We start from the raw sequence: 57671 nt of genomic DNA, 5'->3' as shown, positions 1-57671 counted from the left end.
GGGAACACAAATTTTTTTGCTACTAGCGATGAAACAGAATCCCGCTTTTACCGATTCTTAGATTTAATCGCTAAAGGTGGTGTGTATAAAAGTGTAGACAAGGATTTCCATCCTTTTAAAGGCACTTCCTATCAAGAAAAAACAAAGCAAGCTCATTTTTTTATGGATGCCATATCTCCCCAATCACTGTACGAATTTTCCTATGGTCGCGCTAAGCTATTAACATTACCTGGCCTAAGCTATTCACCTTACAACCTAAATCCCTTAGCCTTTGCCCATGCAGTGCGCAAAATGTTGCCTACAGACCTTCGTCGCAGTCTATTGTTATACCATCTACTGTCTACAAAAGGTATGGCAAACGATGAGTCTGCCATCAATACCTATCAAAACGGCTTGCAATACCCTATGTCATATTATGCTAGCCATTCAGATATACCCCCTAAAGATGAAGCCTTGTTAACAACTAAAAACCTAAGACGATACTTAACGTCTATTCACCAAGATATACTGTTGACCCAAGATGCGAGTAACGAGTCCATGATTAATAGCACGCAACTCTTTGACAGTGCCTTCCATATGCTCCAAGCAATGGGAGTCATAGCTCCTCATCCTACCATCGAAGATGCATATGATATCACGCCTAACCCAATCAGTGAATCTAACCTCACTGAAGAAGAGCAGAAAGAATTAGTCTATGCCTTAGACTTTCAAAAATATCTATCTCCCATCTCATCCTATGCCCACTATCTACAATTTAAATTATCCTTAAGAAGTTTAGGCGATGATGCCCCTGAAGATATCCTCGGCGATATCAATGCTAGGCAGATGCCACAAGTACCTTCCCCTATCTTGGTGCGCCAAGTGCCCCCTTTCAAAACACTGCTAGATGACAAACGATTATCTTCTTTATCTGGTATGAATACATGGACCACGGTCACAACCATTGATCGGAGTAATCCTAAATCCACATCCAAATTACACACCACTAAAACAATTGTGCACATAGATAGCCTCGAAGAACATCGAAATGATTCTAGAGAATACATATACAGCACCAGCAAGAATGGTCGCCCTATGTCGCCAATTTCACTAGATACAGTACATCACATCGACCTATACCCAGCTACACCGCATTCTCGAAAACAGGCTAAACTACCTATTACCTATACGGTGTACTTCGCCTACCATTCCTCCCCCCTAGACAATTGGACGGAAATACAACAAGCATTACATCAATTTCGCACGAAACGCCTATCCATTGATTACCTACAGGAAAATTCAACAGAAGCCTGTCCATTCCTTGTGAAAGTCACCTACCTAGAGCCTTCTGCAATATTACCATTGCTATATCAATGGGGGCCGTATCTTCGTTTTGTAAGCTCCACAGGAGAGCCCCTTACAGAAGAGGCCACACAAACAGCTCCTATGAAAGCATTACAAGATATGGTATTAACTAGAGTAAGGAGCATCGTAGCCCATTATGAATCCTAATCCATTTCTTCAATCCTATACGAATCCGGACCACACTTCCGTTGGAGCCTATACATTTTATTACATTCGGTTCATTCAACTCCTACATTTCATTTATATAGATCGTCTGAATTGTGATGATTTGAAAATTGAATATAACCATTTAGACCCTCAGGAAATTACTGCTTGGTTGCTACAGGACTATCAACAGACTATGGATAATGGCAGTGCTACGGACATAGTAGAAAAAATAATCGAGCTATTCTTTCACCCTAGTATCGAAGCAGGGAAAGTACAACCCTATTTTATTCCACATATGCCAGATCCCTATCTATTCACAGACCGTGAGGTTCTAGCATTATATCTGCTCATCCACGATGAACGGGTATTCCCATTCCTATCGCAATCTATACGCGATAAACTAAACACTGCTATGGAACAACATCCCTTTCATAACACGTTCAAAACCATCCTAGAAAACTATCAATCCACTCGGCCAGTAGCACAAACAGATGCCCATATGTTAGAGATAACGCACACATTGTTCCGTACCATTATAGAAGAATCGCATACGATAGCAATCACAACCACAGATAGTAAGCACGTCGTAACACCTTGTCATTTACGTTACTTTGCGAACACCGAGGACTATCATCTTTTAGGTTTGCTCAGTGAAAGCGAATATGTCTATATTCCGGTGAAAGATATACAACGCATCTGCCTTCGAGAAGACAAGCCTGTCCCCAATCGTTACACGGTACTTACCGAGTTACTCGAAAAGGATGCACTCACCCTCAAACTGCGTGTCATTAACGATAAAAATGCACTAGAACGGGCCTATCATCTATTTGCCGATTACACAAAGGAAACTACCTTAGTGGAAACCATAATCGATGACGAAGATGAACTACAAGATCACACCTATCATCTAAATATCACCTATTATCCATTCGATGAAGATGATATCTATCAAAAGATACTCGCCCTCAGCGCTATGGTGACGGTCTTGGAACCTCTATCCATACGGGAACGAGTCCTACAACACTTCACCACATTCCTAGAAAGATGGGGCTAACCTTTGACTAGATTAGACCACCCCTACTATACCATAAGCAGCTATGTAGCTTCTTAACAATAGATTCAACCATTAGGAGGATTCATGACAACTCAAAACGCATACCTCGCCCCTGCTACATTACGTAGTGGTGGCTATGTAGATATACACAATTCTGCCATTACTGTGACGTATGATATGCCCTATTATGCCATCAGCACAAGTCCTTTCAACGGAGGCTTGCACCATGTAATGGCTGTGCGCAATCAACAACTCACATTTTTCGTCAATGATGAAAGTGAGTTACCTGGTGGATCCACATCTGCTTATTTAGCAAAAGAATGCGTACAGTTAGACTTACCTATTCATTTTTGTACATCCTTATTGACTAGCGCCTCTATGGATCGACATGCCTATGTATGTTACCAAGAAGGAAGTATCATAGTCGAAGTCATTGCCACCGCAGGTGTTGAAAAAACAGCTCATCGAGCAGGCGATGGCTATACGTACTACGAAAAAGATGGCACCTTCCATGCTGGAGGCACCATCAACTTATTAGTATTTACCAATTGCGCCCTCACCGATGGGGCTCTTACAAAATCATTGCTAACCATAACAGAAGCGAAAACCGTAGCGCTCCAATCCAAAGGCATTACTAGCATTGTATCTGGCCAACCTGCTACGGGCACCTCTACAGATGGCGTCATTATGACCATCGACCCAAACGGAGAACTCCTTACAGACTCAGGTACGTTCTCCCAGTTCGGCGATACCTTAGCTAAAGCCGTACGATCTGCCATCGAAACAGCATTAGAGAACGCAGATGTATTAGATACCTAAAGAACTAATAGGTAGCAAATATCCGTTCTAGCTCTTCTCGACTTCGTTCTTGTTGCAATGCTAGCATCAATAAAATTCTAGCTTTCACTGGCGACAGAGAATCGCTAACGATCAATCCCTCTTTCACATCTGATGAATTGCTAGATACAATACCATTTCCAATGCGGGATGACCGCACTTTGGGAATGGTAATTTTTTTGAGTGTATCACGAACGCTCTGTGGTAAGGTACCATGCCCAAAGCCACCAATCACTAAACCTTGTGACCGACTTGCTACCAGAGTTAGTATTTCTGTATCCATCCCTCCATAGAGATGTACAATCCCTACGGACGGCAATTCCACCTCATTATGTAAGATAAATTCGCTGTCACTCGTATGCTTACGACATGGAGTATAGTAAAAATAAGCCTGTCCATTTTGTACGCAACCCATATGACCTAATTGGGCATTTCCAAAGGTAGCTACATCAGTGGTGTGCAACTTTGCCACCTCTCTAGCGCTATCAATATAGCCATTCATGACCACTAATACCCCTTGGTTCCAAGCATTTTTACTTCGTGCTACTTGTACAGCTTGCAATAAATTCACAGGTCCATCTGCACTAAGTGCTGTAGCAGGACGCATGGAACCAGTCATTACTACGGGCTTCTTTGTATTCACTGTCAACTGCAAGAAATACGCAGTTTCTTCCATCGTATCTGTACCATGGGTAATGACAATACCACCTATATCATCTCGCTCAGCCACTTCATTCACAAGCAGTGCTAAATGCCCCCAACGATAAGGACTCATTTCAGAACTATCGATATTAGAAAATTGCACACTTTCAAAAGGACCATACTCCTTCAAAGCGGGTACTGCCTGCATCAAATCATCCACACCAATCGATCCTGCTCTATATTCCGTTAATGCACTAGACCCATTCCCTGTACCTGCAATGGTGCCTCCTGTGCCTATCATCATAATCTTTGTACCCTTCATGTGGTAACCTCCTTTGAAATCATTACTTTTATTATAGCATTCCTTGTTTCTCTGTTGGCATAATTTTTTATCACAAAGGATTCGCTCCTATCTCCTAATTCTTGTATTGACCCCTTACAGCGAATGGAGTATAGTTATTTTATTAAATATTTCATCCATCCTAAGAAAGGTATTATTATGACACATACTAACTATACAACTAGTGTATTACACTGGTTCCGCGAAATCAGTCAAATCCCTCGTGAATCTGGCAATGAGCAAGGCATTAGCGATTTTCTAATGCAATTTGCTAACGATAGAGGCTTAGAAGCAGAGCAAGATGAAGAATTAAACGTGATTATCCGCGCTCATGCGACTGCAGGTTATGAAAATCATCCAGCTATCATTTTACAAGGTCACATCGATATGGTAGCAGAAAAATCTGACACATCTACTCACGATTTTTCCAAAGACCCTATCGAGCTCATCGAGGATGGAGAATGGTTGCACGCTAATGATACCACTCTAGGTGCCGATAATGGTATTGCTGTGGCAATGGCACTAGCCGTACTAGATGACCCAACTATCCCACATGGCCCGTTAGAATGTCTATTCACTACAAACGAAGAAACAGGTATGAATGGTGCTATGGCGGTGAAAGGTGAACGTCTACATGGACAGTACTTAATCAATATTGATACAGAGCAAGAACATGAATTCATCGTAGCTTGTGCTGGGGGCTGTCGATTAGACCTTTCATTACCTACAAATTCTGTACCAACACCAGCAGGATTCACTGCGTTGAAAGTCTCGGTAGATGGTCTTCACGGTGGACACTCGGGTATCGAAATCGACAAACAATTAGGCAATGCCGTAACTATCTTAGCTCGTTTATTGGTAGAAGCGCATCGTGAAACTCCTATGTCTGTGAGCCATTTTACAGGAGGTTCTAAGCATAATGCCATCCCACGCTTTGCAGAGGCTACTATCCTTTGCAAACCTTCTGATGCAGAGGCATTGCAAGAGCATATCCAAGCGAATGCAGAAATCATTCGTCACGAATTATCTCCACAAGATCCAAATTTACAAGTAACTATCACTCCTTGTGACACTCCTGCCACTATCTATAGCGATACGCAAGCACAAAACTTTTTGCAATTCTTATACTTAGCACCTCATGGTGTATTCGGCATGAGCAAAAAACTAGAAGGTTTAGTAGATACAAGTAACAATATCGCCATCGTCGAAGACAATGACACTCAGTTAGATATTCTTATCTCTGTTCGTAGTTTAACTATGAGTCAATTAGCCTACTTACGTGACCGCATCATGACATTAGCAAAAGCCCATGGCTTCTCCGCTTCTGAACAAGGCCATTACCCTGCTTGGGAATATGAGCGCGGTAGCCGTTTAGAAGAACAAGCCATCACTCTATACAAAGAGGTCATCGGTATCGAACCTCATGTAACAGCTGTTCATGCAGGCCTTGAATGTGGCTTATTAAAAGCACAATTACCAAACACACAAATGTTGAGCTTTGGCCCTACTATTCTAGGTGCCCACACACCAAAAGAACGTTTACACTTACCATCAGTAACAACCGTGTCCAAGTTCTTATTAACCTTATTAGAAAAATTACAATAGCACAATCAACAAGCGGGAGTCGCCATGCGACTCCCCTCTATTATATGTACATCGGTATGGATGAACTCCTCCTTTGTGTATTCCTCTACCACAACAAAAGAGCTGTACTAGCATGTTATATACACATGCTAGTACAGCTCTTATTTCATAAGTATATACTATGTACAATATCTAGGTTGACAGTAGACATGATTAGTGATTGCGCAAGAACCCAAGTTGACCTAAATCATCTAATGTTTTATCTACCACAGTACGGCCTTTTAACGGTACCACTTCACCAGATGGCTTCGTTTCATCTACTTTCAGAATTTTATCCGCCACTTTGTAAAGTTCTTCCAATGTTTTTGGCGTTTCTAACTCTTTCATCATCAGCACATGAGCAGAGTTAAATCCTGTAATACTATCATTGTACAAATCAGAAATGTTGATGAACTTATGACCGCCACGATCCACAACGGTTTGTACATACTTAGCCATCTCTTTAGGCACTGTAGACACACCTTCTTGGAATGTGTTGATTTCTTTTTTCTCTGTCACAGGGGCAATAAATCCACACAATAAGAAACGAATGAGCATACTGTATAATTCTATATCATTATACTCCGTATCCGCTTGTAATTGTTCAATCTCTGCTTTGCAATCAGCTACAGTGAACATTTCTCCTTTACGACAGTTATTTACAATAGCTTGTTCTATCGCATTCGTCGTATCTTGTAGCTCTTTACCCTTATTGACCATTCCAAAATACAAGGAATCCAATGTAGTAATTAAAAACTCTTCATTATGGCGTAGTAAATGAGCTTGCGACTCATGACATAATAAGGAGCGACGGAATTGGGTATCGAAATAGAAATCTAGAATTTGTTCTTTCGTGTTCCAATCTCCGCCAGACATCGCTTCAATTAATTCTCGACGTTCTTTTTTCATCCATGTAATCGCAGACAGTTGGAAATCTGTATCGGATACGTAGACTAAGTTATGTTTCTTAGCGCGGTTAAGAAAGTCCGTTATATACACAGGATCATTAATAGGCTCTAAATATTCATGAGCAATATAATACGTTTTATGATCTAAGGCAGAATCAAAACTGTCTGTTTTCCATCCCAATTTAGGCACCACGTCCTTAGAGGATTTGATGAGTTCATTCATATGATGCACAAAAGAAATCCCTTTTTCTGTACGAGGCAATAAATCCATATCTTGATCATAGCGTGTAGCAAAGAGCATCATCTCACGTACTTGGTCTAGTCGATGCCAACCAGGGTATACGTTATAGGAAACGTAGGCTACCCCTCGTTCGGACAAGTTCACATTACAAATTTCTAAAATTTTATCTTTCACCACATCTGGCACCCAAGACCAAATGCCATGAACGATAATGTAATCGAATGTTCCGAAGTCTTTATCAATTTTCAAAATATCTTGTTCTACTAATTTTATATTGTTAAGTTCAATGGCCTCAATGATTTCATTGCCGATTTCAATTTGAGATCCGCTGAGGTCAACCCCTACATAAGACGCCTCTGGATGATACACAGCTTGCCCGATGATGTTACCACCCATAGAACAGCCTAGTTCTAGGACACGAGCCTCTTTTGCTGGTACTGGATTTAAGCCCCATAACTTCGCTTTTGCTTCTAAACTGTTAACAGATGTTACTCCGAAGGATTTAGAAGGATACACTAATTCGTTATACGAGTTTTTTAAAGATTCGATAACATCACTTGCTTCTTTTGCAACTGATGTATTTTTGTTTACGTTCATTATCAATGCCTTTCTTACTTTTATATTCGTCATCTCATAACGATATGCACACAGTTATCATTTTCACTGTATTCAATGTAATCAATTTATTATAACAGACTCCCACAACTTTTGCTAATATTCTATAGACATATAGTATACGATTTGATTATAAAATGTGTAACAATTGTAAAAGTATAACCATCGTATAGATAGCAAATCCTGCATATATTACATTTAATACCCGGTTCATTACAATTTCTAGATTGATACGCCCCTTTTTAAAGAGTCTTTCATGGCGAACCAAAAAGAGGTCTGGTTGACGAGAATTAGACGCGCTTAGAACAATGCGGTACGCCTCAATAGCCGCCCGAATTCCCACTATAACACTAATACAAACGAGACCTAGTAACAAAGTATCTAACCATTGAGGATCACGTATGAAGCCTTTCACTAGCAAAATACCTAACACATCTGCAGCCCCGGTAAAAACGATTCCACTCATTGCTAATCCAGCTACTGCCTTAGGAGATACAAAGTTTAAAATTTCTTGCAATGCATGACCAGCATTCTCGGCTTTTTCCTCTTTTGACTCCGATTTCATCCATCTGTGAATAGACCACAATTGATATATGGTCCACGCTGTCAAATACGCTACATACATATGTAATTCCGTCATACAATCTCCTCCATTCTGCTTTACTCACTCAAATTTGATAGGCTAAATTCTAAATTCCTTAAGGTCTCCTCCCATTGATTTTCTAAACTTTATCTTTGATGTAGTAGCATCTATACACCAAATAAATCTACCTTACACGCAGATAGTTTGCCAAGCCTTCTATAATTCATACTAACACAGTACGTTAAAATATACTACTAGTAAATGATTCTTGATGTTGTTAGGAACTCACTTGTTTTAACGATAGCAATACTAACACAATCATTTCCTTTGCTAATGAAAGAATACCTAGCCTACTAGGTAGGTTAGGTATTCATAATTCTATATCAACGTATTAATGTCCTTCTTTAACTTGGAAGATTTCCCCTGTGACAGCATCAATTTTAATTTCTACTTCACGAGTTAACGTTTCTCCATCGATTTCATAATGAGCACGACCGTGATCTGTATCGAATTTCACTTTTTCAATGCGATAGTCTGGATACGCCGTTTTAAAGATTTCCATCGCTTTTTCTTGCGTAATTTGTACTTGTTGTGTTGCTTGCGGCGCTACAACTCCTGCTTGTTGTGGCACAAATCCATTTGTCGTTCCTGCTGGGGTTCCATTCACTACCGGTGCTACTTGGATCGGACCTTTCACAGCTGGGATTGCACGTGTATATTGTTCACGGTCTTGATACCAGAACCAGCCCATCGCACAACCTGTCACGATAACGCCCACTAAAAAAGAAATAATTGTTCGCTTCATACTATGTCTCCTTGCTCAAATGTTACATTCTTAATTTGTATATAGAAATTAGCGATTGCCTATAATATGCTTGCATAGTGTATTTGCACACTATATTTATATACTAGATTTGCATACTACATTTACATAGCACATTCTCTTAGCACATCTATACAGTATATCTATATATTTCTATATAGTTCATAGGAGTATAGTATCATATCTCTATTTCCGTAAGCAAGGGGTGTCATAAAACTTCATCAAACTTTTAAACTATTCCTCTTATGCTAGCTATACTCACCACATACAGAATCAATACGCTCCCCTATTAGAATCATATGGTATTTAAGTTATCGTTAAATTCTCACAGTACATCATAAATTTTATAATGCCCTAAGACCTGCAAATAATTGGATAGTTCTCGCACTTCAGTTAAAGCTTGTTCTACTTCTGATTCTCGACCTCCTCCTTCGATATCGATGTAGAAGAAATACTCCCACGGTGTATGCATACATGGGCGTGATTTGATGTTGACCATGTTCAATTGATGTTCCTCAAAAACTCGTAGGACTTTCACCAGTGCCCCTGGCGTATTTGGTGTTTGTACAATAATGCTCAGTTTGTGCGCATCATGAATCCTTACATCCTTATGAGTGATGATGAAGAATCGCGTAAAGTTTTCCTTAAAGTTTGCAATGTCTGGGGCTAACAATGTGAGTCCATATAATTCTTTCGCAGATGCATTAGCAATGCATGCCTTCGTCACATCCTGTGTGTCGCTCACGTATTTCGCGCTCATAGCAGTATTGTTCATAGGACTTAATTGCCAAGAACTGTGGGTCGCCAAAAATTGTGAGCATTGCATGAGCGCTTGCTCGTGAGAGTACACCTCTTGAATCGTGTCGAGGCTAGCACCCGGTACACCTAGCAAACTATGGCTAATGCGATGGCGCACTTCCCCAACGATGTGAATATTTTTATCTTTGATTAAATCCGTGCTATCCCGCACTTCCCCGACGATAGAGTTTTCAATGGGCAATATGGCATAATCGATGCGCCCTTCGTGGACAGCCTGTACGAGCTCACGATGACTTTGACAACGCTCAATCCGTTGCCCCTCCACGGAGCCGCCTTTTTCTATATATTTTGAAAGTACATTCTGCAACACTTCATAGGCATAGGCCCCAGGTACACCTGTATAACCTAGCACAGAATGTGCCAACTGTAGATCCGTAACTCGTTCATCTGCCATGGTAAACCCTCCTACTTTCCGTTCCCAATATTGACATACGTACACTATTATACACAAAATACCTTCTTTGGTCATTTCCGCATCGAAGAATGATATTTTCAAGACTATGATACTTTGCAAAAAATAGTTCGAGAATCTATTAACCAATAAGCTTCTAACACAATTGACATTCTAAAATTGGTATGATAGGATTAACTTATAAATGTATATCTAAAGCGAGGGACTTTATCGTTGGTGCTCCCCACCATGGAATGCTTCATCATTCTGAAAGCGAGGGACTTTATTGTTGGTGCGCCCCACCATAAAATGAGTTATCATTTTTAAAGAGAGGACCTATAAGTATGGTGCACCCCACCATGGATATACTTTATTTGCAATGTGAGCCGGGATGTATCTCGGCTTTTCTTTTTATGGACTATAGGTACCTGATATGAATACGCAACCAAACTTAAGCTTTTATAAAATAAATGAAACATATATGGAATCATTACAAATCATTGATTCCGATGTTAGAATTTCAACTGGAGGCAAACAAACTCGTTCCTATGTAGGTATAGTTCTTACCATACACGATAGGCTATTTTTTGCACCCCTCTCTTCTCCAGCTAAATTTCCAAGTACATTAAATCCTAATGATTTAAAAGCTGCTAAAGCAAAAAAAGCCAACATCGAAAAAAGACGTATCAGTATAAAAGTTATAAGTAATAAGCAAGTTCATCTTTGTAATGTCATTATTGGAAAAATAATTCCTGTCCCTAGTTCTCAAATCTCTGAAATTTCTATCAATAACTTGCTATCATCTACTATCTCTTCTGAGAGAAAATATGGTGACTTGTTACAAAAAGAATATTACGCCATTAATGCCATGAAAGATACAATTTATGATAAAGCACTACGATTTTATACAAAATCCATAACTAACACCTTGCCAAAGCACAATAAGACACATTGCGTAGACTTACAAAAAGCCATTGCCTATCATGACTCTTGGATAGAAGAACATATATAATATTTTCTTTCATACTATCACAAGAAAATTATGTATAACATATGTATGCATAGCCTAATCTTCTTCCTAGAGCTCCAATAAAACGTCATTAGGCTATGCTAGCGGTATCAAACAATAACATATGCAAAAAAGCGCGGCATACTCCGGAGCAAACCTAACGATAGTATCAGTTTGTGGTGGAGTGTGCCGCGATTTTTTATATCTTATATACTGCTAAATCTTAGCCTAAGTGTGCTATCACAGCGTCAGTCATGCCTTGAGTGTTCACTTTTGTGAATCCTTCACGATACATATCCCCTGTGCGATAACCTGCATCAAGGACAGCTGTCACCGCTTGTTCAATGGAGTCCGCTACTGCAGGCAAATCCAAGGAGTAACGGCACATCATAGCAGCAGACAAGATCGTACCTAATGGGTTAGCAATGCCTTGTCCTGCAATGTCTGGTGCCGAACCATGAATTGGTTCATACAAAGAAGTGCCTGTACCGATGGAGGCAGATGGTAATAAGCCAAGAGAACCAGAGATAACAGCGCCTTCATCACTCAAAATATCTCCAAATAAATTAGTTGTCACTAATACATCAAATTGACCTGGATTCGTCACTAGTTGCATCGCTGTATTATCTACATAGTAGTAATCCATGGAAATATCTGGGTTGGCTTCTGCTTTTTCTTTCGCAATTTTACGCCATAAACGAGAAGATGCCAATACGTTAGCTTTGTCTACGCTCACCACTTTGCCAGAACGTTTACGTGCTGTTTCTACAGCTACATCCATGATGCGTTCTACTTCATAACGAGCATATGTCTCTTTATCCCAAGCAAATTCGTTTGGTCCTTCTCCTTGAGCTTCTTCACGTTCCCCAAAGTAGATGCCACCCGTTAATTCACGAACGATAACGAAGTCAACATTTTCTACTAGTTCTGGTTTCAATGGAGAAAACTCACGCAATGCTGGATAGATTTTCACTGGCCGCAAGTTGCAGAACAAGCCCAATGCTTTGCGCAAGCCAAGGATAGCTTTTTCTGGACGGATGGTTGGATCTACATCGTCCCATTTAGGACCTCCTACAGCCCCTAATAATACAGCATCTGCTGCTTGGCATGCATCGATCGTGTCTTGTGGCAATGGTTCACCGAAAGCATCGATAGCTGCACCACCGGCTTTTTTCTCAATCCAATTAGCTGTTACACCCGCTTTGGCAAATGCTGCGTCCACCACAGCACGTGCGGAATTTGTTATTTCTTCCCCAATGCCGTCACCAGCAATTAGGACAATCTGTTTTTCACTCATAGTAATCCTCTTTTAAAAATCTCTACACTACACTAAAATATTTTATCTATCTAGCATACATACTATAGGGAATACCACTAGGCTAATCAATAATAGCATAACCTAGGGTTTCCTATTAATTCTATCCTTCTTATCCGTCTTGTCTTGTTTTTGCAAAGTTTACAAGTCCACCTGCTTTGGCAATATTTTGCACAAATTGTGGTAGCGCTGTTCCTTGGTAGCTTTCACCAGTAGTCACATTATGGACAACACCTGTGGCCATTTCTACAGCGATTTCGTGACCTTCTTGAATACGGTCTACAGCTTCACCAATTTCAATCACCGGCAACCCTATATTGATAGCATTGCGGAAGAAAATACGAGCAAAGCTATCTGCTACGATGCAAGAAATACCTTTTTCTTTAATCACCGCTGGCGCATGTTCACGAGAGGAACCACAGCCAAAGTTTTTGCCAGCTACCATGATTTCACCGGCTTTCACATTCGGTGCAAAGGTAGTATCAATATCTTCCATAGCATGTTCTGCCAATTCTGCCATATCCGCAATCGCCAAATAGCGCGCTGGAATAATTACGTCTGTATCTACATTGTCGCCGTAGCGCCAAATCGTTCCTTGAAAGTCTGCCATATTATACCTCCTCAGGGCTTGCTAAATACCCTGCTACTGCACTTGCTGCCGCCACATATGGGCTTGCCAAATATACTTCACTGTCTACGTGTCCCATACGGCCACGGAAGTTACGATTTGTAGTAGAAACGGTGCGCTCTCCCTCTGCCATAATCCCCATGTAACCACCTAAGCAAGGACCACAAGTTGGTGTGCTTACCGCACAGCCTGCTTCGATGAAGATATCCATTAATCCTGCTTTCACAGCTTGGTTATATACATCTTGAGATCCTGGAATGACGATGCAACGTACGAAGTCCGCCACCTTGCGACCTTTAAAGATTTCTGCGCACATTTGTAAGTCTTCAAAGCGACCATTCGTACAGGAACCAATGATAGCTTGGTCAATTTGAATACGATCTTCTTTCACAATATCTTTCATGTAATGCGTGTTAGAAGGAAGGTGTGGGTACGCTACCACTGGAGTTAATTCATCCAATTGAATGGTTACCACTTGGCAGTATTCTGCATCTTCGTCTGCTGCAATTGGTTCGATAGGACGTGTGATACGACCTTGGATATACTCCTCTGTCACTGCATCGTACGGGAATACCCCACATTTACCGCCTGCTTCGATAGCCATATTACAGATCGTCAAGCGGTCTGCCATCGTCATGTATTGCACACCAGATCCATGGAACTCAAGGGCTTTATAACGAGCGCCATCGACACCGATTTTACCGATTAAATCCAACACAATATCTTTACCAGAAATCCATTTGGCAGGTTTTCCTTCTAATACGACTTTGATCGTTTCTGGCACTTTAAACCAAGTTTTACCTTCTGCCATAGCCACCCCAGCATCTGTAGAACCTACACCAGTAGCAAAAGCATTCAATGCACCGTACGTACAAGTGTGAGAGTCAGCGCCGATGATCATTTCCCCTGGGCCAATCAAACCTTGTTCTGGTAACAATACGTGCTCAATGCCCATGCGGCCTACTTCAAAATAGTGAGTAATCTTATGTTGTCTTACAAAATCACGCATCACTTTCGCTTGTGTAGCGGATTTAATGTCTTTATTCGGTGTAAAATGATCCGGTACTAAGTAGATACGATCTGCATCGAAGACAGGTTTACCGATTTTTTCAAACTCTTTCTTTGCTGGTGGAAATGTAATATCGTTCATCAAGATGAAATCTAATTGACACTCGATCATTTGACCTGCTTTTACTTCTGCAAGCCCTGCATGGCGTGCCATATTCTTTTCTGTAATCGTCATACCCATGACATTAACCCTCCTGGTTTCCAAACTCTTGTTCTAATTCTTTTGCTAAATAAATTGCGTTTACTGCGTTAATATAGGCATTCACACTGGATTTTACGATGTCTGTGCTAATACCACGACCTTGGAATCTGCGGCCATTGTAGTTGACTTTCACCACCGCTTCCCCAAGGGCATCCTTACCTACCGTTACAGAACGGATTTGGAAGTTTTCCAATACAAATGGAGTGTTCACTAGTCGTTCGATGGCTCTGAAAGAAGCATCTACTGGACCATCACCAACAGCGGCATCCATGCGTTCCCCATTCGGAGTTAATACACGAATGCTAGCAAGCACGTATCCATTTTGATCGGAATGATAATCGTGTTGCACCACGTGGAATGCTTGCTCGTGATGCATGGTATCCATCACTAAGGCATAAATATCTTCATCATACACTTGTTTTTTCTTATCTGCTAAGGTTTTGAATTGAATGAACAATTCATTCACTCGTTCTTCTTCTAACTGAAAGCCTAGATTCACTAGATGATCTTCAAAAGCATGGCGTCCAGAATGTTTACCCAATACGATGGACGTTTTTTCTGCTCCTACGCTAGCAGGAGTCATGATTTCATACGTCGTTGGATTGTTCAACATACCATGTTGATGAATGCCGGACTCATGTGCGAAGGCATTGGCACCTACGATAGCTTTGTTAGGAGATACAGCAACACCGCAAAGTTTGCTCACCAATTTACTAGTACGAGTGAATAGTGGTGTGTCGATGTGTACATCGAATGGATAATGGTCATGACGAGTTTTAATAGCCATCACCACTTCTTCGATAGCCACATTACCAGCTCGTTCTCCCAAGCCATTCATAGTACATTCCACTTGACGAGCCCCCGCTTCGATAGCTGCCAATGTGTTCGCATTAGCAAGACCTAAGTCATTGTGGCAGTGTACACTGATGATTGCCTTTTCAATACCTTTCGTATGCTCTTTGATGTAGCGAATACGATTGCCAAATTCTTCTGGTGTCATGTAGCCTACTGTATCTGGTATATTCAAGATAGAAGCGCCACCTTCGATTGCCACTTCAAAGACACGACATAGATAATCTAAATCTGTACGAGACGCATCTTCTGCAGAGAACTCGATTTCATCGAATTTACCTTTTGCAAATTCAAGGATGTGTTTCACAATATCTAACACTTCTTCACGAGTCTTTTTCAACTTATATTCTAGATGAATATCGCTAGTAGCGATAAACACATGAAGGCGGCTGCGCTCTGCATGAGCTAGTGCTTCTGCTGCTTTTGTCACGTCATTTTCATTGGATCGAGCAAGCGCTGCAATAGTACATCCACGTACTTCTTTAGCAATGGTAGATACCGCTTCAAAGTCACCTTCTGACGCCGCTGGGAAACCAGCTTCGATGACATCTAGTCCAAGGCGCACAAGAGCTTGTGCAATTTCTACTTTTTCTGGTGTTTGAAGGGACACACCTGGTGTTTGCTCCCCATCACGTAGTGTAGTATCAAAAAAATAAATTCTGTTATCCATGGTTATTCCTCTTTCTGACTAATCTATATCTGTTCGTATGTCTATTCTAATGGATGATTCTAAAAAAACTGAATATGTGGCCTCCATATCTCACCTTTGCTAAAATCATTCCTATGGTGGTTTTAAGTACGTGCCCTCTGAGATTTCTTTCAGAGAATAAAAAACGCCCCCAGAGATGTCTATGCATCCCTAGGGGCGTTATATAATGTATTGGTTGTAAAGTAGTTTTTACATTTTACATACTGTCTGTCCTAGTAGTACATTACAGATTCTAACATTGTTAAGTGCGGTTGTTTGTCATAATCATCCGCCTATCCTACTGTTAGTAAGCCATGCTTACATCTATCAGAACATTCCAATAGAGTGTACTTGTACTGTATACCTTATACAGACCTCATTGTAAAATGTAAGAACTTCACTGATTAACCTATGATACAAAAAAGCCCCTCAATGTGCAACGCACATCAAGGGGCATTATCATTTCAATAACACGGTCCCACCCTAGTTGGTTCTCACAGTTATAACGGAACTACCGTCGATGACTACTTAGTTTCACCATCGCTGCTCACAGGGGAGTTTCAATATAATCGTTCTACTACTTCACACCAACCAGTAGCTCTCTGAAAGCAACTAACTATATCTTTATACCTGTTCATCGCATTTACTTTATCTAACTGAAGATTATTCTATAGCATTTTAAGTCGCTTGTCAATAGACTCATGTGTTTTTTATCTTTATATATACACAATACGAATAAATTCTGTTATAATGCAATTATAGAAGAGTCTTCAACGCGCGTTGGGCTCATCTCTTCCTATCCTATAGGAGGAGGTGGTACTATGAAAAAGTTTTTTAGAAAAATCAATGTATTGATTTTAATTTTAAAGCTAATAGTACAAATCATTGATTTGTTCAAATAATCGATGAAAAAGCCTAACGAAAGAGGTTCGCACCCTCTACACGTTAGGCTATTTCAAATTCCTTAGTTATTTGAGATGAGCCTAACGCCAGCACACGTTGACGGCTCTTCTTGTTTATGTCTCAAGTATAGCACTGTTTGGGATAAAAAACAATAGGTATGACTATGTCATAATCCTCAAAAACAGCTCTTATCATAAAAGGACTGCAACAAGAATCTATTCTATTCTCGTTACAGTCCTTTCTATATGACACACTCAGTATGTCTTATTTTTTATTGTCAATGGCTGCTTTCACAAATCCTTTGAATAATGGATGTGCATTGTTTGGACGGGATTTCAATTCTGGGTGGAATTGTACGCCCACGAACCAAGGATGATCTGCTACTTCAACGCATTCTACTAAACGATTGTCAGGAGATGTACCAGAGATAATCAAGCCTGCATCTGTCAACTGTTGACGGTATGCATTGTTGAATTCCCAACGATGACGATGGCGTTCATAGATTAAGTCTTCACCGTATGCTTCATGTACTTTTGTACCTTGTACTGTTTTACATGGGTATACGCCAAGACGCATTGTACCGCCTTTTTCATCCACATCTACTTGATCGTCCATTAAATCGATCACAGGGAACTCACAGCTTTCATCAAATTCTGTAGAAGTAGCACCTTTCATATCCAATACGGAACGAGCAAATTCCATAACAGAAGATTGCATACCTAAACAGATCCCAAGGAATGGTACTTTGTGCTCACGAGCATATTGGATAGTAGCAATTTTACCTTCTACGCCACGGCAACCGAAACCACCAGGTACCAAGATACCATCTACATCTTTGTATACTTCCGCTAAATCAGTACCTTCTGTTTCTACCGCTTCAGAGTCAACCCATTTAATATTCACTTTAGTGTCTTCTACGATACCTGCATGCCCCAATGCTTCCGCTACAGAAATATATGCATCATGTAATGCTACGTATTTACCCACAAGAGCGATAGTAATCTCTTGTTTAGGATGTAAGATTTTATGCACCATTTCTTTCCATTCTGTCATATCTGCAGGACGATCTTCTAGGTTCAATTTGCGCACTACAATACTGTCTAATCCTTCATCTTGCATCATTAATGGCACTTCATAGATAGTACTGCAGGTACGGTTTTCCACGATAGCATCTGGGTCTACGTCACAGAATAAGGCCAATTTATCTTTCATTTCACGGGAAATTTCTTTTTCCGTACGGCATACAATGATATCTGGTTGAATACCGATGCCACGAAGTTCTTTTACGCTATGTTGTGTTGGTTTTGTTTTCAACTCACCAGCTGCACTAATATATGGTACCAATGTTACGTGGATATATAACACATCATCACGGTTCACTTCTTTTTTCACTTGGCGGATAGCTTCCAAGAACGGTAAGCTTTCAATATCACCTACAGTACCGCCGATTTCTGTAATCACCACATCAGCATTGTCTTCTTTACCTACACGGAACACAGCATTTTTGATTTCATTCGTAATGTGAGGGATAACTTGCACAGTAGAGCCAAGATATTCACCTTTACGTTCTTTATTGATCACAGACCAATACACTTTACCAGCTGTAATATTGGATGTTTTACCTAAGTTAATGTCGATGAAACGTTCATAGTGGCCTAAATCTAGGTCAGTTTCTGCACCGTCGTCAGTGACGAACACTTCACCATGTTGATAGGGACTCATTGTACCTGGGTCAATATTAATATATGGATCAAATTTTTGAATTGTCACCTTATACCCACGGTTTTTCAACAAACGTCCCAAGGATGCTGCAGTAATGCCTTTACCTAATGATGATACGACGCCACCTGTTACGAAAATATACTTTGTTGACATGATGCCTCCCTAATAAATTATGCGCTTCTGATTACATTTTTTCAGGAGCAGAAATACCTAAGATACCAAGACCATGTTGTAATACATGTGCTGTTGCCGTAATCAAGCCTAATCGAGCTTGTTGCAATTCTGGTTCAACGCCCATGATACGACCTTGTTTATAGAAGGAATGGAATAGACTTGCTACATCGTACAAGTATTTAGCGATACGATGTGGTACTTTATTATTAGCAGATAGTTGAATTTCTTCTGGATAAGCCGCTAATTTTTTAATCAATTCCACTTCTTGTTCACTTTGCAATGCTGTGAAAGATGTATTTGCCCAGTCACCATAGGCAATACCCGCTTCTTTTACTTGTCCAAAAATACTATGAATACGAGCATGTGCATACTGGATGTAGTACACTGGATTGTCGTTAGATTTAGAGGATGCCAAATTGATGTCGAAGTCCAATTGACTATCTAAGGAGCGCATCAAGAAGAAGTATCTTGCTGCATCCACTCCTACGTCTTCAATCAATTCATCCAAAGTTATGGTTTCACCAGTACGTTTGGACATTTTTACAAGTTCCCCATCACGGTATAAAAATACCATTTGTAATAACAGAACTTCTAATTTATCTGGATTGAATCCAAGCGCTTCCATAGCTGCTTTTACACGAGCAATATAACCATGATGGTCAGCACCCCAAATGTTAATTAATTGTTTGTAACCACGTTCGTATTTATCTTTGTGGTACGCAATATCTGCGGCTAAGTATGTTGGCTCTCCATTGTCACGGATAACTACACGGTCTTTGTCATCTCCATATTGCATAGATGCCAACCAGTAAGCCCCATCTTTTTCATACATTCCGCCAGACTCTAATAACTGATTCACCAATGTGCGAATCTCACCGCTTTTATGCAAACTACGTTCGCTAAACCAACGATCAAACCCTACACGGAAATTACGTAATGTTTTGCGTAATCCATTTAATTTTTCTGTTAAAGCAAATTCTTTAAAGAATGGAACACGCTCTTCTTCTGGAAGGACTGCGAAGAAATCGCCTCTCCAGTTAATCAATTCTTGCGCTGTATCGATGACATCTTGACCACGATAGCCAGACTCAGGGAACTCATGTTTCATATCTAACAATTCTAAATAGCGAGCATTCACAGAGGCCGCTAAGTTGTCGATTTGTTTACCTGCATCATTAATGTAATACTCAGCAAATACATTATATCCAGCTGCACGCATTAAATTTACCAAAGCACTACCATAGGCAGCACCACGACCATGGCCTACATGTAATAAACCTGTTGGGTTGGCGCTCACATACTCGATTTGTACTGTATCCTCTTCACGAAGTGGAGCACTACCATATGTGTCCCCTGTTGTTAATATATTTTTTAAAGTATCATAAATCACATCTGATGCTAAGAAGAAATTGATGAATCCAGCACCTGCTACTTCTGCGCGCTCTAACCAATCATAATTCATATGGGAAATAATCGTTTCCGCAATAGCTCTTGGATTGGATTTCGCTACTCGTGCAGATTGCATAGCTATGTTAGTAGAAAAATCACCGAACTCTTTCTGCGGTGGTACTTCTAATTGTGCCTCTGGATAGGTACCTTCTGGTAATTCTCCTTGTTCCAGAGCTATTTGCAAAGCATCCTTAATGGCTGCTTTCAAAACTTCTTTCATGTCCATAATGTACATCCTCCCGAATCTCTACATATAGTTGGTTGTAAAATTGCCATTCACCACCAACAGAGATATCATATCCTAAACAAATATGGCCCTTGCCATCTTTCAAATCTATGTCTAATTCATGGGTTAGCATAGCTAGTTCTACCGCCCCATATGGGGTTTCTAAGCTTGCAATGTTCGTCTTCCCCAGTTGATACTCATGGCGCATAGAAAATTCACCAGTTCGCAAGAGTACTACCGAATCCTTATAGGCTTTAATTGTCGTTTTCGTATTCCCCAAACCAGTAACTTCACTTTCATCATAAATAATATGTTTCGCCAAAGCTGTTTCATAATACTTTCCAGAGGATACTAATTCCACCACCGTATCTTCTCCATCCGCATCACGTTGCGTACTTTTCACGGACACAATGACTCGTTTCATTAGCATTCCTCCTCTCGTATTCACGCACTATCTGTATCATTTCATTATATCACAACTTGCCGCAATGAGGGCATCTTTTTGGGACCGTTCCATGCGCTTCACTTGCTGTTCCATGGATTGAGCGTCTTGCTTTCTACTGAAAGCTGTACTCCACACCAAAGTGACCGGTCTACGACCTCGTGTATACTTGGCTCCCCCTTTAATTTCACCATTATGGGCTCGTATACGTTTCTCTAAGTCCGTAGTCCATCCCGTATAGAGAGATCCATCTGCACAACGCACCATATAGGTATAAAACTTTTCTTCCATCTTATTCACCAGCTGGAATTGGTGCTAAGTCAACAGATTGAATCACCACTGGTTCTTTCGGTGTATCTCGCTTATCTCGTGGTACACGACTGATGGCTTCTACCACATCCATGCCCTGTACAACCACTCCGAAGATGGTGTGTTTATTATCTAACCAAGGCGTTGGTGCCACAGTAATAAAGAACTGCGCATTTCCTGTATTTGGGCCCGCATTGGCCATCGCCAAGATTCCCATTTTATTAAAGTGTAAATCATTGCTCACTTCATCAGGAATCGTATACCCAGGGCCGCCCTTTTTATTATCTCCACCTTGGATCATAAAGCCATCGATAACACGGTGAAAGGTTAAATTATTGTAGTATCCTTGTTCAATTAAACTTTTAAAGTTTTTCACAGTGATAGGTGCCTTGCTACCATACAGACGCACTTTGATATCACCTTTATTCGTATGAATCGTAGCATATTCATCAGCAATTGGTGTGGCATCAAAGCTAGGCATCTTTGCTTCTACTTTCACGTCTTTACCTACTTCAGATTTTGCTTGCTGAGCTGCTTCAGTACCACAAGCAGCTGTCACTACTAATGTTGCTCCTAATAATGCACTCAGTAAGATACGTTGTATATTCATTCATTGTCTCCATTTCTAAAATAAAAACCACCGTTAGATGAAACCTCTAACGGCGGTCTTTACTTATTGTATCATACTTGACGCAGATGTGCAAAAAGAATCTACCCTATCTCGCTAAGACTTGACGAATATAATAGCCTCGTTCTCGCAAGGAACCATTCAAATAAACAATTTCATTCGATTTCACACGAATCAAATATAATGGATCATCACGGTCTAATAATTTTTCCATACCAATTTCTGTTAGCACCTTAGCATATTCTTCATCATCAGGACCTAGCACAGTGGCTACCCCTTGAATCTGAACACTCTTCGCTGTACCTGGCCCCTTATAAGGATCAAACACTGTAAGAGATACATTTTTATCTTCTTCTAAATGAAAAAACTTCTCGCCGCCTTCAGAGAAGATATCAATGTATCCACCATGCACCGTATATGATAATGGCGTGCAACGTACACCCGTTTCACTATGCGTCGCCAAAGCACACGTATGATGGGCTTTCAAAAAATCAACAATCTCAACATGCAATTCACGTGGGTCCATCTTTCTTGCAGCTGTATCCTTCTCTTTCCAAAAAGAAGCTGCTACTTTATAATCCATCATTTCTCCTTTCAACCCCTGCACGAACTTACCTCATTCTATTATAGCACTAACAGCCATGTCTATTTCAAGTGCTTAGAGAATTATTTTGAAAATTATTATTAAAAACCTATACTCAACCAAAGCAAATACGACATTCCCTAAGCAACCCCAGTAAACCGCAAATTTATATATACCACCACCAGAAACTGTATAGCCAAACTCAAAACAATTGTCATACATTCTAAATATATGATATACTATAAGTAATAAAAGAAGAGCCATCAACGTGTCTAAGGCGTTAGGCTCATCTCAGAATTCTATAACGTGAAATGTGCCTAACGTGTATAAGTGCTTCCGACACTTATTTTGACGTTAGGCTTTTCACTTACATTTGCATATAAGTTAAAACTGCTACAACAAGCAATCCGAATTGAATTAATAACATTAAAACTTCGAACAGTGTCATAGTATCACCTCCTCCCATCATAGGAAGAGATGAGCCCAACTCACGTTGTTGGCTCTTCATATTTATATTATAGCATAATATATTCGCATTGTTTATGTGTGTTATTACCATACCATATAGCAAAACTAAACAAAGCACAAGTTTGCAAATGATTCCCCTTGAGGAACGCAGTTACAAGTAGCAGCCTTGTGGTGTTCCTTTACTGACCAAATCACTCAAACACAAGAAGACCGTAACATACCCCTAAACAAACATAACCACTGTATAGTTTGAGAAGGAGTGTGTTACGGTCTTCCCTTTGCCCGATTCAGTTACGAACGCCACAGGCTGCATAGCAAAACAAGAGACGACTTAGTCACGATCATATTTCACGCGATAAATCTCACCTGTAGCTGCATCTATTTTTACATCTACTTCTTCGTATCCACGGAAACCTTCAATTTCATAATGAGGGCGGCCATAGTCCACATCAAAATCAACATCTTTAATTTGATAATCTGGATATTGCGCTTTAAAAATTTCTACCGCACGATCATAACTGATTGCTGCTTGCGCTTGTACTGGTGTATATTTACTGAAAGCCGCTTGTGCTGGCACTGCAGCCACAAATAAACCTGCACCTACCACAGCTGCTAACGCTACTTGTTTCATTACTTTATTCATAATATTTTCTCCTCAATACACGAAACTTATCTTTTATATCGATATATCTCTATATCCTATAATAATAGTATATCTTAGCACTAATAAAATCGTCAACCATAACCACAGCCTATGTTATGTTAAAACTGCATAGATAGAAACTATAACAAAATAAACAACACAGTCTCCTCCCTAAGAAACGCAGTTAGGCGTAGCAGCCTTGTGGCGTCCCTTACTAACTAAATCACGCAAACACACGAAGAGCACGGTGTGCCCCCGAACAAACATTATGAAATACCGTTTGAGAGGGGGTATACCGTGCTCTTCCCTTATGCTAGTTACGAGCGCCATAGGCTACATAGCGTCACAAGGGTCGCCCCTAGCATAACCAAAAACGCCACATAGTCAACGCCCTGTAAACTCACTTTTCGCATAAATGTATGTTGCTGATTTCCAAAGCCTCGAAGTTCTAAAGACAACGCCATTGTCTCAGATCGACTTAATGATTTCAGCATCAATGGTTGAATGACAGTCATATAAGATTTTATCTTTGTCAGCCAATTGCCTTCTAAAGACATGCCACGGCAAGCCTGTGCTTCTTGTACCGCTTTACTTTCACGTAAAAAGTCTGGTACAAATCGTAAAGCCGCTGTAAACATAAATGCATAGGCATAGGGGATGCGACATTGTTGCACAAGAGCCACTGTTAAATCTTGTGTTTTTGTTGTCACGATGAGCATCATAAAAATAGCAGTCATCGTCAACATGCGCAAAGCCGTCACAATAGCAGAATCCACAGACCAGCTACCCAAATACTGTACGATACCTAAGAATGCAGAAAATCCAATTAAAGCCAATAAAGGTTTCCATTGACGGAACAAGATACCACCAAGTAGCATTAACAGTAATTCTACCCCAAATAATGCTAACAATAGCTCCGGAGTTTTCATAGCAATGGCTAAGATGGACACGAAAATAGTAGCCCAAATTTTTGTTAATGGTACAAATTTCATTAGTCTCCTCCTAACCTTTCACATACTCTGCATAGCGCAGTTCAAACTCTTTCATAGACTTACAATACCCTAAGGCTGGTACCGTTTCACTGAGTACCACACTCGGTGGTTTTGTCAAACCAAGTTCCAACAGATCCTCACGGTTTGTAAATAATTCTTCTGGGGATCCATCAAAGGCTTTCGTGCCGTATCCCATAATAATCACTCGTGTAGAATATTCTGCCATAATTTCCATGTCATGAGTAATTAATAATATGGTCAAACCTTGGGCTTGTAATTCTTGCAATAATACCAAAAGTTCCTTTGTTTCCGTTCCATCTTGACCGCTCGTCGGCTCATCAAGAATTAACAATTTCGATTGCATTGCCAAGGCAGAGGCGATGGCTACCCGTTGCTTTTCTCCACGGCGCAGGCCTAATGGATAGGATTCTGCTAAATGAGAAATGCCTACTCGTTCCAACGCATCTTTCACAATACTACGAACGGTTTCTGTATCATATCCCAACTGTTCAGGCCCAAATGCCACCTCTTCTGCCACGGTTTGACGGAACATTTGACGATCTGGTTGTTGAAATACATAGCCAATAAAACGGCCTCTTTCAGAGGTAGGCATATGTGTAATATCTCGGCCATCATAAGAAATCTTGCCTTCTACGGGTGTTTCTAAACCGACTAATAAACGGGTCACTGTCGTTTTTCCACAGCCATTACGACCACCTAATGTAATAAACTCACCACTGCCAATAGTGAAAGTCACATCTTTCATAATGTCTTGTCCTGGCACATAGGAAAAGCGCAAATTTTCAACTGTCAACATATTAGCGTTCTCCTTTCAACAGACTAGACTGGGCAGATTCCAAGGACAACCATGGTGTATCTAAGGCGATCCCTTTCGCTGCTAATGATTTATAGGTCACAAATAAGGATGGTAATGCATCTACATAGGTATTTGTATCATACATGTAAGACAACACATTTTCTACAGAACTATCGATTTTTAGCTCCCCACCATCGACTAATACCATACGATTTGCATACGGCAATACAGCATGTAAATCGTGGTCAATAACAACTACAGTAATACCATGGTCACGATTCAATGAACCTACCAAACGATACAATTCTTCTGTTCCTTCTGGATCCAAGGAACTAGTTGGTTCATCTAAGACTAAGATAGATGGGTTGACAGCTAGCACAGAGGCGATCGCTAATCGCTGGCGTTGACCACCAGATAAGCTATATACATTGCGGTCTTCTAAGCCCGTCAATCCCACTTGATCTAATACGATGGCCGTACGTTCTTCGATAGCTTCCGCCGTATAACCACGGTTTTCAAGGGCAAAGGCTACTTCTTCTGCTACCGTCATTGTTACTAATTGTGTATCATAGTCAGCTAAGACAATACCGATATCATCGGCTACGTCTGGAATTTCTAATTGCGTCACCGCTTTACCATTGATGAATACCATGCCTTCCATAGTACCACCGTAAAACTTAGGCACAGCCCCTGCCATGGCCATACAGATGGTAGATTTACCACAACCTGCTGGTCCTGTAATAACAAGAAAATCTCCTTCGTTCACAACTAAGTTGATGTCTTTCACGGCATACTTCGTTTGATTTCCATAGCGATAACTCATATGGTCGATGACGATAGGAGCTTTCACGGATGGTACAATGTGTAAATCACTATGATCACTGCTGTCCGTTAATTGTTGTCCTTTCACAGTTTGGCGAGCCAACAATTTTTGCGCCGGAATGTACAGGAATGGTGCCACTACGGCATTACAGAGGGCCACCATCAACACCAATGGCCACATGGCATTCCAATACACATTGCTAGGCAAACCTAACACGAGGTACAAGCAAGTAATGAAAGCGCCACCAGATGCCACAGTACTGATGAAAGCACTCAATATAGGCATCAAATTTAATTTACCAATTTTTAGATTAGAAATGTAATGCACTAATACAGCACATGTGAAAGCCCCTAAAGGCTCACTAATCAAGTTGCCATATGGCAATGCCGATTTCGATGTAAATACATTGATCAAGGCGGCTACCAAGCCGATTCCCAAACTTTGTCTAAGAGTTGGGCGCGTTAAGTTGATAGCTACACAATAGGTCGCTATGGTCCAATTCGGTGTGACCCCTGCCACACTTGGCGATACTGCATGCAGAATCGTCCCCAAAGCTAGCATGATGGTACTTACTGTTATCCAACGAAACTGACCACCCTGCACATGGGTATAACTCAGTTTCGACACATCTTTGATTTCTTTCATTCGTTCCTCCCTATCTTCTTCTATATCACTTGTATCGTATATTCTAAAATACAATTATACTATTTTTTTACGATTCATGCTATCACTAACCCCAATATTTACATTCACTCCCCGTAAGGATTCTTACGGATCAACCTATCACTAAAGCAATTGTATATAAATGCAATTGGGTTATATGTGCTACTCATACTACAGTAACCCATACAACACAAAAAACCGCAACACTTTCTCCCCCAAGAAACTGTTGCGGTCTTTATTATGTCATGGTCACAACCAATTATCCACGGCTAGCTGCCAATAATTGTTTTGTATACGGATGCGTTGCCAATCCCAAATCTTTTGATGCCAAGGTTTCTACAATCGTACCTTCTTTCATCACAATAATACGATCCGTGAGAGTTTGCAAAACGCCTAGGTCATGGCTGACGAACACATAGGTAAACGGTTGCTCTTCGTAAACGTTTTGAATCAATTCGATAACCCGTGCTTGATTGCACACATCGAGGGCACTCGTCGGCTCATCAAATAAGACAAGCTCAGCCCCGACTGCCATCATGCGGGCTAAAACCAATCGCTGTAACTGGCCTCCGCTCAATTCATGGCGGTATTTCTTCCACACCGATGTATCCAATCCCACCTTTGAAAGCCACCATTCACAGCGCTCTTTTGCCTCTTGTTTTGTGCCTATCCCAAAATTCACGCAAGGTTCTAGCATAAATTCACCTACTGCCATGCGAGGGCTAATGCTGTGAAAGGAGTTTTGGAACATCACTTGCAAGGAACGATAGAGCTCTCTCTCATTTCCTTTCCATTGGGAGGTAGATTTTCCAAACAAAGAAAGGGTCCCTGAAGTTGGCTCTTCTTGCAAGGATAGCAATCGCAATAAGGTACTTTTACCAGATCCACTGCCTCCCGCAATACCGATACGCTCCTGAGCACCAACACTAAGATTAACATCCTGTAAAGCTGTGACAGTTTCCCCTTGACGGCTGTAAATTTTGCTAATTCCTTTTGCTTCCACTATCATACTTTCACCTCCTGCAAGGACTGTAAAAGTAGTTTCGTATATTCATGTTGCGGATTCGATAAAACCTCTTCGGTCTTACCCATTTCCACCAATACCCCTTTATGCATAATGCCCACGCGATCCGCCAATGTACGAGCTACCTGAATGTTGTGCGTAATAAACAGCAACGTATTCTGCAACCGCTGTTGTACCTCTTGTAGGACTTTCACAATGTCCTGTTGCACTAATACATCAAGAGCACTGGTCGGTTCGTCGGCAATAAGGAGTTGTGGATGGATAAGCAAGCTCATGACGATAGCCACCCGCTGCTGCATGCCACCACTCAATTGAAATGGATAGGAATCAAGTAATGCTTTTCCTCGTGGCAAGGAAACAGCCTCTAGCAGGTTCAAAATATCTCCTTCATCGTAGGCCTTTCCATGGGAGGCTAAGACTACTTTCATCTGCTCTCCAATGCGTTTGAATGGGTTTAAATAATTGCCTGGATTTTGGTAAATCATGGCTATATCTACACCACGCACACCTTGCCATTCCTTAGGCCCATAAGTGAGCAAGTTATCTCCCCCATAGTGGATAGCTCCCGTTAGATCTGCCTGTTCTAACAAACCTAAGAAAGCTTTCGCTACAGTAGATTTTCCGGACCCACTTTCACCAATGATGGCAAAGATTTCATTCTGTTTTAACGTGAAAGATACCTCTTTCACGACCTTTACTCCATCGTAAGAGACGGATAAATTGTCTATCATTACTAAATCTGTATGAGTCAATGGTACTATCCTTCGTCGTTACATAAGAATCAAATTGGGGCTACTATTTCGCCCTTTACACATGCCTACCATCTTGTAAGGCATCACTAATGTAATTTAATAACACAACAGTGATAAAAATTGCTAACCCTGGATAGATCAACAGCCAAGGCGCTGTTTGCAAGAAATCTCGAGCATTCAGCAAGATAGCACCCCATTCTGGTGTAGGCGGTTGTACGCCAATGCCGATCAAGGAAAAGCTTGCCACTGTAATAATCGTGTCCCCCATATGTTGAATGATGACCAACAATAGAGTCCCTCGAAGATTGGGAATCATGTAGCGACGGATAATGCGCCACAAGGACGCCCCAGACATACGTGCTACGACCACATATTGTGCTTGTTTTTCCAAATTCACCAAATTCCGTGTAATCTTTGCGTATTCTGCCCAACGAGTTAAACACAGTGAAATGATAATATTTTCTACAGACGGCCCCAATATACCAATGCAGGCAATGGCCACGATCATGCTAGGGAACCCTAGCAACATATCAATGCAGCGCGCTCCCAATTCATCAATATACCAAGGACTCATGCTTAACAGTCCACCGATACAAATGCCAATGATACTACTAATGGCAATGATAGATATGGCTATGAACAATGAATCTTGTCCTCCCCATAATATCCGTGACAGCACATCACGCCCCAATTGGTCCGTGCCTAGTAAATGCGTTGCGCTTACATCTTGTAATCGAGCCCCTAAATTTGTCTCATTAGGGTCAAAGGGAGCTAACTGAGAGCCAAATAGAAAGAGTCCCATCCAAAGTATAGTCAGCAAAATAACCCCTAAGAGCATCTTATCTTGTTTCCATATGCGCATCATGGGCGCCCTCCATATCTTCTTTCAGGGTGCAATATATACATCCATATATCCACCGATGTATTCACCACCACATAGACTAGAGAAATCCAAACGATATAGCTTTGAACCACAATATAATCACGACTAATAATGCCATTCACGATAAGTTGACCCATCCCTTTGACAGAAAATACCGTTTCAATCACTGCAGAACCGCCCAACATAGCGCCAGTCGTAATCCCTAACATGGATAACAACACAAGGCGCACTTGAGGAATGATGTAATCACGATAGATATATCGTGTCCGTATGCCCATCGTTTTTGCCCCTATCACCGGCAACGATGCATACGCTTGCACCACAGCGTTGCGAACACGACGAATATATAAGCCACAAAACCAAATCGCCAAGGTAATACTCGGCAACACGTAAGCACTTAACCCCTTAGTATTTGTCACAGAAAAAATAGGAATCTTCACGGCTAGCGCATATAATAACAACAAACCTACCCAAAATGCTGGTACCTCCAATGCTAGAAAGGATACTATCCGCACCACATAATCGATCCAAGTATCTTTATAATGCGCTGCCAGTCCTCCTAACCCTATCGATACTATACTGCCTAAGCCAATGGAAACCGCCACCAAGGATAAGGTCCTTGGTAAAGCACTTTGCAACAAATCTACAACGGGCACATTCAGGAAGATAGACTGTCCAAAATCTCCGTGTAACATCTGCCACAACCAACGACCATATTGTATATACCAAGGGTCATTAAGACCTAACTCTTGCCGAATTTGTTCCACTATAGTAGGATCTGGTGTCATACCTTGCAGATAAAATCGTGCCGATACGGGATCTACAGAAGACATTTGCATTAAGAGAAACGTTCCCAATGTGACTGCTAATAATACACCCACCATAGATGCCAATTTATATAATAATACTCGTACCATATCAATCCACCTTTTCTTTATATTTTCTCCCTTAAAGTATATAAGATAGGGCCTCTCTTTGTAAATACAGCAATTTAATTTTATCCCTGACTATGATTACATATATAATTGTAAAAGCAGTTAATAAATTATATACTTCCAACATATATTCACTTTTATGAGAATCATTGTCTTTTAATGGAAGATACAGTATACTATAGTTATTCTTTTAGTTTTTTTATAAGGAGGATATATGAAAAAATGGGTTGCACTAGCAATGACGCTGTTCGTTGCTATCGGATTAATTGCTGGCTGTGGTTCTGATGAATCAAATAAAAGTGGCAAGCATTTGAATCTAGGATTATATTGGTTTGGTGAAACATTGAATCCTACACATGAATGGGATGCTTGGACATTGACACGAATCGGTGCCGGCGAAACATTGGCGACGGTAAGTTCAGATATGAAGTTCGAACCTCAGTTAGCCGATTCCTGGGAAGTAGTGGATCCTTTAACATGGAAATTCCATATCCGAGAAAATGTAAAGTTCCATAATGGCGTTGTGATGACACCTGCGGCGGTGAAAGCATCTATTGAACGTACAATCGCCGATAGCAAGCGTTCCAAAGAAGCTGTAAAGATAGACTCTATTACAGTGGATGGTCAAAATCTAATTATTAAAACAACAGAGCCAAATGTTGATTTACTAGCTAGTTTAACTGAGCCTGCTTTTGTAATTGTCGATGTACAGGATACAAAAGATATGGATAATACACCAATTTTGACTGGTCCTTATAAAATTGTGAAACATACAAAAAAAGAAGAAATTCAGTTAGAGCAGTTCAAAGAATACTGGGGTGGAACACCTGCTTTAGATTCTTTAACAGTTAAAAATCTAGAAGATAATAATAAACGTGCTATGGCTCTACAGTCTAAAGATGTAGATATGATCCAAAAGGTAGATAGTGCTAATCGAAGTTTATTTGAAAAGGATGAATATAAAATCATTGAATCCGCAGGGGTTCGTACATATATGCTACAGCTGAATGTTCGTGAAGGCAATGTATTATCAAATCCAACAATACGTGCGGCTATCGCAAATATGATTGATTATGATGCATTAGCAAAAGTAATCGGTAATGGTGCCGTTCCTGGAGGTGCCCCATTCCCTCCAACAGCTAACTTAGGCTTCGACGAATTAAAAAATAAACAGCACAAAGATTTAGCTAAAGCAGACGCGTTACTAAAACAAGCTGGTTACACAAAACAAGGTGCTACCTATATGAAAGATGGCAAACCATTACACTTAGTGTTAGCTCTTTGGGGTAAAGATAGTAGCGTTTACGAAAAACTTCAAGATGATTTAAAACAAGCTGGTGTTGAAGTCGAATTAAAACGTGTACAAGGTCCTGATGAATTACTAACTTTAGCTCCTAATGGTTTTGATATGGGAGAAACAAACTGGGTAACAATGTCCACAAATGATCCATATTGGTTCCTTAGCGTAGCTTTCAAAAGTGGTGCCAAATCCAATCGTGGCGAGTATTCGAATCCGAAGGTTGATGAGTTAATTAATAAAATGACAAACACATTTAACGAAGAAGAACGCACAGCGATTGTCAAGGATATTCAAAATGTGTTGTTAGAAGATAACGCTGGTTATTTCTTGTACTATCCAAGCGCCAATGTTGTAACAACAAAACGAGTTAAAAATGTGAAAGTATTCCCTATTGACTATTATGTGATTACAAAAGACACTACTGTAGAATAAGGGTATGCTCTATTCAGTCTCTTTCCTATAAGAACTGTATAAAGATGTAACTATAATAAAATAAAAAGAAACATAAGTGAGATGCATGATACAACTGTTTTCAGATATAGCAAAGTAGCCTCACTTATGTTTCTTTTTTTATAGTTTTACTTTTCTCATCGACTAGGACATCATAAATACTATTTGCTTTCCTATTTAGTCAACAGTAACATCCTTCGTCATTAAGTAATAATCAATTGGGAATGCTTGTGCATTGTGAACGCGTTTGCTTGTTACCACAGAGGATACTGGGTAGTACAAGAAATAAGCCGCATTGTCTTGAATCAAGATATTTTGGATTTCTTTTGTAATGTTGCGACGTTCTTCTGCATCAAAAGTATTTGTCATTTTGTCCAACAATGCATCTACACGAGGGTTGGAGTAATCACCACGATTGGCTTTCGTACCTGTTGCAAATAAAGCAGATAAGAAACGGAATGGGTCATTACTAGTTAAGGTAGACCAGTTATTTTCACCCATAGTTAAATTATCTGTAGCACCGCCTAAGACATCATCAGCGCTTTGTACACGTTTTAACTCTACTTGTACGCCAGCAGCTTTTAAGTCAGATTGGATTTTTTCATAGGATACAGTATCTTTGCCCCATACACCCATTGTTAATTGCAATGGTTTACCATCTTTTGTATATACGTCGCCTTCTTTTGTGTAACCAGCTTGTTTTAACAATTCATCTGCTTTTGCTAAATCTTGATGCTGTTTGTTTGGCAAGCTATCAAAGCCTAAGTTAGCCGTTGGAGGGAATGTAGCGCCACCAGGAATCGCACCATTACCCAAGGCTTTTGCTAATCCTTCATAATCAATCATATAAGAGATTGCTGCACGAACCATAGTGTTTGCTAATGGAGAACCTTCTTTCATGTTGATTTGTAGCATATGCGTACGAACACCAGCTACTTCTAACAAGTTGTAGTCTTTATTTTCAAATAAGCTACGGTTAGCACCGTCTACTTTTTGGATAATATCTACCTCTTTAGATTGTAATGCCATAGCACGTTTGCTGTGGTCTTCGATATTTTTAACAGTTAACGTATCTAAACCAGGTGTGCCACCCCAATATTCTTTATGTTGTTCTAGTTGAATTTCTTCTTGCTTCGTATGTTTCATAATTTTATAAGGACCTGTTAAGATTGGGGCATTTTCCATATCTTTTGTGTCCGCTACATCTACGATCACGAAAGCAGGTTCTGTTAAGTCTGCCAATAAATGCGCATTGGGCTCTGTTGTTTTGAAGATTAGGTTTTGACCATCCACAGTGATACTTTCAATTTTGATGGCATCTTTAGATCGTTTGCTGTTAGCAATAGTTCTTTCGATAGATGCTTTCACCATATCTGGAGTCATCACAACGCCATTATGAAATTTTACATTTTCACGAATATGGAATTTCCAAGTCATTGGGTCAACATTTTCCCAAGAGTCTGCCAATTGTGGTTGGAATGTCATATCTTTATCTACTGTCGCCAATGTTTCACCGGCACCAATACGAGTCAATGTCCATGCATCCCATTCGTGCGTTGGATCCAAAGTTTCCCCAAACCAGAATAAACCTAAGCCTGCATGCTTGCCACTTTTACTAGTGTCTGAACCGCATCCAGCCAATAAGCCTAGGGCAACAACTAAGGTCATTGCTAGTACTAACCAACGTTTCATAATTCCTCCTTTTACACATGCTTACCATCTTGTAAGGCATCACTAATGTGATAACACAACGGTGATAAAAATCCACCTTTCTATATACTCTGTCTTCTAGTATATAGGGTGAGACCTCTATTTGTAAATATACCAACTATGAAATTAATGCATAACTATTCCTTTAGTATAAATGATAGAGTGTTCATTTATATATGTTTACAGGTATTTTTTTAAAACAATTTATCGGTTTTATTCCTTTATATCGTATTAACATGTATTTGTGATGTTATGTAAAGTACAAAAAAAATCCGCGCTTTTAGCACGGATTTTTATTTTTGATAAATATCCTCATTACGTTTATCTTAAAAGTATGCTATACTTTAAGTGCCTCTTTAATAAGAAAGGAGGTGATGACATGCTTGAGGTATATCATACCTTAAATTTGGGAGCCTTTCTTCCCCCTATTTTACAAGGTATCGTAATACATGTAGTAGCATACATTTTGATCGATATCTATAAAAATAGAAAATAGAAAGAAAAAGGACGGCTGCAACCGTCCTTTTTTTGTTTGACAACATGCTTGAGTTATCATTCCTTATTCACTAACCTAATTATATACCATCCACGCTTAAAATACAAGGTATCGCAGATTATAATCCAAAGCGAGCCATAATGGTATCTACATGACGTAACAATGGTGTTGGATCAAAGCAAGCATCAATTTCTTCTGCGCTTAGGTATTTTGCAATCTCTGGATCAGATTTTAATCCTGTAGCGAAGTCTTTACCTTCCAACCAACGAGCCATAGCATGACGTTGCACCCAACGATAGGCTTCATCACGAACAGCCCCTTTATCCACCAAATGCGTTAAAATCGTTTGGCTAAATACAAGACCACCTGTTAAGTTCAAGTTTTTCATCATATTTTCAGGGTATACTAACAATTTATCTATTGTACGTGTAGCTAGATGAATCATGTAATCCAATGTAATTGTTGCATCTGGTAAAATCACACGTTCTACAGAGCTATGAGAGATATCGCGCTCGTGCCATAAGGCTTGGTCTTCAAATGCCGCTTGTGCATGACCACGCAATACACGCGCTAAGCCGCAGATTCTTTCACAAGTAATTGGATTACGTTTGTGAGGCATCGCAGAGGAGCCTTTTTGTTTCGGGCTGAAATATTCTTCCGCTTCACGCACTTCTGTACGTTGCAAGTGACGAATTTCCAAAGCGATGCGATCCAAGGTGCCACCGATAACAGCAATCATGGACAACAATTCAGCATGACGGTCACGAGATACCACTTGTGTGGCTACTTTCACAGGTTCCAAGCCCAATTTTTCACATACATATTGTTCCACAAATGGATCGATATTAGAGTACGTGCCCACAGCACCAGATAATTTACCTACCGCTACGGACTGACGAGCTTGTTCTAAACGAGCAATGTCACGATCAATCTCGGACATCCAATTCACCAATTTGATACCAAATGTAATCGGCTCTCCATGAATACCGTGAGTACGACCAATCATCGGCGTATATTTAAACTCTACCGCACGGCGAGCCAAAACATCACGGAAATTACGCAAACCTTTTAACAATAAATCACAGGCTTGTTTCATCATGTATCCTAATGCTGTATCTTTTACATCTGTGGACGTTAGGCCAAGATGAATGTATTTCGCAAACTCAGGGCCTACATATTCACCCACAGCAGTGACGAAGGAAATGATGTCATGATTTGTTTCCCGTTCAATTTCACGAATCCGTTCTACTTGAAAGTCACCTTTCTCACGAATCGCTACCGCCGCTTCCTTCGGGATAATACCCAATTCTGCCTGCGCTTCAGATGCCAAAATTTCAACTAATAACATCGTATCGAACTCATTGCGTTCGCTCCAAATATGTCCCATCTCTTCACGAGTGTAGCGATTAATCATTCCTTAACTCCTTTATCTAATCCATTTTCCTTATGGAACTATGTTTACTATACATTATGAAAGTCATACCTCTTAGGGTATTTATATTACCTTATCATTATACAAAAATCAGGGGCAACTGTCAGCTATTAGTTAACAGTTCAGTTCCTCATAGTACGCACACCCGCCGGGATAGCTCCTACCAAGCAAATCACGCCAAATACAACTAGCGCAACAGTGCTGTTATATTCCATCATTTCTAATGCTGTTCTTCCTTCTATGGTGTAGGCTAGGATAATTCCAATCAAAGCCATACTCAAGGTTTGTCCCAATAGTCTTACTGTAGAAATCGTAGAAGAGGCAAATCCAATATATGTTTTCGGTACAGAACTCATAATTAGATTATTGTTCGGTGGCGCAAAGCAACTCACTCCGATACCTACGATGGCTAAGCTTATCATGATAATTGCCATACTTTCAGTGAAAGTACCATAGGCCATGCTAAGCAATCCTAAGCCGATGAGCACCATCCCCCATCTAGCAAATTGAAATGGATTGTATCGATCAGATAAAGCCCCCATACGTGGCGCTAAAAATACCATAATTCCAGTTTGTATGCACAAGATCAATCCAGTCATACGAGAATCAAAGCCCATTATCATTTGTAAAAACAAGGACAATACAAATCCTACGCCAAAAGTGGCGCTAAAATTCATCATGGCAGCTACACTAGACATAGTAAACCCTAGATTCGACACAAATATCTTAACTGGAATGAGCGGATCCTTACTATGCCATTCTACATATCCTAACACGCTTAATGCCACCAGTCCTGCTACAAAAGCATAGACACTCCACCAAAAGCGAACCCATTCGGTAATACCAACCATCACTGCGCTGATACCCAAGGCATATAAAAGTAAACTTTTCATAGAAATAGTACTATCCGGGGTGTGCACCCATTCTTTATGCAACGACCGAAAGGCCATCACATTTGCCACAACACCTAGTAAGGTAGTAAACACAAAAATACTGCGCCAACCATAATAGTAATTTAGGAAACCACCTAAGGCAGGTCCCAAGGATAATCCTAAATATACCATTCCGCCAATCATACCGAACGCATATCCTCGTCGTTCCACTGGTACAGATAAGGTTAAAATAGACATGGACGTAGTATATACAATCCCCAAAGCAATTCCTTGCAAGGCTCGATACACCGTCAACATCTCTACAGATCCAACAAAGCACATAAGCCCCGATATTATCGTAAATACAATACTACCTATATAAAACAGCTTGCGTTTCCCATAGATATCCGCTAACTTACCAGCCGGAATCACAGCTACCGTACAACACAGCAAAAAAGATTCCACCACCCACGCCATATCATTGGTAGTACCCCTAAACTCTTGCATCATATCCGGAAAGGACATCGTAAGAGAACTCGATGCAAACGGATTGAGAAACGCCGCTATCATCATCGTATATAAAACAGCTTTCATGCAAATATCACTCCTCATTTCAATACACTCTCATTATAACAATACAAATGAGATTTTGAAAGTAATACCCCCATAGCTGCTACTGTGGGGTTTCTGCTTTTTTAGAGAGCTACCTCTAGGCTAATTACCTCTAAACTTTCTATCTAGCCATTTACAGATATAGTGGCTAACAATACCTGCCATGATAGAAACAATAAGGTTGAGCGCTAACTCCATCAAAACACTCCCTTCCTGTCACCAGTATCGGGGAGGTAACATCTACAGTATAGCAAAATTTCACAAACTATAAAACAAGCATGCCAAACAAACTATGCAATCATCCTAAAAAACACATCGCTCCACAAAATCATCCGTCAAGAAAAGCCGTAGTGCTTACTAAAAACTTTCGCGCAGGGCAGTTTTTAGAAGTAATGCGGATTTTTATTCCACCTATATACTCAACCGAGATATATTGTTTCTATTTGAACTCGTCGCAAAGAGATGCAAACATCTCTGCATCTGGTTTCACCACATCATGTACTAATGCACGAGCATGTGGGCCACCGTTAGCAGCATATAACGCTTGTTCAAAAGATGGTTTTGTTGTATCTTGATAAATCAAACCTGTTACAAGACCATTTGTTTCACCTAATGTAGCAAATGCTTGTGCACGGTTTGTTGGATCATAACCTTCTGGCAAATTCACCAAATTATCTTTGAAGTAATCATAGCCATTTTGTTTATTATACGTTACACAAGGGCTGAATACGTTGATGAAAGAGAATCCTTCATGTTGCATACCTTGTTTAATTAAATCCACTAATTGCACACGATTTACCATGTAACTTTGTGCCACGAATGTTGCACCAGAAGCGATGGCTGTTTCACAGATTGGCAATGGACTTTCAAAAGAACCATGTGGAGACGTTTTTGTCACAAATCCCACGTCAGAACGTGGAGATGTTTGACCTTTGGTTAAACCATAGACATGGTTATCCATAACCACATAGGTAATATTTACGTTACGTTTGAAAGCATGAATCGTATGGCCCATACCGATCGCAAAGGCATCACCGTCACCACCGCAAACCACAACGTTCATATCTTCATTCGCTAATTTCACACCTTGTGCATACGGAAGTGCACGACCATGTGTAGTATGCGCACCATAGGCATAGAAGTAACCACCGATACGGCTAGAACAACCGATACCAGAGATAACAGCCAACTTTTCAGGCGCAATATCAAGAGCAGCTACTGCATCAGCGATGGCTGCTTGTACCCCATAATGACCACAACCTGGGCACCAGTTAGGGCGGATATCATTTCTATATTCATTTGCTGTTGCCATTATAAAACCTCCTTAATTGCCGCTTTTACATAAGATGTTGTAAATGGATTGCCATCATATTTTAAGCAACTAGAAAGTTTTTCTTTATTCGGCATATTGATGCGGAATAAGTTAGTTAATTGACCTGTCGCATTTTGCTCACAAATCACAACTTTTTTAGCACTGTTATAGAATGGTAGCAATTGTTCTTTCGGGAACGGTTTAATCAAACGAAGTTGTAAATGGTTCACTTTGTGGCCTTCTGCCTCTAATTCTACCACTGCTTCTTCGATAGCACCACGGCTAGAGTTAATACCGATCACAAGAACATCTGCTTCCTCATGTTTTGCATTGTTCAAGAATGGTTCATATACATCCGCTACTGTAGATAATTTGCGGAAACGTTTGTCTGTTTGTGCCACGTGCATAGAAGGTGCTTCTGCTGGTTTACCTTCTTCGTTATGCTCTAGACCAGTAGACAAGAATAGACCGTTTTTCATACCTGGAATCGTACGAGGGGAAATACCGCTTTCAGTCAATTCAAAACGTTTGAAGTATTTAGGATTTTCCAATGCTGGTAACTCTTCTTCTTTCATCAAATTACCACGTTCAATACCAACACGGTTCAAATCGAATGTTGGTACAGATTGTTTATTCAAGCCTTGTTGTAAATCAGGCATGAAAATAACTGGACATTGGTATTGTTCCGCCAAGTTGAAAGCATGTTGAATTTCATAGAAACATTCTTCAATACTTGTTGGAGCAATGACGATATTGGAATAGTCCCCATGTGCATTGTAGCAAGCTGCATCAATATCGGATGTTTCCACTTTTGTAGCCATACCTGTGGATGGGCCAGAACGTTGTACATCAATGATCAGCATTGGCAATTCAGCCATAGATGCCATAGATAAAGACTCAGCCATCAAGCTCAAGCCAGGGCCAGATGTACATGTAAAGCCACGAACACCAGCGTATACGCCACCCATAGCCATCATACATGCAGCAATCTCATCTTCTGTTTGTACCACAGTAGATCCAACTTTATCCATTTTCTTAATCATGTATTCCATAACTTCAGAAGCTGGCGTAATTGGATAGGATGCCATAAAACGGGAACCTGCTGCAATCGCACCCAATGCTAACGCCTCATTACCAAGCAAGAACATTTGATCTTTTGGTGTTGGTTTATCCAATGTATCTACTTCTACATCACCCAATTGGTCTTTTACCAATTGATAACCCAATTGGAATGCTTGTAAGTTTTTGTTAATAATATCTTCAGATTTTTTCGCAAAGCGAGCTTTGATCGCTGTTAAGAACAATTCTGTTTCAAAGCCCAATAGCGCAACGGACATACCTAGTGCCACAATATTACGCATCAACAAGGAGCCTTGTTGTAATGCTGTTTCAGAAATTGGTAATGCTAAGCATGTTACGCCAGTGCCTGTGAAAGCTTCAAAGTTAGGATTTACTTTGCTATCGCAAATGATAAAGCCACCTTCACGCACTTCTTTACCGTGCATATCTACAGTTTCTTGGTCAAGTGCTACCAAGAAGTCGATATGCTCACCGACTGTCATAATTTGTTCTAATGCGATACGTAATGCAAATGTTGTGTGACCACCTTTGATACGAGATGCAAACAAACGTTGGCTGTACAAGGAATAACCTTCTTTGGCAAGAATAGTAGCTAAAATTTCGCCACAACTTTCAATACCTTCACCTTGCTGACCGCCCATTTTCCAGATAAAATCTTTACGTTTTTGCAAGAGATTCACCCTCCTTAGGATTGTAATATAGGACCACAGAAAGACTGTATTTATTCAGTGTTTTCGATACACATCAATCTCTCAAAGTTCACCTCTAATAATAGCATTTTTACAACGTTTCATCAATCATATTCCCTATATTTATAAAGCAATATTACCACTTTCACAGACTCTTTATCCATCTATTTCCTAACGTTATGACAGGCATGGTATATATAGGCATGCCCTATAAGCTAAAAAATACAAAAACCTCGGCCAAGAGAATAAAGCCGAGGTCTTTGTATTTGAGAAAAAAGAGAGAGAACATTTGAAATAGCTTCAAATGTTTTGTTGGGGCAATGGGGGGCGCCCCTTCGGTAAAAGTAGGGTCTTTTACCTGGGAAGGTATAAGATGAACCCTTCCCTATTGTAAGTTAGGTAGATAAAGAGAGAGATCTTTATCCAGCAAAGGTAGTGTGAACCCTTTGCTTGAGTTATTATAGCAAATGATTGTGTAAAAGTAAACACATGATTTTAGAAATTCCTAGCCTTTTTATATATTTTTTATATATAACGTTAGAAACTATTAGTATTACAACCTATGAATACTTTCACCGCCAAAATATTACTTTTCTTTCTGCTTCGCCAATAACTCTGCATGAGCCTTTTTAAATACAAAGGCATTGCGCACATGGCCTCGCATCCGCTCTTCTGCCAATTCGCCGTTGCGGTCATGAATGGCTTCCATAATTTGCTGATGTTCTAAATCACAAGAAATCGTCCTCGTTTTATCTGACGTACTAATGTACATATCACGATTCACCATTTCCCTAAAATCCGCTAAATAATCCGCCACACGATCATTACCAGAAAATTCTGCAATCAATGTATGAAAGCGGCTATTAATGGCAACCCGTTCTTCAGGATTTTCCGTATGGATACCCGCATCGCACACCTCTTGTAGTTCTACTAGTTGCTCCTCTGTACAGCGCTCTGCGCAAAGTCTAGCCCCTAAGCCTTCCATCACTTCACGACATTGGTACATAGCTACAATCTCCTCTGGAGAGTACCCTTTTACGGTAACACCTTTCCAAGGTTTAATGACCACAAGATTATCTTTCGCCAGTTTACGAAATGCTTCACGCACCGGAGTAGCGCTCACATTCAATTGCTCTGCAATACGCACTTCACTTAACTTCATTTTTGGTTTCAAAGAACCCGTCAAAATAGCTTGCTTTAATGACATATATACTTGTTCACTCAACGGTAATCGCCCAATTGAGTCAATACTATGCAAACGATACTCTTCTGTCTTATCCATCGAATCCCCCTCCAGGATGTTACTGTTCTATACTTGTACCTAGTCTTGGCATACGTAACATATTTCTTTCATTATACGTGAAATAGCTCCTAAAAATCAATGAAATCTAATGTCCCTGTGATATAATAGTAATAACTAAATGTATCTGTGTATAGAATAGGAATCAACCATGAGTCGTTGTCTAATTATTATAAACCCGGTATCAGGCGGTGGTCGGGCTCGCCGATACGTAATGGAACTGCAATGGCAACTAAGCGCACTCTTTGATCGCTTAGAAGTAAAATTCACCCGACAAGCCGGCGATGCTACCCGCTTTGCCATCGAAGCCTCCGACGAGGGATTTGATGCCATCTTTTGTATGGGCGGTGATGGTACCATCAACGAAACCGTTAACGGCATTGTCAAAGCTGGCTGTCGTGCCAAATTTGGTTTTATCCCTCTTGGCACGGTCAACGATATGAGCCGCGCTTTGGGCATCCCTTTACAACCTTTAGAGGCTATTCACGGTTTAAAACATAGCACCATCCGCCATGTCGATGTAGGCCGTTGTAATGATGCGTTCTTCTGCAACAACATTGCTATCGGAGTCATTCCCGAAGTCGTTGCCTCCGTCACTCCAAAAGAAAAACAATTATTAGGACCTCTAGCCTACTTTGCCAAAGGTGGACAAGCTTTATTTACGACCAAAGATTATAAGTTCCGCATTACTACCGAAGAAGGAATCCAAGAATTTATGTCCCCATTGGTTATCGCCTTGTTAACCAATGTAGTATCTAGCTTTGAGCATTTCATGCCTACCGCTTCCGTCGATGATGGGTACATGCGCATTATCATTTTTAAAGAATACTTCATCATGAATCTATTCTTTATCTTGCCACTCATTCTAAGCGGTTCTATTTATAATTCAAAATATGTAACCATACTGAAAGTCAAACAAGCACGCATCGAGGTATGCGACACCATGGAGGCTTCCACCAACATGGATGGCGATATCGGCCCTGATGCGCCAGTAGACTTGGAAGTATTGCCTAAGTTTTTACAAGTTTACGTGCCTAGCAAACGCCCTAAAAAGACCAATGGATTATTCCACAATCCATTACAAAAATAAATCCAATAGTTTTTGAACAAGCAACAGAGGAGAGTTGAACCATCAACTCTCCTCTGTTTTCTGTTGTTTTTGAAACGTTACCGAACTACGAATCCATTCCACAGGACTATTCCGTTTGTTGCCTATATCAATTTGTTGTACCATATCCCGCAATTGCGCTTCTCGCACTACAATATCTCGAATACCACCACCTATAGTTGTGGTCTCACGAACACGCATCGCTAGTAGTACATCTTCTATCGTCAATCCTTGTAAATACACATGCTGAATCCAAGTGTTCCCTGTATTGCTAAAGATGATACCTACCTGGCTATGGCGAATCTGTAAATTATACGCATTCCACCGTTCCGTTACACTGGATCCTACAGGATGTCCTGCTAACACTACAATCCCTTGTTGCATACGTTCCATCACAAGATTATGCATCAATAGCCCTACACCATCCCAATGCAATCCATCCCCACTGTGCATACCTTCCATACGCACATCTTGGATACTCAATTGGTCAACTTGTGTAGCCTCTACCATATGCGCCGGTGCATTTCTTAACACTGTATGTTTCAGAGAAACATCTTTACCATGATGAATGACCACTAACGAAGACCGTGTGGAACTCCCTTTTTCATAACTAGCCCCTCGATGCATAGCCGCTTCTACTTCTGACTTACTTAACAAACCAGTAGTATCAAGCGCAGCTTGTGTCACTGCATCCGTTTCAGTTCCACTTTCCTCTTGTAAAAGATCTTCTTTCCATCCATATCCATCAATAGTACCACCACGAATGACAACACTTTCAATAGGACCTTGTTCATCGCCTTCTAATTGTAAAAGCCCTAAATACGGCGTACCTCCTGTTACCACATAATTCGGTTTCACAAAGGCCGCGCTATCATTGACCGCCATCAACACGGCATCCTTGTCTAGTTCCAAGGTCATATAGCTATGTAAGAATAGTGTTCCTGTGCGGTATACACCTTTACTGAGATGTAAGATGCCTCCTGCAGGGGTATCACGTATCGCTTTTTGCAAAGCTACCGTATTATCTGTCACTCCATCCCCTACAGCGCCATAGGCTGTCGCCTCTAACCGTGGTTCTCGAGGCAATGTTTTGACAGGCACCTTGGAAGAATCAGATACGGCAGAACCCGCTTCATCCACCGCTTTTACTTGCACCACATAGACTGTATCAGGATCCAATCCATTCAACTCTACCCTAGGAATCATAGTTCCCCCCTTTGTATTAGGGCGAATTTTTTTCACTTTTTCTTGATTAACGTAAATATCATACCCCGCCAATCGATCATCTTCCACTGGATGCCAAGCTAAGGAAATCGTCGTGCTAGTAACATCTAATTTAGGTATTTGCAATTCAAAGTCGCCTGCTTCTACCGTATATTTCGTTACTGGCGTTGTATATTTCACATACATATTCCAGCCTACCCCTAGCAAAGCTAAGAGTAAACTCAATCCTACGACCCACCATCCATACGCTCTATATCGTTTCTGCTTCATTATGTCCATCCTGTTCTCATGTATTCGCCATAGCTCATCTATCTAGCACATGACTTATATGTACCATTCTACATGATTTACAAAAATGGTCAATACTCAGCCGATAGTGGTAACTCGCATAATATGAGACATAGGAACAAGCACGTCTCCTACAGTCATCGTTCGATACACTGTATCAATCTGCTGTAATCGTCCTTGCACCGTATCATAGGCTCGTCCATTGTGATACACCACACTGACTAAATTTCCTATCACCAGCCCCTTACACTGTTGGTCTAACACTTCCAATTGCTCCTCTGAAAGCTCTTTACGACACTCTTTATATCGTGCTGTTTCATCCAACAACTCTTGAAACCCCTTTAATGCCGCAAAGGGCATAAATTGTTTAGCCCGCTGTAACAATGTCATTTTCGGTCGTTTATGTTGCATTATGTCCTCCCACCAAGGTGTTACGAAACTGCATAGTCCCCTCTTCTTGCAAACTGCTAGCACGGAGTATGGAGTTACCGCCGAACTTTTCCTTTATAGTCAATACAGTCCGTTCCACTTGGTACGCCTTTTCTTCCCTATCCTGAGACATGGAAAATAAATCTTCTTCCCAAGGTACGGCCTCACGGTTTACTAAATCATCAAATCCTACCGATAACTGCCGAATCGCTTGATGAGAGTGGGCAGTGTCTTTGTACAATGTTAGCACCGCCTGTGAAAGCACATCTAAAGAGCACGTATACTTCGATAATCGCCTTGATCCACCAGTACCTTTTACCGTTCGATCTGCATACCGCACACCTAAGGAGATATATTTCGTCAGTGCTTCTTCTGCAATCAGTTCCAATACTAAAGATTCTACCATTTCCCGAAGGGGCACAAAACACTCCTCATAGGAATAATTCCGCAGTAGAATTTGCCTCCTCGACAACGAATGTTTTACCGGTCGGTAGGCATGAATTTCTTTCATCGTGCACGTCTCACGCCCCCAAGCATGATCAATAAGTAACTCTGCATTCACACCAAATTCTTTATACCACCTATCCTCTGGCACAGTCGTGATACCATGTAGATCTACTACACCATACTTATGTAAGCGGCTTGCTATTCCCTTTCCGATTTGCCAAATATCAGTGATGGGTCGATGATGCCATATCTTTTCTTTAAATAGTTCCTCATTAAGAACGCCAATACCCTGCGGTGCATGCTTTGCTAACACATCGAGAGCCACCTTAGCCAGAAACAAATTGCTTCCTAAACCGACCGTGGCATGAATATGAGTTTGTTCCAGTACCTTCTGTTTGAATAGCAACGCCAATTCACGCCATGTTTTCTTATACAATCGGCTATATGGCGTTACATCGATAAAATATTCATCAATGGAATACACATGAATATCTTCTGGTGCCACATAGTCCAGTAAGACACCATAAATAGAGGCAGATACATCCATATATCGTCGCATTCTAGGTTTCACTGCCATATACTCAATGTTGGAGGGAATCTCAAACAAACGACATCGATTCTTGACACCTAATCCCTTGAGTGCCGGAGAAATAGCCAGTGTAATCGCCCCTAGCCCACGTGATGCATCTGCTACAACTAATGGCGTAGTGAAAGGATCTACCCCTAAATCTGCACATTCCACAGACGCATAAAAACTCTTCAAATCTAAGCACATATACACTGCCATACTATCCCTCCTCTATAGGAGTATAATAGCATATTTGTTCTATATTTTCAATATATATGTTCGCTTTATTAAACCTATCATACTATAGTAGTTATATATTATTTTTAAAAGATGACTATAGAATAATATCCGCTTTTGACTTGGTTTATTATCAAGCCCCCCTCTCTTTATCATCCTCGACACTTACTAAAGCAACTTTAACATTCAAAAAACCAAGCATGTAACTAAGCTCATCACTATTAAAACCAACTCATTTGGGCCTATACCCCAAGAATAGATGAAAAAACAGGTTGCCCCAAAGGACAACCTGTTGTAAGTTTGTGTGATATGATTGTATTTCTGATTATAAGAAACGGTTCAAGGAAGCAGTGCTTGCCAAGTGACGATCTGTCATACCCATTTCTGCTGGAGTGCAACCCAATGCAAGACCAATTAATTGGCTCATGTGGATGATAGGCATATCACCATTCATTGGAACAGTTGCTTTTGCTTCTTTTTGGAACATATCCAATTGCATTTGGCAAAGTGGGCATGGTGTTACGACACAATCAGCACCTTCTTTTTGCGCATCTGCATTGATAGAACCAGTCATTTTCATTACAGAATCATGTGCAGGGTATACTGCATGGAAACCACAGCAATCTAATTTACGGGAGAAATCGATTGGAGTCGCACCTAATGCTGTAATTAAATCTGCCAAGCTTGTTGGGATTTGCATATCTTCGAAGCCCATTTCTTCTTCTGGACGAAGGATATGGCAACCATAATATTCAGCAACCTTAAGACCTGTCAATGGACGAGTCACTTTTGCTTTCAAATTATCTAAACCATATTCGCGGATAAGCACCCACAAGAAATGTGTTACTTCGCTAGTACCTTTATAGTTCATACCTGCTTCGCCAAGAATGTTGTTTACTTTTTGACGAGTTACTTCATGCTCATCAAGCTCTTTTTTAGCTTCACGAAGCATTAATGTACAAGTGTTACAAACTGTAAGAATATCTAGACCTTCTTTTTCAGCCAACGCGATGTTACGAGCGTTAGTGGAAAGAGTCAATAATGGATCGATATCTTGAACGTGGGACGCGCCACAGCAAGTCCATCCGTCTAATTCTTGGATTTCGATACCTAATTTTTTCGCTACTGCAACGGTTGCTAAGTAGTCTTCTTTAGATGCGCCTTCTAATACGCAACCTGGGAAAAATCCGTATTTCATTATTTTCCAGCCTCCTCTACTGCACGACCGATTGTATGAACACCTTCAATACCATTCACTGGTTTATGAGAAACTACCAATTCGAATGGATTGATTTTGCCATGTTTCCATAAACGAAGAGCATATAGAGCTTGTTTTGCGGAATCCAATAATCCGTCTGTTTTCAAGCTCATTGTTACTTCGTTTAGGCGACCAGTTCTTAACAAGTCTTGTTTGAACGCGATAGCATGACGAGTACCTTTGTTGGACAAGCCAGCTTCTGTCGCTACACGGCGAAGGTTGGAAATATCTTTTTCTGGCTTCAAATGTTTAGGACAACGAGTGATACAGTTCATGCAATGTACACATTTCCACAAGCCATGATTGAAAGCTGGTGTAGTATGCGCCATTGGAGACACATCACGGGAATCCATTACAAAGCGGTTAGCTTTTGTATATACATATGGATCCAAGAAATCTTCACGGTTAGCAGACAATTTGTTACATTCGGAAGCACAGCATCCACAAAGGATACATTCTGTATTCATAACGAATTTTTTGAAGTCTGCAGCTGTTTGACGAGTACCAGTTTTAGTAGTGAATTCTGGTTTTACGAAGATCCAAGGAGCTACTTCTTTCAAGCGGCTAACTTTTGCTTCCCAGTCAACTACTAAGTCACGGATGACATCAAAGTTACCGATTGGTGCTACTGTGATTTCGTCAGAACCGAAACGTTCTGTAATTTCGTCGATTTTAGCTTCACAACCAAGCATTGCTTGACCGTTAACTTTCACGGAGCAAGCGCCACATACTGCGGAACGGCAAGCTGCTACGAAAGTTAATGTTGGATCTAATGTATCTTTAATTTTTTGTAAGCCCCAAAGGATAGTACGGTCTGCTTCATAATCGAAAGTATAAGACTGTACATACGCGCGGCCTTCGTTAAAGCGGTGGATATGATAAGTAATTTGTCTCATCTTAGTACTTCCTTTCTTGTGGTTCGTATTTAGTGAACACTACATCGCGTTCGGACATTTCGTATTCACCATTTGCGCCAAGTTTCCAAATTGTATGTTTTAAATATTGGGAATCATCACGTTTAGGGAATTCTTCACGAACGTGAGCACCACGGGATTCTTTACGGTTTAACGCACCTAATGCAATAGCTTTCGCAACTGTTAACATAGATTTGATTTCTACGTAGTTAACGAATGCCATGTTGTAAGTACGGTTGGAATCACCTACGTAGCAAGTTTCATACTCTTTAGTTAAACGTTCGATGACTTCAAGAGCTTCTGTGATACCTGCTTCGTTACGGAAGATACCTACTTTATTCCACATAGCTACTGCCAATTCATCACGAATTTCAGCTACTGGACGACCAGAAGTACGGGATGTAACTTCAACGAATTTAGCTTCCCATTCTTCAGCTTTTGCTTGTAATTCAGCATCGCAATCTGCGAATGTGCTAGCTTGTGCATAGTCAGCAGCGCCTGCACCGGATACTTTACCGAATACAACGCCGTCTGCCAAGGAGTTACCGCCTAAACGGTTAGCACCATGGATAGAGATACAAGATGCTTCACCAGATGCGAAGATACCAGGGATTTCTGTTGCACAAGTTTTGTAATCTACTACGTCGATACCGCCCATGATGTAATGGCAAGTAGGACGAATTGGCACTGGATCAGTTAATGGATCGCAATGTTCAAAGCAAAGAGCCAAGTCACGGATACCATGTAGTTTTTCGATAATAACTTCTGGTCCTAAGTGACGAAGGTCTGCTACTACATAAGCATCAAGACCAGTTCCGTTGAAACCACGACCTGCTGCGATTTCATCTTCGATTGCTTTTGCAACAACGTCACGAGACGCTAATTCCATTTTGTTAGGAGCGTATTTTTTCATGAAACGTTCGCCCTCAACATTTAACAAGTATCCGCCTTCACCACGAACAGCTTCGGACATCAAGATACCAGTTTTACCAAGACCAGTTGGATGGAATTGAATCATTTCCATATCTTTCAAGCCTACACCAGCACGGAAAGCTACTGCCATGCCGTCACCAGTGGAAAGGAATGGGTTAGTTGTACGAGTCCAGAATACACGGCCAGCACCACCAGTGGATAATACGATGGATTTAGCTTTGATAATTTCTACTTTACCTTTTTTCATATTCCAGATGATAGCACCACCAGCTTTACCGTCTTTTACAACGATATCTAATAGGTACCATTCCTGTAAGAAATGCACGCCTTCTTTAAGACATTGTTCATATGTTGTATGAAGAATCACGTGACCAGTTTTATCCGCACTGTAGCATGTACGTGGATAGGATTGTCCACCAAAGTTACGTTGTGCGATTTTACCTTCGTCTGTACGAGAGAAAGGAGTTCCCATGAAATCCATTTCTAATACGCCTTCTGGGCAACGTTGACAGAAGAATTCGATAGCATCTTGGTCGCCAAGATAGTCAGAACCTTTTACTGTATCAAATGTATGAACTTCTGTGGAGTCTTCTTTTGCTACGTTATTTAACGCCGCATTAACACCACCTTGTGCCATTGCTGTGGCAGAACGTGTTGGGAAAATTTTTGTGATCAATGCTACACGCAAACCATCGCGTCGTGCAGCTTCTAAAGCAGCTCGTTGGCCTGCTCCACCACTACCTACTACGAGAACATCATATTGTTCCATACGTACCTCCTCAAAAACACTTGTCTTATTTTGAACTATACCTCTTACATACTGTTCTGAAATAAGGAACTATGTTTAACTGCATATATGACTGACATATGCATCAATCTATAGCCTTATTATATACGCTATTTCAAAGTGTTACAATTGTCACACCACCCCCTTAAAAACCCCTTTTTTACAAGGGATTAAGCGGTTTTGATAACGTTTTTCATAGGCTTTATATAAGTATATAACAATACTATTATTTCGAGCTAATTTCCATGCAATTTATACTTATACAGTGTACTTTTATCTTTTCCCTCAATTATCTTATTATTACACAATTTTTTAGGTTTTATAAATTTTTGTCATTATTAAATTTTACTTCCAAAACGCATTAGTAAAATGCTTTTAAAAGGTTTTCTTTTTTCTATATGATATTTTTTCTCATTAATTTTTTTCACATTCATTTATACTTTTTTAGCATTAATAATATGACTTAAATTTATAATACAATATATTGATTTTTATCACACATCACATACAAGTCATATCTATTTTTTTCCATTTTGTTTTTCTGAAAGTATCGAATGGAAGATGCTCAAAACACAAAAAAGACGGAATTTTCCATCGTCTATAGTATTATCTGTTCTATTTTACTATTAGAGTTTTATCTTCTTTCTCACAGGCTGTCCGCTTGTATAACATAACCCGTTATTACCTATGTTATACTCATTCCCCTAATTCAGTTTCTACAAGCCTTAAGTCAATCATTTCTCTCCACAGCTTTCAAATCAACGCATTTCTAACACCACTCTTTTGTAAAGTATCTTTTCCTCATTATGGTATGCATTTTTGACATGCTGAAAGCGTTGTGAAAAAACGACTCCTATAGTATAATTTTAGAAGATGTTGTGCCAAAGTGCTCCATCTCTATACAATATATTGATATTGAGTCTGTGTGAAAACATATCTATGCACTCTCATTTACACGTTGTAAATGGGAGTCCTTTTATGGTCAATGCCTAATACATATATTAGCCGGATATGCTTTCACATATATTCAATATATGTGCATACTCTTTACAAAGAATGCAAATATTACATTGTCAGAAAAAGGAGACACTCATGAGCATTATGATCAAGAAACGGGATGGCCATTATGAGCCATTGTCGGTAGAAAAAACGAAGAAAATGGTTGCCTTTGCTTGTTTAGGCCTAGATTCTTGTGATCCTATCGAGCTAGAAATGGATTGTAAATTACAGTTCGTAGATGGTATGACTACAAAACAAATTCAACAAACCCTTGTGCAAACTGCCATCGAGAAAGTCATCCAAAAGGTAGACGATGGTTTCGGCAACATGGTAAACCGCATGAACCAAGACTGGCAGTTCGTGGCAGCTCGTCTATATTTATTCGATTTGTACAAAGAAGCCGCTATCAATCGTAAATACAAAGCCTTCGGCTATGGCAATTTCACTGATCTGGTGAAAACATTGGTAGATGCTGGTCGCTATGCAGACTTCTTCTTAACACAATATACAGAAGCTGAATTAGAAGAACTTGGCGACTATATCAAACCGAAACGTGACTACTTATTTAACTATGAAGGTATTAAATTATTAGCAGACCGCTATTTAGTGAAAGGGTTCAACAAAGAAATTTTTGAACTCCCTCAAGAACGTTTCATGGCTATCGCTATGCATTTAGCTGTCATTGAAGGCGACAAAAAGGTCTACTACGCAAAAAAATTCTATGACTTGATGAGCGAGTTAAAAATGACCACTGCTACTCCAACACTGGCCAATGCAGGTACACCATTCCATCAACTAAGCTCTTGCTTTATCTCTGGTGTGGAAGATAATCTATGGTCCATTTACGATGTAAATGCGAAGTTCTCCCGTGTATCTAAACATGGTGGCGCTCTTGGTATTTATCTTGGTAAAGTACGTGCTTTGAACTCCGACATTCGTGGCTATAAAAACTCCTCTGGCGGCGTTATCCCTTGGATTCGTTTATACAACGATACAGCCGTTGCGGTAGACCAATTGGGGAAACGCAAAGGTGGCGCTACGGTAACACTTGATGTATGGCATAAAGACTTCTACGAATTTGTTGAACTTCGTACCAACAATGGTGACGATCGCCGTAAAGCTCACGATATCTTCCCTGCTCTATCTGTGCCAGATATTTTCATGGAACGTGTTATCAATCGTGAACATTTCACCTTATTTGATCCACATGAAGTATCTCGTGTGATGGGCTTTCAGTTAGAAGATTATTACGATGACGATACGAATAAGGCTTTCACAGAAAAATATTTAGCTTGTGAAGCTAGTCCAGATTTACACGGTATCGAAGTAAGTGCCTTGGATATGATGAAAAAAATCATGCGTTCTGCCGTAGAAACAGGTACACCGTTTATCTTCTTCCGGGATACGACAAACCGTGCAAACCCTAACAAACATGCAGGTATGATTTATGCGTCCAACTTGTGCCATGAAATCGCGCAAAACGTTGGGTTCACTGATTTAGACGAAGAAATTATCCAAGATGATGGTTCCATCGTGACTCGTACAAAAGCTGGGGACATGGTAACGTGTAATTTGAACTCCATCAACCTAGGTCAAACCTCTGACGAAGAATTGGAAGAAAACATCGCTTTACAAGTTCGTATGTTGGATAATGTTATCACCATCAACCAATTCCCTGTACCTGAAACTCGTGTGACTAGTGAAAAATATCGCGCTATCGGTCTTGGCACTAGCGGTTACCACCACTATTTGGTGAAACATAAAGTGCAATGGGAAAGTGATGCACACTTGGAAATCGCTGATACATTGTTTGAAAATATTGCCTATGCTGCCATCAAGGCATCCATGGAATTAGCAAAAGAAAAAGGAGCGTATCCTGCTTTCAAAGGGTCTCAATGGGAAACTGGAGAATATTTTGAACGCCGTGGTTATACCTCTGAAAGATGGCAACAACTGAAAGCTGACGTAGCCAAATATGGTATCCGTAACGGTTACTTAATGGCTATCGCACCGACAGGCAGCACATCCAATATTGCTAATACCACAGCTGGCATTGACCCAATATTCAAAAAATTCTTCATCGAAGAGAAAAAAGGTAGCTTCACTCCGAAAACAGCGCCTGATTTGAGCAATGAAACAATGTGGTTCTACAAAGAAGCACATACTATCGATCAACAATGGTCTATTAAAGCGTGCGGTATCCGCCAACGCCATATCGACCAAGCGCAGTCTTTCAACTTGTATATTACGCCACAAATGAAAGCAAAAGAAATTCTAGATTTATATGTGGAAGCCTATAAACAAGGCATTAAGACAATTTACTATATCCGTAACCAATCCTTAGAAATGGATGAATGCACTAGTTGTTCCTCCTAATCTTTGGCGGATTTATATTTGAATAGGGAAAGAGCACCACACGCTCCTCCACAAACTGATCCTACGGTAGGTTTGTTCCGGAGCATGTAGTGCTCTTTTTGTATTTACTTTATAATAAAAATTATGATCCAAAGATGTAGTTTTTTTCACCTAGTACATTATTATATATTCTTTTCAGCTGATTCATTTACGGTTACAAGATTTTTGGAATTTAGCTTTTCTAGTGATGCGAGTTGCAATCTAGCTAATGCTCTAAGTTCTATCATACGTTCCTTTTGCTCTATTCCTTTACTGATTAACATCGCATTGTAGCTCTCCATATTGGCAAGTACCAAGAGTTCATTAAGACTTGCATAATCCCGCATATTGCCTTTCAGTGTTGGGTTTTCATCACGCCACTGTTTTGCTCTCCTATTAAATAATGCAACATTGAGCATATCAGCTTCACTAGCATATTTATAAGATAACTGTTCATTGGTAAAATCATTTAGTAGATATTCTTTAATTGCATCTGTATGAATTTTATAGTTAATCTTTGAGATTTCACGATTCAAATTCCAACTAAGTGATAAGCTAGAATTTTCATCTGCTTTCAATCGTTTATAATCTTGAATGATATATAATTTAAACTCTGGAGATATCCAAGAAGCAAATTCCATGGCAATATCATATTGTGCATAAGTTCCACCATACCTTCCAGATTTAGCTATAATTCCAACGGCATTTGTAGATGCAATCCATTTTTGTGGTGTCATAGTAAATCTATTAAGACCAGCTTCATTTCTAAACGTGTCGAATTGCACACGGTTAAAATTTCTATTATTAAGAGTTTCCCATAGCCCTATAAATTCTAATGTATTTCTATTCCTCATCCAATTTTGAATAACAAAACGAGGGTCATCACTATTTCTATACTTTGCAATATCCGTAAGGCTTATATAATCATTTTTAAAGTCCTCCGTATAAACTTGAATAGAAAGTCCTTTTGCTTCAATTGTATCCTTTTTCAACTTAGGCATATACATCCCTCCTTTATGATGATCTGTTCGTATTTTGCCATAGTATCCGTTCCTCCCATAGTAGGAAATAATAACTCACCCTCACATTGACGACTCTTCTATGCCTTTATTATAGCACAAACGTTTGTGATATGTTTATATTCTATAGGTTTTACATCATGATATTTCTATAGTTTTCGATTATAATCGAACCAACACTAATATCTACTAATAATTTCCATTATACTAGAAATTATATATATAAATTCTAATGATTTCGATTATATTCGAAATTATCATTGGAATACACATATATTTCGAGTATAATAGAATCAATGAAAGTGAGGTGTTTGCTATGGAATATATTAAACGTCCTAAGTATTTAACACAAATAGAACCATTCATTGATAAGCCAGTGATCAAGATTCTGACAGGCATGCGCCGTGTTGGAAAGTCTACGTTATTAACAATCATTAAAGATACTATCTTGCAGGAAATACCTGATGAACGAAAAATTTATATCAACTTTGAATCATTAGAGTTTATGGATATCACAGAAGCAAGCACATTAGCCAAGTACCTCCTTCAAAAGACCCAGAACCTAGAAGGAAAGATATATTACTTTTTTGATGAAGTTCAATTAGTACAAAATTGGGAACGAGTGATTAATGGGCTTCGAGTTGATAAAGATTGCGATATCTATATTACTGGCTCCAACTCTACCTTAATCTCTGGCGAACTTGCTACGCTCCTTGCTGGCAGATATGTAGAGTTTGAAATACAGCCATTTACATTTGATGAGTTTATAGAAGTATTTCAGGAAAAACATCTAAGTAAGGACGACCTATTCACTAAGTTTATTCAATTAGGTGGCATGCCTACCTTAAAATACTTTAACCTAGAAGAAAACAGTAGTTATAAATATCTAAATGATGTGTATCATACGGTTTTAATCAAAGATGTGTTAACGCACAATAAAATTCGAGATGTAGATATTTTTAATCGCATCCTATCGTTTACCATACAAAATATAGGGTCTCCCGTTTCTGCAACTAGTATTAAAAAGTATTTAAAGAGCGAACATCGGGATGTTTCCATTGATACGATCCTTAATTATTTAGACTATTGTCAGCAAGCTTTCATCCTGAAAAAGGTGTCTAGATTCGATACGGTCGGTAAAAAGAATCTTAAAATTGATGAAAAATATTACCTTACGGATCATGGATTTCGGGCTGCTAAAGGGTATTCTAATACGAAAGATATTGAAAGAGCCCTGGAAAATATCGTATATATTGAGCTGATCTCTAGAGGATATACCGTAGAAATTGGGAAAGTAAAAGATATGGAAATCGACTTTATCGCCACTAAAGATAAGGAACGAATATACTATCAAGTGTCCTATCTCATGGAAACAGAAGCCACACGACAACGTGAATTTGGCGTTTATGCACATGTACAAGATAATTACCCCAAATTTGTTCTCTCCATGGATACCATTGACTTTAGCCAGGATGGAATTGTTCACAAACATGTAGTTGATTTTTTGTTGGAAAATGCAGTGACAGGAAATGTATTCTAGCGTAGAGCACATAAAAAGCACAGGACTGGTACTCCCGTGCTTTTTATATACCGTATTTCTCTCTAAAAAATGCATCTACTTCCTCTTTAGTATAGGAGCGTTCATTCTTTAAAGAATCTATTCCTTTTTGCAATTCCTTATCTAATTCTTCCTTCGATAAACTAGCTAAGAATACTAATGTATCCGGTTTATTTTCTTTTGGTACCGCATGTGTATTTTTAGACACATGACCTATATTCCCCATACTTATATACCTATCCTTTTTCATTTCATTAATGGCTTTATTTTTCTAATACCGCTACTAAATACTAATACACCATTGTTTTTAACTCTTGTCTAATATCATTATACACTGCTGCATCAAAACTCACAACACTCTACCTATTAATCATCTCTCCCCCTATCTTTTTAGTATGCATTTTTAGTATAATAAGAGGTAGTTTATAACTATATACCTATGAAAGCATGCATCATATCCAGGCTTTCATAATAATTTATAAATATATTGTGATTATAGATAAGGTAGGATCAACTTTCATGGAAAAGAAACTGATTTTTAATGAACATGGTGACCGCGGCACGCAAAGTATGGTGGGCGGTAATACGACGAATTTACGGGAATGGAATCGTATTAAGTACGATTGGGCGAATACATTGTATCGTACGATGCTGAACAATTTCTGGATTCCTGAAGAAATTTCTTTGAACGAAGATATTAAGCAATTCCCCTATTTAACGGACAGCGAGCGCCGTGCTTTTGACAAGATTATTTCTTTCTTAAACTTCTTGGACTCCATTCAAAGTGAAAACTTACCAAACTTGAGCCGCTATATTACGGCTTCTGAGGTAGCTTCTTTATTGAACATCCAAGCCTTCCAAGAAGAAATTCACGCCCAATCCTATTCTTACATTTTGGATACCGTAACGAATCCAATTACTCGTGACCGCATTTATGATGAGTGGCGTACGGATGAGCATTTATTGGCTCGTAACCGCTTCATCGCTGACATTTACCAACGCTTTAGTGATGAGCCATCGGAGCACAATTTAATCCGCACGATCATGGCTAACTATATTTTAGAAGGCATCTATTTCTACTCTGGATTTAGTTTCTTCTACACATTGGCTCGCCAAGGTAAAATGACCGCAACTTCCACAATCTTTAAATACATCAATCGTGACGAAGTGACTCACTTAGTATTGTTCCAAAACATTATCCGTGAGCTTCGCATCGAACGTCCTGAACTATTCACTGCTGAACTAGAAGCTGAGTTAACACAAATGCTTCGTGAAGGTACTGAAAATGAAATTGCTTGGGGGCAATACATCACTGACGACAAAATCCTTGGCATCAACAACACATTGATCGAACGCTACATCAAATACTTAGCGAACCAACGTGCTGATTCCATCGGCTTGCAACCGTTATATCCAGACATCAAGGAAAACCCTATGGCTTGGATTGAAAGTTTCTCCAACTTGAACAGCACAAAAACTGACTTCTTTGAGGCGAAAGTTACAAACTATACAAAAGCTGCGGCATTCGATTTCGACGATTTGGAATAAGAATGCCTATAAGGTTATATACATAAAAGCTACACGTAGATACATTCTACTGTGTAGCTTTTTTATCTTGAATTTATGATCTAAGTGCAACTAAAAAAGATTCATAGCTTTCTGATAAAATAGTGTTTGCAAAGACATCTAA

General features: G+C 40.0%; 48 protein-coding genes and 1 other annotated feature (1 of these 49 running past the window's edge). Of the genes, 10 read left to right on the top strand and 38 right to left on the bottom strand.

The annotated features are described in order from the left end of the window. From EO118_RS04650 to EO118_RS04640, 3 genes are all read left to right on the top strand, one after another. On the top strand, positions 1 to 1491 hold the 3' portion of the coding sequence (locus EO118_RS04650) for a hypothetical protein (RefSeq protein WP_127068863.1). It extends 6 nt beyond the left edge of the window; the window shows 1491 of its 1497 coding nt (coding positions 7–1497); its start codon lies beyond the left edge, outside the window; it ends in the stop codon at positions 1489 to 1491. After that, positions 1481 to 2545 carry a hypothetical protein gene (locus EO118_RS04645; protein WP_127068862.1) on the top strand — a complete coding sequence of 355 codons (1065 nt, stop codon included), beginning with the start codon at positions 1481 to 1483 and terminating at the stop codon, positions 2543 to 2545. Before EO118_RS04650 ends, EO118_RS04645 begins: the two co-directional genes overlap by 11 nt. 84 nt (positions 2546 to 2629) lie before the next feature. Further along, the gene (locus EO118_RS04640) at positions 2630 to 3364 is read left to right on the top strand and encodes an adenosylcobinamide amidohydrolase (RefSeq protein WP_127068861.1); all 735 of its coding nucleotides are present in this window, start codon (positions 2630 to 2632) and stop codon (positions 3362 to 3364) included. Between the two features lie 4 nt (positions 3365 to 3368). Here EO118_RS04640 and EO118_RS04635 read toward each other — a convergent pair whose 3' ends face one another. Further along, positions 3369 to 4346 carry an asparaginase gene (locus tag EO118_RS04635; protein WP_127068860.1) on the bottom strand — a complete coding sequence of 326 codons (978 nt, stop codon included), beginning with the start codon at positions 4344 to 4346 and terminating at the stop codon, positions 3369 to 3371. A gap of 177 nt (positions 4347 to 4523) precedes the next feature. Between EO118_RS04635 and EO118_RS04630 the strand changes: the two genes are divergently transcribed. Then, complete coding sequence (locus tag EO118_RS04630; RefSeq protein WP_127068897.1) at positions 4524 to 5969, top strand: aminoacyl-histidine dipeptidase; 1446 nt, start codon at positions 4524 to 4526, stop codon at positions 5967 to 5969. Positions 5970 to 6161: 192 nt separating this feature from the next. On the opposite strand, the gene EO118_RS04625 is transcribed toward EO118_RS04630, so the two are convergent. The 4 genes from EO118_RS04625 to pheA all read right to left on the bottom strand — a co-directional run bounded on the left by EO118_RS04625 (position 6162) and on the right by pheA (position 10370). After that, on the bottom strand, positions 6162 to 7733 hold the full coding sequence (locus tag EO118_RS04625; protein ID WP_164723820.1) for a class I SAM-dependent methyltransferase: 1572 nt from the start codon (positions 7731 to 7733) through the stop codon (positions 6162 to 6164). A 148-nt stretch (positions 7734 to 7881) separates the two neighbouring features. Next, positions 7882 to 8391, bottom strand: a complete 510-nt coding sequence (locus EO118_RS04620) for a hypothetical protein (RefSeq protein ID WP_127068858.1) — start codon at positions 8389 to 8391, stop codon at positions 7882 to 7884. 334 nt (positions 8392 to 8725) lie between these two features. Next, the gene (locus EO118_RS04615) at positions 8726 to 9139 is read right to left on the bottom strand and encodes a PepSY domain-containing protein (protein WP_127068857.1); all 414 of its coding nucleotides are present in this window, start codon (positions 9137 to 9139) and stop codon (positions 8726 to 8728) included. Between the two features lie 343 nt (positions 9140 to 9482). Continuing rightward, positions 9483 to 10370, bottom strand: a complete 888-nt coding sequence (gene pheA, locus EO118_RS04610; protein ID WP_127068856.1) for a prephenate dehydratase — start codon at positions 10368 to 10370, stop codon at positions 9483 to 9485. A gap of 430 nt (positions 10371 to 10800) precedes the next feature. Here pheA and EO118_RS04605 point away from each other — a divergent pair, with 430 nt between their 5' ends. Beyond that, positions 10801 to 11379 (top strand): type III toxin-antitoxin system ToxN/AbiQ family toxin, encoded by a 579-nt coding sequence (locus tag EO118_RS04605; RefSeq protein ID WP_127068855.1) that lies wholly within the window; start codon positions 10801 to 10803, stop codon positions 11377 to 11379. A 220-nt stretch (positions 11380 to 11599) separates the two neighbouring features. Here the strand turns inward: EO118_RS04605 and leuB are convergent, their stop codons facing one another. The 19 genes from leuB to EO118_RS04515 all read right to left on the bottom strand — a co-directional run bounded on the left by leuB (position 11600) and on the right by EO118_RS04515 (position 30547). Continuing rightward, positions 11600 to 12673, bottom strand: a complete 1074-nt coding sequence (gene leuB / locus EO118_RS04600; RefSeq protein WP_127068854.1) for a 3-isopropylmalate dehydrogenase — start codon at positions 12671 to 12673, stop codon at positions 11600 to 11602. A gap of 130 nt (positions 12674 to 12803) precedes the next feature. Further along, entirely contained in the window at positions 12804 to 13301 is a 498-nt protein-coding gene (locus EO118_RS04595) for a 3-isopropylmalate dehydratase small subunit (protein ID WP_127068853.1), read from the bottom strand. A 1-nt stretch (position 13302) separates the two neighbouring features. Next, positions 13303 to 14568 (bottom strand): 3-isopropylmalate dehydratase large subunit, encoded by a 1266-nt coding sequence (gene leuC / locus EO118_RS04590; protein WP_127068852.1) that lies wholly within the window; start codon positions 14566 to 14568, stop codon positions 13303 to 13305. Positions 14569 to 14572: 4 nt separating this feature from the next. Continuing rightward, positions 14573 to 16111 (bottom strand): 2-isopropylmalate synthase, encoded by a 1539-nt coding sequence (locus EO118_RS04585; protein ID WP_127068851.1) that lies wholly within the window; start codon positions 16109 to 16111, stop codon positions 14573 to 14575. 464 nt (positions 16112 to 16575) lie between these two features. Next, positions 16576 to 16776: a binding site (T-box leader), on the bottom strand. A 520-nt stretch (positions 16777 to 17296) separates the two neighbouring features. After that, on the bottom strand, positions 17297 to 18907 hold the full coding sequence (locus EO118_RS04580; RefSeq protein WP_127068850.1) for a CTP synthase: 1611 nt from the start codon (positions 18905 to 18907) through the stop codon (positions 17297 to 17299). Positions 18908 to 18938: 31 nt separating this feature from the next. Next, positions 18939 to 20603: an arginine--tRNA ligase gene (gene argS / locus EO118_RS04575; protein WP_127068849.1), complete on the bottom strand. Its 1665-nt coding sequence runs from the start codon at positions 20601 to 20603 to the stop codon at positions 18939 to 18941. Further along, entirely contained in the window at positions 20569 to 21027 is a 459-nt protein-coding gene (locus EO118_RS04570; RefSeq protein ID WP_038144345.1) for a DUF1934 domain-containing protein, read from the bottom strand. The genes argS and EO118_RS04570 overlap by 35 nt, the downstream gene beginning before the upstream one ends. 36 nt (positions 21028 to 21063) lie before the next feature. Further along, positions 21064 to 21336 (bottom strand): GIY-YIG nuclease family protein, encoded by a 273-nt coding sequence (locus EO118_RS04565; protein WP_126940941.1) that lies wholly within the window; start codon positions 21334 to 21336, stop codon positions 21064 to 21066. A gap of 1 nt (position 21337) precedes the next feature. Then, the gene (locus EO118_RS04560; RefSeq protein WP_127068848.1) at positions 21338 to 21964 is read right to left on the bottom strand and encodes a peptidylprolyl isomerase; all 627 of its coding nucleotides are present in this window, start codon (positions 21962 to 21964) and stop codon (positions 21338 to 21340) included. Between the two features lie 106 nt (positions 21965 to 22070). Next, positions 22071 to 22589, bottom strand: a complete 519-nt coding sequence (locus EO118_RS04555; protein WP_127068847.1) for a pyridoxamine 5'-phosphate oxidase family protein — start codon at positions 22587 to 22589, stop codon at positions 22071 to 22073. A gap of 343 nt (positions 22590 to 22932) precedes the next feature. Further along, complete coding sequence (locus EO118_RS08825; protein ID WP_370447231.1) at positions 22933 to 23013, bottom strand: putative holin-like toxin; 81 nt, start codon at positions 23011 to 23013, stop codon at positions 22933 to 22935. 351 nt (positions 23014 to 23364) lie between these two features. Next, positions 23365 to 23676 carry a PepSY domain-containing protein gene (locus EO118_RS04550; protein ID WP_127068846.1) on the bottom strand — a complete coding sequence of 104 codons (312 nt, stop codon included), beginning with the start codon at positions 23674 to 23676 and terminating at the stop codon, positions 23365 to 23367. 317 nt (positions 23677 to 23993) lie between these two features. Continuing rightward, entirely contained in the window at positions 23994 to 24668 is a 675-nt protein-coding gene (locus tag EO118_RS04545; RefSeq protein ID WP_127068845.1) for an energy-coupling factor transporter transmembrane component T, read from the bottom strand. A gap of 10 nt (positions 24669 to 24678) precedes the next feature. After that, positions 24679 to 25485 (bottom strand): energy-coupling factor ABC transporter ATP-binding protein, encoded by an 807-nt coding sequence (locus EO118_RS04540; RefSeq protein ID WP_127068844.1) that lies wholly within the window; start codon positions 25483 to 25485, stop codon positions 24679 to 24681. Position 25486: 1 nt separating this feature from the next. Further along, on the bottom strand, positions 25487 to 26953 hold the full coding sequence (locus EO118_RS04535) for an energy-coupling factor ABC transporter ATP-binding protein (RefSeq protein ID WP_127068843.1): 1467 nt from the start codon (positions 26951 to 26953) through the stop codon (positions 25487 to 25489). A 277-nt stretch (positions 26954 to 27230) separates the two neighbouring features. Next, positions 27231 to 27980, bottom strand: a complete 750-nt coding sequence (locus EO118_RS04530; protein ID WP_127068842.1) for an ATP-binding cassette domain-containing protein — start codon at positions 27978 to 27980, stop codon at positions 27231 to 27233. After that, positions 27977 to 28684 carry an ABC transporter ATP-binding protein gene (locus EO118_RS04525; RefSeq protein ID WP_240626875.1) on the bottom strand — a complete coding sequence of 236 codons (708 nt, stop codon included), beginning with the start codon at positions 28682 to 28684 and terminating at the stop codon, positions 27977 to 27979. Before EO118_RS04525 ends, EO118_RS04530 begins: the two co-directional genes overlap by 4 nt. A gap of 118 nt (positions 28685 to 28802) precedes the next feature. Beyond that, positions 28803 to 29612, bottom strand: coding sequence for an ABC transporter permease (locus tag EO118_RS04520; protein WP_127068840.1), 810 nt, complete (start codon positions 29610 to 29612; stop codon positions 28803 to 28805). Further along, the gene (locus EO118_RS04515; RefSeq protein WP_127068839.1) at positions 29609 to 30547 is read right to left on the bottom strand and encodes an ABC transporter permease; all 939 of its coding nucleotides are present in this window, start codon (positions 30545 to 30547) and stop codon (positions 29609 to 29611) included. The genes EO118_RS04520 and EO118_RS04515 overlap by 4 nt, the downstream gene beginning before the upstream one ends. Positions 30548 to 30779: 232 nt before the next feature. Between EO118_RS04515 and EO118_RS04510 the strand changes: the two genes are divergently transcribed. Then, complete coding sequence (locus EO118_RS04510) at positions 30780 to 32297, top strand: ABC transporter substrate-binding protein (RefSeq protein ID WP_127068838.1); 1518 nt, start codon at positions 30780 to 30782, stop codon at positions 32295 to 32297. Between the two features lie 195 nt (positions 32298 to 32492). Here the strand turns inward: EO118_RS04510 and EO118_RS04505 are convergent, their stop codons facing one another. From EO118_RS04505 to EO118_RS04480, 6 genes are all read right to left on the bottom strand, one after another. After that, entirely contained in the window at positions 32493 to 34007 is a 1515-nt protein-coding gene (locus tag EO118_RS04505; protein WP_127068837.1) for an ABC transporter substrate-binding protein, read from the bottom strand. A 632-nt stretch (positions 34008 to 34639) separates the two neighbouring features. Further along, positions 34640 to 35935 (bottom strand): adenylosuccinate lyase, encoded by a 1296-nt coding sequence (gene purB, locus EO118_RS04500; protein WP_127068836.1) that lies wholly within the window; start codon positions 35933 to 35935, stop codon positions 34640 to 34642. Between the two features lie 140 nt (positions 35936 to 36075). Further along, on the bottom strand, positions 36076 to 37419 hold the full coding sequence (locus EO118_RS04495; RefSeq protein ID WP_164723809.1) for an MFS transporter: 1344 nt from the start codon (positions 37417 to 37419) through the stop codon (positions 36076 to 36078). Between the two features lie 457 nt (positions 37420 to 37876). Further along, complete coding sequence (locus EO118_RS04490; RefSeq protein WP_127068834.1) at positions 37877 to 38749, bottom strand: 2-oxoacid:ferredoxin oxidoreductase subunit beta; 873 nt, start codon at positions 38747 to 38749, stop codon at positions 37877 to 37879. Then, entirely contained in the window at positions 38749 to 40500 is a 1752-nt protein-coding gene (locus tag EO118_RS04485) for a 2-oxoacid:acceptor oxidoreductase subunit alpha (RefSeq protein ID WP_127068833.1), read from the bottom strand. Before EO118_RS04485 ends, EO118_RS04490 begins: the two co-directional genes overlap by 1 nt. 604 nt (positions 40501 to 41104) lie before the next feature. Beyond that, entirely contained in the window at positions 41105 to 41800 is a 696-nt protein-coding gene (locus EO118_RS04480) for a GntR family transcriptional regulator (protein WP_127068832.1), read from the bottom strand. 169 nt (positions 41801 to 41969) lie between these two features. On the opposite strand from EO118_RS04480, the gene EO118_RS04475 reads away from it, so the two are divergent. Beyond that, positions 41970 to 42908, top strand: a complete 939-nt coding sequence (locus EO118_RS04475; protein WP_127068831.1) for a diacylglycerol kinase family protein — start codon at positions 41970 to 41972, stop codon at positions 42906 to 42908. Positions 42909 to 42950: 42 nt separating this feature from the next. On the opposite strand, the gene EO118_RS04470 is transcribed toward EO118_RS04475, so the two are convergent. From EO118_RS04470 to EO118_RS04445, 6 genes are all read right to left on the bottom strand, one after another. After that, positions 42951 to 44420, bottom strand: coding sequence for a glycosyl hydrolase family 28-related protein (locus EO118_RS04470; RefSeq protein WP_164723808.1), 1470 nt, complete (start codon positions 44418 to 44420; stop codon positions 42951 to 42953). 96 nt (positions 44421 to 44516) lie between these two features. Next, positions 44517 to 44849 carry a hypothetical protein gene (locus tag EO118_RS04465; protein WP_240626873.1) on the bottom strand — a complete coding sequence of 111 codons (333 nt, stop codon included), beginning with the start codon at positions 44847 to 44849 and terminating at the stop codon, positions 44517 to 44519. Continuing rightward, positions 44839 to 46101 (bottom strand): DNA repair protein, encoded by a 1263-nt coding sequence (locus tag EO118_RS04460; protein ID WP_127068829.1) that lies wholly within the window; start codon positions 46099 to 46101, stop codon positions 44839 to 44841. Before EO118_RS04460 ends, EO118_RS04465 begins: the two co-directional genes overlap by 11 nt. A 343-nt stretch (positions 46102 to 46444) precedes the next feature. After that, a complete protein-coding gene (locus EO118_RS04455; protein ID WP_127068828.1) occupies positions 46445 to 47317 on the bottom strand; it encodes a CoB--CoM heterodisulfide reductase iron-sulfur subunit B family protein in 873 nt (290 codons plus the stop codon). Continuing rightward, on the bottom strand, positions 47317 to 48273 hold the full coding sequence (locus EO118_RS04450; RefSeq protein ID WP_127068827.1) for a succinate dehydrogenase/fumarate reductase iron-sulfur subunit: 957 nt from the start codon (positions 48271 to 48273) through the stop codon (positions 47317 to 47319). The genes EO118_RS04455 and EO118_RS04450 overlap by 1 nt, the downstream gene beginning before the upstream one ends. A 1-nt stretch (position 48274) precedes the next feature. Next, positions 48275 to 49993 (bottom strand): FAD-binding protein, encoded by a 1719-nt coding sequence (locus tag EO118_RS04445; RefSeq protein ID WP_127068826.1) that lies wholly within the window; start codon positions 49991 to 49993, stop codon positions 48275 to 48277. A gap of 1110 nt (positions 49994 to 51103) precedes the next feature. Between EO118_RS04445 and EO118_RS04440 the strand changes: the two genes are divergently transcribed. Then, the gene (locus EO118_RS04440; RefSeq protein WP_127068825.1) at positions 51104 to 53386 is read left to right on the top strand and encodes a ribonucleoside-diphosphate reductase subunit alpha; all 2283 of its coding nucleotides are present in this window, start codon (positions 51104 to 51106) and stop codon (positions 53384 to 53386) included. A gap of 161 nt (positions 53387 to 53547) precedes the next feature. On the opposite strand, the gene EO118_RS04435 is transcribed toward EO118_RS04440, so the two are convergent. Then, a complete protein-coding gene (locus EO118_RS04435) occupies positions 53548 to 54405 on the bottom strand; it encodes a KilA-N domain-containing protein (RefSeq protein ID WP_127068824.1) in 858 nt (285 codons plus the stop codon). A 334-nt stretch (positions 54406 to 54739) separates the two neighbouring features. Between EO118_RS04435 and EO118_RS04430 the strand changes: the two genes are divergently transcribed. Continuing rightward, positions 54740 to 55963 (top strand): ATP-binding protein, encoded by a 1224-nt coding sequence (locus EO118_RS04430; protein ID WP_127068823.1) that lies wholly within the window; start codon positions 54740 to 54742, stop codon positions 55961 to 55963. Between the two features lie 43 nt (positions 55964 to 56006). Here EO118_RS04430 and EO118_RS04425 read toward each other — a convergent pair whose 3' ends face one another. Next, positions 56007 to 56207: a hypothetical protein gene (locus EO118_RS04425; RefSeq protein WP_127068822.1), complete on the bottom strand. Its 201-nt coding sequence runs from the start codon at positions 56205 to 56207 to the stop codon at positions 56007 to 56009. A gap of 293 nt (positions 56208 to 56500) precedes the next feature. On the opposite strand from EO118_RS04425, the gene EO118_RS04420 reads away from it, so the two are divergent. After that, positions 56501 to 57529 carry a ribonucleotide-diphosphate reductase subunit beta gene (locus EO118_RS04420; RefSeq protein ID WP_127068821.1) on the top strand — a complete coding sequence of 343 codons (1029 nt, stop codon included), beginning with the start codon at positions 56501 to 56503 and terminating at the stop codon, positions 57527 to 57529. Positions 57530 to 57671 lie beyond the last annotated feature (142 nt).

The sequence above is a fragment of the Veillonella sp. 3891 genome, assembly GCF_003992315.1.
Taxonomy (GTDB): Bacteria; Bacillota; Negativicutes; order Veillonellales; family Veillonellaceae; genus F0422.
This window is presented reverse-complemented; position numbering and strand designations above follow the sequence as displayed.

Coding starts and splice junctions, on each gene's coding strand:
- EO118_RS04645 (WP_127068862.1), top strand. CDS start 1,481: ATGAATCCTAATCCATTTCTTCAATCCTATACGAATCCGGACCACACT.
- EO118_RS04640 (WP_127068861.1), top strand. CDS start 2,630: ATGACAACTCAAAACGCATACCTCGCCCCTGCTACATTACGTAGTGGT.
- EO118_RS04635 (WP_127068860.1), bottom strand. CDS start 4,346: ATGAAGGGTACAAAGATTATGATGATAGGCACAGGAGGCACCATTGCA.
- EO118_RS04630 (WP_127068897.1), top strand. CDS start 4,524: ATGACACATACTAACTATACAACTAGTGTATTACACTGGTTCCGCGAA.
- EO118_RS04625 (WP_164723820.1), bottom strand. CDS start 7,733: ATGAACGTAAACAAAAATACATCAGTTGCAAAAGAAGCAAGTGATGTT.
- EO118_RS04620 (WP_127068858.1), bottom strand. CDS start 8,391: ATGACGGAATTACATATGTATGTAGCGTATTTGACAGCGTGGACCATA.
- EO118_RS04615 (WP_127068857.1), bottom strand. CDS start 9,139: ATGAAGCGAACAATTATTTCTTTTTTAGTGGGCGTTATCGTGACAGGT.
- pheA (WP_127068856.1), bottom strand. CDS start 10,370: ATGGCAGATGAACGAGTTACGGATCTACAGTTGGCACATTCTGTGCTA.
- EO118_RS04605 (WP_127068855.1), top strand. CDS start 10,801: ATGAATACGCAACCAAACTTAAGCTTTTATAAAATAAATGAAACATAT.
- leuB (WP_127068854.1), bottom strand. CDS start 12,673: ATGAGTGAAAAACAGATTGTCCTAATTGCTGGTGACGGCATTGGGGAA.
- EO118_RS04595 (WP_127068853.1), bottom strand. CDS start 13,301: ATGGCAGACTTTCAAGGAACGATTTGGCGCTACGGCGACAATGTAGAT.
- leuC (WP_127068852.1), bottom strand. CDS start 14,568: ATGGGTATGACGATTACAGAAAAGAATATGGCACGCCATGCAGGGCTT.
- EO118_RS04585 (WP_127068851.1), bottom strand. CDS start 16,111: ATGGATAACAGAATTTATTTTTTTGATACTACACTACGTGATGGGGAG.
- EO118_RS04580 (WP_127068850.1), bottom strand. CDS start 18,907: ATGTCAACAAAGTATATTTTCGTAACAGGTGGCGTCGTATCATCATTA.
- argS (WP_127068849.1), bottom strand. CDS start 20,603: ATGGACATGAAAGAAGTTTTGAAAGCAGCCATTAAGGATGCTTTGCAA.
- EO118_RS04570 (WP_038144345.1), bottom strand. CDS start 21,027: ATGAAACGAGTCATTGTGTCCGTGAAAAGTACGCAACGTGATGCGGAT.
- EO118_RS04565 (WP_126940941.1), bottom strand. CDS start 21,336: ATGGAAGAAAAGTTTTATACCTATATGGTGCGTTGTGCAGATGGATCT.
- EO118_RS04560 (WP_127068848.1), bottom strand. CDS start 21,964: ATGAATATACAACGTATCTTACTGAGTGCATTATTAGGAGCAACATTA.
- EO118_RS08825 (WP_370447231.1), bottom strand. CDS start 23,013: ATGACACTGTTCGAAGTTTTAATGTTATTAATTCAATTCGGATTGCTT.
- EO118_RS04550 (WP_127068846.1), bottom strand. CDS start 23,676: ATGAATAAAGTAATGAAACAAGTAGCGTTAGCAGCTGTGGTAGGTGCA.
- EO118_RS04545 (WP_127068845.1), bottom strand. CDS start 24,668: ATGAAATTTGTACCATTAACAAAAATTTGGGCTACTATTTTCGTGTCC.
- EO118_RS04540 (WP_127068844.1), bottom strand. CDS start 25,485: ATGTTGACAGTTGAAAATTTGCGCTTTTCCTATGTGCCAGGACAAGAC.
- EO118_RS04535 (WP_127068843.1), bottom strand. CDS start 26,953: ATGAAAGAAATCAAAGATGTGTCGAAACTGAGTTATACCCATGTGCAG.
- EO118_RS04530 (WP_127068842.1), bottom strand. CDS start 27,980: ATGATAGTGGAAGCAAAAGGAATTAGCAAAATTTACAGCCGTCAAGGG.
- EO118_RS04520 (WP_127068840.1), bottom strand. CDS start 29,612: ATGATGCGCATATGGAAACAAGATAAGATGCTCTTAGGGGTTATTTTG.
- EO118_RS04515 (WP_127068839.1), bottom strand. CDS start 30,547: ATGGTACGAGTATTATTATATAAATTGGCATCTATGGTGGGTGTATTA.
- EO118_RS04510 (WP_127068838.1), top strand. CDS start 30,780: ATGAAAAAATGGGTTGCACTAGCAATGACGCTGTTCGTTGCTATCGGA.
- EO118_RS04505 (WP_127068837.1), bottom strand. CDS start 34,007: ATGAAACGTTGGTTAGTACTAGCAATGACCTTAGTTGTTGCCCTAGGC.
- purB (WP_127068836.1), bottom strand. CDS start 35,935: ATGATTAATCGCTACACTCGTGAAGAGATGGGACATATTTGGAGCGAA.
- EO118_RS04495 (WP_164723809.1), bottom strand. CDS start 37,419: ATGAAAGCTGTTTTATATACGATGATGATAGCGGCGTTTCTCAATCCG.
- EO118_RS04490 (WP_127068834.1), bottom strand. CDS start 38,749: ATGGCAACAGCAAATGAATATAGAAATGATATCCGCCCTAACTGGTGC.
- EO118_RS04480 (WP_127068832.1), bottom strand. CDS start 41,800: ATGGATAAGACAGAAGAGTATCGTTTGCATAGTATTGACTCAATTGGG.
- EO118_RS04475 (WP_127068831.1), top strand. CDS start 41,970: ATGAGTCGTTGTCTAATTATTATAAACCCGGTATCAGGCGGTGGTCGG.
- EO118_RS04470 (WP_164723808.1), bottom strand. CDS start 44,420: ATGAAGCAGAAACGATATAGAGCGTATGGATGGTGGGTCGTAGGATTG.
- EO118_RS04465 (WP_240626873.1), bottom strand. CDS start 44,849: ATGCAACATAAACGACCGAAAATGACATTGTTACAGCGGGCTAAACAA.
- EO118_RS04460 (WP_127068829.1), bottom strand. CDS start 46,101: ATGGCAGTGTATATGTGCTTAGATTTGAAGAGTTTTTATGCGTCTGTG.
- EO118_RS04455 (WP_127068828.1), bottom strand. CDS start 47,317: ATGAAATACGGATTTTTCCCAGGTTGCGTATTAGAAGGCGCATCTAAA.
- EO118_RS04450 (WP_127068827.1), bottom strand. CDS start 48,273: ATGAGACAAATTACTTATCATATCCACCGCTTTAACGAAGGCCGCGCG.
- EO118_RS04445 (WP_127068826.1), bottom strand. CDS start 49,993: ATGGAACAATATGATGTTCTCGTAGTAGGTAGTGGTGGAGCAGGCCAA.
- EO118_RS04440 (WP_127068825.1), top strand. CDS start 51,104: ATGAGCATTATGATCAAGAAACGGGATGGCCATTATGAGCCATTGTCG.
- EO118_RS04435 (WP_127068824.1), bottom strand. CDS start 54,405: ATGCCTAAGTTGAAAAAGGATACAATTGAAGCAAAAGGACTTTCTATT.
- EO118_RS04430 (WP_127068823.1), top strand. CDS start 54,740: ATGGAATATATTAAACGTCCTAAGTATTTAACACAAATAGAACCATTC.
- EO118_RS04425 (WP_127068822.1), bottom strand. CDS start 56,207: ATGGGGAATATAGGTCATGTGTCTAAAAATACACATGCGGTACCAAAA.
- EO118_RS04420 (WP_127068821.1), top strand. CDS start 56,501: ATGGAAAAGAAACTGATTTTTAATGAACATGGTGACCGCGGCACGCAA.